The following is a 57,671-nucleotide window of genomic DNA, read 5'->3' on the forward strand; positions in this document are numbered from 1 at the left end:
AAAGGATGGCTGGGAGGGATCGCCTCCCATGAAGCTGAACCTCTACACCATCGACCATGCACCCCGGGCACTCCCAATTTGGGAAACGATCCTCGAGGATCTTGGCCGGCCTCCGCCGCACCGTGTCGCACGGGTCCTGGGGGTCGGCTTGAGCACGGTCTACCGATGGAACAAGGCGCGGTCGGCGCCGCGCTCCGCCTGCTTGGCGCTGTACTGGCTGACCCGCTGGGGTCGCTCCGCGGTCCATTGCGCGGCCGTCAACGATGCCACGGCGGCTGTGGGCTACGTCAACGCGCTCCGGCGGGAAAACGGCGAGCTTCGCGCCCAGCTCGCCCACGTCCTGGCGCTCTCCGATTCTGGCGCTGCCAATGCGCCCCTCCTGGGAGACGGCCGTGGCTGACCTCCTTCATCGGATGCCGTGTTCGAAGGGGGGCCCCGCAGGGGGGAGCGCGAAAGCTCCCGGGGGCGGGCAAAGCCCGGTGTGGGGGTGCAACCCGCGTGCTGACGTGCTCTCGGCTAGTGACTGGTGTTGCAGCGCTGTGGAGGGTGACCCTGGTAAGCAATCCGAAGGCAGGCCGGGTAGCAGCTGGACGGACGGACGGGGGCGGGAGACGAGGTACGAGGCGACCGCCCCGGGACGGACGGACGGCGGCGCCCCGGCGACCGCAGGGAGGCGGGGCGGCCGAAGGCCGACCGGCCTAAATTTATTCCTAGGACACTTTAGAACAATGAGTAAACAAAGCCGGCGATCGGCACCCCCCTTCTTCATAGACAGAACGGTGGTGCTAAAGTGATACCACATCAAACGAAAGGGGGCCCTCGTGGCGTTCACTGCTCGTCTGCCCGAATCGGTCGAGGCCGATGCCAAAGCCTATGCGGAGTTCGTCGGGGTCAGCATGAATGCGCTCCTGGCGATCGCGCTGCGGGACTACCTCGATGCCCGTATGCCGGATGGCCCGGGTGTGCGCAGGGCGCCCAGGCCCCCTGCCTCGGTCGAAGCGCCCTCACCGGCCCAGAAACCGGCCTTCAAGGCCCCGGCGAGCCGTTCGGACCCCTGCCCCTGCGGTGCGGTCGATCTGAACGGCCACGCGCTGAAGTGGAAGCACTGCCACGGCAAACCCTGAGGGGGCGTCATGGCTGAGCCCGCGTTCCAAGTTCGGGACGCCTGGGAGCGGATGGCCGATGGCCCGTTCACGCCCTACGACCCCTGGGACCGGCTGGCCATGGAGGCGGTCAAAGGCCGCTGGCACCGGGTTCGCTGCTGGCTCTTTGGGTCCGTCGAGGGCGACATATGGCGTCTTCTCAACGGTGATCCGCTCTACACGGCTGCGCACATCGGCGTCGGCTGGGCCTGGGGCCTCGATATCTGGCGCGCAAAGTGGGATATGCGGCTCAGCTACACGCTGAGTATGTGGATAAGTGGTATCACGAAACCCTGGCGGGGTTATACATTGGCGCGGTTATTCAGGTCATCCCAAGGGTTGATCCAGCCCCTCTCTGGGCCCCCTCGACACCGCTGATGCGGCGTTCGAGAGCGCTCGCGAACGCTCAGATCAACCCGGCAGCGCGCGAGGATGTGGCGATGAACGGCTCAGGGTCTGCCTCGGGCTCGGCCTCGACGGCGCGATCGAAGGATGCTGCGTCGGCCTCGCCAGGCGTCAGCGTCTGCTTGTCCAGTGGGCGGCAGATGCGACGCTGCAGGCGGTTCAGGCGATCGGAGTGCTCCATCGCCTGGACCACCGCTTCCGGCTCCATCAACAAAGCGAACGGGTTCGACGTGATCTGGATCGGAAGCATGCTGTCCCTTTCGAAGGTGGCGTGGCGATGATCCCAATGTAGGCAGGCCGAGTGGCCTGCCGTAGTCGTCCCGGCGCCAAATGGCGTGTCGGAATTTGGATGACACGCTGTCGGGTCGAGACCTCGCCGTGGTCCTCAGCGCGCCGGCAAGGCCGCGAGCCGCAACGCGAGCCGTTCGCGTCCGGCCCTCTGCGCCAGGTCGGCCGCCGTGAGTTCGTTGCGTTCGCGCGCCTGAGGATTCGCGCCGGCAGCCAGCAAGGCGTCGATCAGGTCCTCACTGGCGTGCAACACGGCCATCATCAAGGGTGTGCGTCCGTTCGGCGCCCGGGCATCGACGACGGCACCCTGCTTCAGCAGCAGTTCCAGCACGGGCTGCGAGTTGCCTGCCGCGGCGTAGTGCAGCGGCGTCCAGCCCGGCGGGTCGACGACCGCGCCGCGCTCGATGAGCGCCGATGCGACCTCGGGTTGCCCCTTGAGAGCGGCCACCATCAGCGGCGTCTCGCCCGCGGTGTTGCGGGCGTTGGGGTCGGTGCCGGGCAGGCGCGCGAGTGTCAGCGCGGCACCGGCGGATTCGGCGAACAGTGCGCGGGAGATGGCGGGTTGGCCCTTGGGATCGGGCGAATTGGGGTCGAAGCCGAGCGCGACGAGCTTGCGGATCGCCGCACTGTCGTCGCTGACGACGGCCCGGAAAAAGTCGTCGTAAGAGCCGGCGTTGGCCGAAGAAAATGACAGAGCGACAAGCAGATACAGAAGCTTTTTCATGTCGTTTATCAGAAATTTTCAGGCTCCCGCAACTGCACGGCCGGGCCGAACAGGCGCTCGAAGTTGCGGCTCGTCGCCTCGGCTACGGCCTCGATGGAACAGCCCTTGATCTGCGCCAGTTGTGCGGCGACCAGCGGTACGTAGGAGGGGTTGTTGGTCTTGCCGCGGTGGGGTGCGGGTGCGAGGTAGGGGCTGTCGGTCTCGATCAGGCAGCGGTCAAGCGGCACTTCGCTCGCCACTTGGCGCAGTTCGGCGGCGTTCTTGAAGGTCAGGATGCCGGAGAACGAGATCATGAACCCGAGTTCCAGCGCCTGGCGCGCGACCGCGCGGGTCTCGGTGAAGCAGTGGAAGACACCGGTCACGCCTCCCTCAGGGCCGGCGCCCTCCTCGCGCAGGATCGCCAGCGTGTCGTCGCTGGCGCTGCGGGTGTGGATGATCAGCGGCAGGCGGCTCTCTCGCGCGGCCCGGATGTGGACGCGAAAGCGCTCGCGCTGCCAGGCCATGTCGGCCACGCTGCGCTCACCGAGGCGGTAGTAGTCGAGCCCGGTCTCGCCGATCGCGACGACGCGCGGCCGTGCCGCCAGCGCCAGCAGATCCGCGACGCTGGGCTCCCGCACGCCCTCGGTGTCGGGGTGCACGCCGGCGCTGCACCAGAAGTTGTCGTGCCCCATGGCAAGCGCATGGACGGTGTCGAACTCTTCGAGCGTGGTGCAGATGCACAGGGCGCGATCGACCCGCTCACGCGCCATCGCAGCGCGGATGGACGGCAAATCGGCCTGCAGTTCGGGGAAGCTCAGGTGGCAATGGGAGTCGACGAACATCGCGGGCAGATTCGTCAGAAGGAATTCAGCGGAATGATCGGCGTGGCGCGGGCGGGCCGCCCTCTTCGACTCGGCCGATCCGGCCGCCGGCTAGATGGTCTGCGTCGGCTTGGCCGAGGAGATCGAGGTGCCGAGGATTTCCTCGATCTTGACCTTCAGCAGGCGGGTCTTCTCGTCGGTCGGAAAGCGGACACCGACGCCTTGCGTGCGGCCCCCCGATGCGTTGGCCGGCGTGACCCAGCCGATCTTTCCGGCCACCGGATAGCGCTGCGGGTCGTCGGGCAGCGAGAGCAGCAGGTAGATGTCCTCGCCGAGCCGGTATTCGCGCGTGGTGGGCACGAACAGGCCGCCTTCGGCGAACAGCGGGATGTAGGCGGCGTACAGCGCGCCCTTCTCGCGGAACACGAGCTGGATCACGCTCGGGCGTGCGCTGTTGGCAGCAGCGCTGGCGGGGCCCCGGGCGTTCGGTTCGTTCATCACTTCAGTGTAGCCAATGACGGGCCGCGCGAGTGTTGCGCATCGCCTTCTTTGCCGGGCCGCAACGCCGCGCGCACCCGCAAGACCAGGGCTTCCACGCCGAGGCCTGCGTTCCATGGATGCTCGGCGTGTCGAGCCGCACGGCGCAGGTCTGCGGAGCAATCGGTCAGTCGCGCCACGTCGCCGCCGGCCGGCAGGCCGTCGGCCGGGAAGTAGCGGGGCAATGCCCCGACCGCGATCGCCAGTGCATCGTGGCAGAGCTTCTGCAAGGCATCGATCGCAATCGGCAGCGGCCAGGTCGCCAAGGTGGCGGCCTGGCCTGCCAGCACCTCGCGCGGCAAGCGCAGCCAGGCCGGTGCATCCACCCCCAACGCGAGCCGCTCGTGCGCTTCCAGCGGCTGGCCGCCAGCCGCCGCCAGCAACACCTCGGGTTGCGCGACCTGCCGTGCGGCCAGCCAGCCGGCCGCGACATCGGGCGCTGGCAACGGCACGCGCAGGGATTGGCAGCGGCTGCGCACCGTCGGCAGCAGACGCTGCGGCGCGGCGCTGGCCAGCACGAAATGCGCCCTTCCCGGCGGCTCTTCCAGCGTCTTCAGCAAGGTGTTGGCGCTCGCGGGATTCATGCGTTCGGCCGGGTAGATCACCGTCACCTTGGCGCCGCCACGCGACGAGGTCTGCTGGGCAAAGGCCACGGCCGCGCGGACCGCCTCGACCTTGATCTCGCGGCTGGGCTTGGCCTTGCTCTTGCCGCCCTCGCCGTCGGCGGCCTCGTCGCTCCCCGACCATCCCAGCGCCTCCTGGAGTGCCTCGGGGACCAGGACCATCAGGTCGGGATGGGTGCGAGCCGCGATCAGCCGGCAGGCCGCACACCCCCGACAGGCGCGGCCACCGGGGCGCGCCGCCGGGTCATCGCCTTCGCACAGCCAGGCCGCCGCCACCGTGAGTGCCAGCTCGAACTGCCCTACCCCTTGCATGCCGTGCAGCAGCAAGGCATGACCGCGCGTGCCGTGCAGCGCCTGCGCGAGCGGGGCCTCGAGCCAGGGCAGCAGCCCGTCGTCGGAACTGGCGCTCACCAGCCCCGCTCCGCCAGCATGGCTGCGATCTGCACCGCCACCTGGTCGCGCGATTGCGAGGCGTCGATGCGCACGAAGCGCTCCGGCTGGGCCTCGAAACGTGCCCGATAGCCGTCGCGTACGCGATGGAAGAAGGCCTCGTCCTGCCGCTCGAAGCGGTCCGGCGTGCGAGCCGCCACCAAGCGCTGCGCCGCGACAGCCGGATCCAGGTCGAACCACAGCGTCAGGTCGGGTTGGCGCAGCCCGCCAGGGCCGCGCTGTACCCAGCTCTCCAGCGTGGTCAGCACCGCAAGGTCGAAGCCGCGGCCAGCCCCCTGGTAGGCGAAGGTCGCATCGGTGAAGCGGTCGCACAGCACCACGGCGCCGCGCTCGAGTGCAGGCGCGATGCACTGCTGCAGATGGTTGCGCCGCGCCGCGAAGATCAGCAGCGCCTCGGTCAGCGCATCCATGCCCTGGTGCAGCACCAGATCCCTCAGGGTCTCGGCGAGGGGTGTGCCGCCCGGCTCGCGGGTGCGCACGACCTCCAGGCCGCGGCGCTGCCAGCGCTCGGCCACGGCATCGAGGTGGCTCGACTTGCCAGCGCCGTCGATGCCCTCGAAGCTGATGAAGCGCCCGGACGGCGGCGCGAGGGGAGCGGCGCTCATGGCGCAGCGCCGCGGCCGCCGCCGCGCTGGTATCGGTTCACGGCCCGATTATGGTCGGCGAGGTTTTCGCTGAACTGGCTGCTGCCGTCGCCCCGGGCGACGAAGTACAGCGCCCGGCTCGTCTCCGGCCGCACCGCCGCGATCAACGAGGCCTTGCCCGGCATCGAGATCGGTGTTGGGGTCAGGCCCGTGCGCAGGTAGGTGTTGTAGGGCGTGTCGGCCTGCAGGTCGCGCCGCCGCAGGTTGCCGTCGAAGGCCTCGCCGAGCCCGTAGATCACCGTGGGGTCGGTCTGCAGCGGCATGCCGATGCGCAGCCGGTTCACGAACACGCTGGCGACCTTGCCGCGATCTGCCGTCTGGCCCGTCTCCTTCTCGATGATCGACGCCAGCGTCAGGGCCTCTTCGGGGCTCTTCAGCGGCGTGTCGGGCATCCGCTCGAGCCAGGCCGCCTCGAGGCGGCGCTGCATCGCGCGGTGGGCACGCTGCAGCACGGCGAGGTCGCTCGCCCCCTTGCTGTAGGCGTAGGTGTCGGGGAAGAACCAGCCTCCGGCGATCGGCCCGGTGAGCCCAGCGCTGCCATCACTTCGGCATCGTTCATCGAGGCGGTGTCCGGCTTCAGCGCCTCGGCCTTCGCGAGCTCCGCGCGGAACTGCCGGAAGGTCCAGCCTTCGATCAGCCGCACGGTGGCCTGGGCCTCGTCGCCGCGCACCATCTTGTTCAGCAGCGCGAGCGGCGTGGTGCCCGGGCCGATCTCGTAGCTGCCCGCGCGGATCTTGCGCGCTTGGCCGGACCAGCGGAACCACTCGTAGAGCAGCAGCGGCGGCGCGCGGACCCCTGCGTCGACCCACCCCTGGGCGATCTCGCGTGGCGACGTGCCCGGCTCCACCGACAGCTCGACGCTGGGCGAGGCCAGCGCCAGGGGCTGCGTCAGCCACCAGGCCGCCAGACCGCCGCCAGCGAACGCCAGCACCAACAGCAGGAACAGCCCTCGCTTCAGTGCGCGCTTCATCGTCGGGAGAGAACTTTCATGTCGACGCTGATGATAATCAGGCCATGTCGACCCCTCTCCCCTCCAGCACCTCCGTGGCCGACGGCGCCGTGCGCCTGCTGCACAGCGGAGTGATCCGCGCAGCCGGTGCCGACGCCGCGAGCTTCCTGCACGGCCAGCTCACCAACGACATGACTGGACTGGGCCTGGGCGAGGCCCGGCTCGCCGCCTACTGCTCGCCGAAGGGCCGCATGCTTGCGAGCTTCGTGGCCTTCAAGCGCAGCCACGACGAGATCTGGCTGGCCTGCCGCAGCGATGTGCTGCCCGCGACCCTCAAGCGCCTGCGCATGTTCGTGCTGCGTGCCAAGGCGCAACTGAGCGAAGGGGGCGACGACGCCGTGCTGGTGGGGTTGGCCGGCCGCAGCGCCGCGGCCTGGCTGGCGCAGGTGCTGCCAGCGGCGGTGAACGGCGCGGTCTGGTCGCGGCATGCGCTGGACGACGCGCTGCTGGTCCGGCTGCCCGACGGCGCTGGCCAGGCGCGCTGGCTGTGGGCCGGCCCCGCGGCGCAAACCGACGCGATGCTGAATGCCCTGCCGGCCCTCGCACTGGAGCGCTGGGACTGGCTCGAGGTGCACAGCGGTGTCGCGCCCATCGTGGCGAACACCGTCGAGGCCTTCGTGCCGCAGATGCTGAACTACGAGCTGGTGGGTGGCGTGAACTTCCAGAAGGGCTGCTACCCCGGGCAGGAGATCGTCGCGCGCAGCCAGTACCGCGGCACGATCAAGCGCCGCGCCGCGCTCGTGCACGGCGACGCCGCCGCCCTGCCCGGCCAGGAAGTGTTCTGGAGCGGTGATGACGCCCAACCCAGTGGACTGATCGCGCTGGCGGCGCCGGCACCCGGCGGCGGGTGGGATGCGCTGGTCGAGCTGAAGCTCTCGGCGCTCGACGACGGCAGCCTGCACCTCGGCAGCAGCGGCGGCGCCAGGTTGCAGCCGCTGGCGCTGCCCTACGCGGTGCCGCGCGAGAACGCGGCCTGAAGCAGCGATGCAGCTGTCTCACCGATGGGGCGGCACGCGCTGTTCATTTATTACCGCGTTCGCGACGTGCACGCCGACGAGTTGATGGCGGCTGCGACGGCAATGCAGATCACCCTTCAGGCGGCCCATCCGGCGCTCGATGTGCGTCTGCTGCGCCGGCCTGAAGCGCAGGAGGGTCTGCACACCTGGATGGAGACCTACGGCCTGCCGCCCGACGCTGATCCGGCCGCGCTGGCGGCCGATGTCGAGCGGGCCGCTCGGGGGCTTGCGCCCTGGCTGGTCGGCGCTCGCCACGTCGAGCATTTCGTCGCATGTGCCTCGTAGCACTGGCGCTCGACCAGGACCGGCGTTTCCCGCTGGTGCTGGCGTCCAACCGCGACGAGTTCTTCGATCGTCCGACCGCGCGATTGGCCTGGTGGACGCCCCAGGGTGGCGGTCCCGACATCCTGGGCGGTCGTGATCTGCAGGCCGGCGGCACGTGGCTGGGCCTGACCGCTGCCGGTCGCCTGGCGCTGGTCACGAACGTCCGGGCGCCGGGCAGGCAGGATGCCCAGGCGCCCTCGCGCGGCGGCCTGGTGCCGCACTGGTTGCATGGCGAGCAGCCGCTCGACCGCTTCTGGACCAGGTGGCCGTGTCGGGCTACAACGGCTTCAACCTCGTCGCGGCCGATTTCGCGCGCGGCGAATGCTTCTGGGCCAGCAGTGCGACGGCGCTGCCGCGCCGCATCGAGCGTGGCCTCTACGGGCTGTCGAACGCGGCGCTCGACACACCGTGGCCCAAGGTCGAACACCTGAAGGCACGCGTGAAGGGCGCCCTCGCCGAAACGGCTGCGGAAGAGCCGGTCGATGCGCTCGCCAGTCGATTGTTCGAAGCGCTGGTCGACCGCAGCGTGGCCGCCGATGCCGAGCTGCCTTCGACCGGCATTCCGCGTGAGCTGGAGGTGCAACTCTCCGCCGCCTTCATCCGCACGGTGGATGGGCGCTACGGCACGCGCTGCTCCACGCTGGTGATCACCGAGCGAGTGAAGCGCCAGCTCGTCACGCACGTGTTCGAGCGCAGCTATGCCGTCGGCGCGGGCGTCGCCCTGTTGCGGCGCTCGCGTTTGCTGGACTGGCCGCCGCGCTACAGCGGGGTGGGACAGGTGCCGCACGCCGCGGCCGAATCGGTGTCGGAAAGCACCGTGGAGGAGCCCAGCGCGCTGCCGGCAAAGGACAGCACGCCGCCGCGGCGCATCCGTGCGCGCGGGGTCCTCAAGCCGGCTCGCTGAGCCGCAGCGGCATCAGGCGCTGCGCGCCATCAGCGCAAGCATCAGTTCGATGCGGGCCTGGGCTGGTGTCCGGGCTTCGCTGATCGGCAAGGCGTCGTGGCCGGTCGGCAGCACGGCGCCGTCGGCGACGCGCGTGCAGCGCTGCACCACGATCCCCGCCGCCTGGGCGCTCCGCAACGCCGCTTCCAACGCGTGGTGCAGGCTGCCGTTGCCGGTGCCGGCCACGACGACACCATCGACTCCGTGCGCCCGCAAGGCGTCGACCACCGCGCCCGATGCACCGGCGTGGCTGACGACGATCTCGACCCGCGGCTCGGGCCGCTCGAGGACCTCGACGCCGAGCGGCAGGCCCGTCGGCCAGTCGCGCAGGCGACGCACGCCGCCTCCTTCGATCAGGGCGATGGCCCCGTCATCGCCAGCGCCGAATGCGTCGAGCCGATGCGTATGGCGCTTGCGCACATCGAAGGCACCGAACACCGAGCCGGCGAACACCGCGCAGACGCCTGCCGCGCCCGGCTCACGCGCCAACGCAACCGCATCGAGCAGGTTCTGCGGGCCGTCGGCCTGCACGGCGGTGGCGGGCCGCATGGCACCGGTCAGGACCACCGGCTTGCACGGCGCCAGCACGCGCTGCAGCAGGTAGGCGGTTTCCTCCAGCGTGTCGGTGCCGTGGGTGACCACCAGACCACTCACCTCCGGGCGGGCGAGATGGTGCGCGACGCGGCGGGCCAGCGCGCGCCACACCTCCATGCCTATGTCCTTGCTGTCGATCTGGGCCACCTGCTCCGCTTCGATCGGCTGGCCGGTCAAGGCCGGCACCGCTGCCAGCAACTGCGCGATGCCCAGTTTCGCTGCGGTGTAGCCGAGGCTGTCGGTGGCCGTGGCCGCGGTACCCGCGATGGTGCCGCCGGTGGCCAGAATCACGACGCGCGCCACGGGCTGGGGTTCAGGGCTTTGCATTTTCTGGGAAGCTGGATAAAAATACAGTCACTGGATAAAAATTCAGTGCGCCGGTCTGGTGACAGCCCGGCTCCCGACACCGCAGGAGCACCCGCATGGACGACGCCCCCAAGCTCACCGCCAGGCAGCAGCAGATCCTTGATCTGGTGCAGACCTCGATCGAGCGCACCGGATCACCGCCCACGCGCGCCGAAATCGCCGCCGAACTCGGCTTCCGTTCTGCCAACGCGGCGGAGGAGCACCTGCAGGCCCTGGCACGCAAGGGCGTGATCGAACTGGTGGGCGGCACCTCGCGGGGCATCCGTCTGAAGTCTGACACATTGCGTTCGCTGAACCAGTTGCGCAACAAGCAGTTCTCGCTGCCGCTGCCCAGCCTGTCGCAGCTGATGCTGCCGCTGGTCGGGCGTGTGGCTGCGGGCAGCCCCATCCTGGCGCAGGAACACATCGACCAGAGCTATGCGATCGAGGCCAGCATGTTCCCTCGACGGCCCGACTACCTGCTCAAGGTGCGGGGCATGAGCATGCGCGACGCCGGCATCCTCGATGGCGACCTGCTCGCAGTGCAGAAGGCCCGGGAAGCCAAGAACGGGCAGATCGTCGTCGCCCGCCTGGGCGACGAGGTCACGGTCAAGCGCTTCCGGCGCGTGCGCGGCACGATCGAACTGCTGCCCGAGAACCCGGATTTCGAGCCCATTGTCGTCACGCCGGAGAGCGGTGAGTTCGAGATCGAGGGCTTGGCCGTCGGGCTCATCCGCAACACCCTGCTCATGTGAGATCGGCTGGCGCCTGAATTCATGGCCCCCGCGGGTGGTGGGCATGCGCGCCAAACGGCGTGTTATCCCGCGGACCAGGCCCATCGACATCAATCCTGCTGAACTTCCGATTGGAGATTCACCATGGTCACGGTCTTTTGGAACCCCTTGCGGCGCTGGTGGCAGACCGCCTTCCAGGCCTCCGCGCCTGCTACGGTACCGGCGCTCGTGTTCAGGTCACCGGCATTCCGCACCCGCCCCCGTCTCAGCCGCCACACCGCGACCCCGGCCGGTCACGCCCTTCAGGGCCGCGCTGCCCCGCGTCGCCGGCATCGAGAACGCGCGGCGCGCCGCGAGGCGCTTCTGGATGACCATGGACCCCGAGGACCAGCGGCGTGCCGCGATCGGCGGGTCGTTCGCGGAGGTGTGTGCAGCGCTCGAGAGCCTGGCAGCGATCGAAGACCGGCGGGCCTGAGTTTCCAGGCGCCGCCGGACACGAGCCGGGCCTTGCGCCCGGCTCTTTACCGTCAGCCCATGTGCAGGCCGCCGTTCACCGAGAAGTCGGCACCGGTGGCGAAGCCGGACTCCTCGGAGGCCACCCACGACACCATCGAGGCGATGTCCTCGGGCGTGCCGAGCCGCTTGACGGGGATGGTCGCCACGATCTTGTCGAGCACGTCCTGGCGGATCGCACGGACCATCTCGGTACCGATGTAACCCGGGCTCACGGTATTGACCGTCACGCCCTTGCTGGCCACTTCCTGGGCCAGCGCCATCGTGAAGCCGTGCATGCCGGCCTTGGCCGCCGAGTAGTTCGTCTGGCCGAACTGGCCCTTCTCGCCGTTGACCGAGCTGATGTTGATGATGCGACCCCAGCCGGCGTCGGTCATTTCGTCGATCACCTGCTTGGTCACGTTGAACAGGCTGTCGAGGTTGGTGCTGATCACCGCGCTCCAGTCGTCACGGGTCATCTTGCGGAACATGCCGTCACGCGTGATGCCGGCGTTGTTCACCAGCACACTGACCGGGCCGTGCTGTGCCTTGACCTCCTTGAAGGCCTCGACGGTCGACTCCCATTCGGCCACGTTGCCCACCGAAGCGTGGAAGCTGTAGCCGAGTGCGGCCTGCTCGTCGAGCCACTTCTTGAAGTTGCGGCTCGGGCCGCAACCGGCCACGACGGTGAAGCCGTCCTTGTGCAGACGCTGGCAGATCGCGGTACCGATGCCGCCCATGCCCCCCGTGACGTATGCGACCTTCTTGCTCATTGTTCTGCTCCTCTGTGGTTTGTCATGGCCGCTCTAGCGTCGCGTGCCGATATGCGTGGGTCAAGGGTATTCGCCCGATCCGGGCTCACCCTTAATGAATGCGCGGTTGCTCCTCAGCGCTCCACGGTCAATGCAACACCCATGCCGCCGCCGATGCACAGCGACGCAATGCCGCGCTTGCTGCCGCGGCGCTGCATCTCGTGCAGCAGCGTCACCAGCACGCGGCAACCCGACGCACCGATCGGGTGGCCGATGGCGATCGCCCCTCCGTTGACGTTGACCTTGCTGGTGTCCCAGCCCATCTCGTTGTTGACCGCGCAGGCCTGGGCAGCGAAGGCCTCGTTGATCTCCAGCAGATCCAGGTCGGCCGGCTTCCAGCCCGCCCGCTCCAAGGCACGCTTGCTGGCAGGCACCGGGCCCATGCCCATCAGCGACGGGTCGAGGCCGGCGCTCGCGTAGGAGGCGATGCGTGCAAGCGGCTTCAGGCCGAGCTGGTCGGCCTTCTTCGCGCTCATGACCAGCACCGCGGCCGCGCCGTCGTTCAGGCCCGAGGCGTTGCCGGCGGTCACGCCGCCCGCCTTGTCGAAGGCCGGGCGCAGGCCGGCCAGCACGTCGGCGTTGGTCTTGCGGTTGATGAACTCGTCGGCCGCGAACACGATCGGGTCGCCCTTCTTCTGGGCGATGCTGAACGGCACGATCTCGTCCTTGAACTTGCCGGCATCCTGGGCTGCGGCCGCCTTCTGTTGCGAACCCAACGCCAATGCGTCCTGCTGTTCGCGCGTGATGCCGTATTTCTTCGCCACGTTTTCGGCGGTGATGCCCATGTGGTACTGGTTGTACACATCCCACAGGCCGTCGACGATCATCGTGTCGATCAGCTTCCAGTCCCCCATGCGCTGGCCGTCGCGTGAACCCGGCAGCACGTGCGGCGCCAGGCTCATGTTCTCCTGGCCGCCGGCGATCACGATCTCGGCATCGCCGTCGCGGATGGCCTGGGCTGCCAGCATCACGGCCTTCAGACCGGAGCCGCAGACCTTGTTGATGGTCATGGCCGGCACGCCCTGCGGCAGGCCGGCCTTGATGACCGATTGGCGCGCCGGGTTCTGGCCACTGCCTGCAGTGAGCACCTGACCGAGGATCACCTCGCTGATCTGCTCGCCGGACAGGCCGCTGCGCGCCAGCAGGGCCTGGATCACTGCGGCGCCGAGTTCCGGCGCCGGGGTCTTGGCGAGCGTGCCGCCGAACTTGCCCACGGCGGTGCGGGCGGCGCTGACGATCACGATGTCGGTGGTCATGGCAATTCTCCTTGCTGAAGTGACCGGGATGGGCGATTCCGCGGTGGAATGAAAAGGGACAGTGTGGAAGGGGTCAGGCCTTGGCCTTGACGTAACGGCCGGGTGCCGGCTCGATGATCTTGTGGTTGCGGTCACCGGGCGCCTTCGGCGCCGGCACCAGCTTGCCGCCCAGCGGCTTGAGCCAGTCGGCCCAGGCGGGCCACCAGCTGCCGGGATGCTCGGTGGCGCCTTCGAACCAGGCATCCGCAGTCTTGGGCAGGCGGCTGTTGATCCAGTGGCTGCGCTTGTTCTTCGTCGGGGGGTTGATGACGCCGGCGATATGGCCGGAGGCGCCCAGCACGAACTGCTTCTTGCCCGGCAGCACCTCGACGGTCGCGTAGGCGCTCTGCCACGGCACGATGTGGTCCTCGCGCGAGGCGTAGATGAAGGTCGCAGGTTGACCTTGCGCAGGTCGAGCGGCTCGCCGCACACCGTCACCTTGCCGGGCTTGATGAGGTTGTTCTCGAGGTAGGTGTGGCGGAGGTACCAGCAGTACATCGGCCCCGGCAGGTTGGTGCTGTCGGAGTTCCAGTACAGCAGGTCGAAAGGCGGCGGCGTCTCGCCCTTCAGGTAGTTGCCGACCACGTAATTCCACACCAGGTCGTTGGGGCGGAGGAAGCTGAAGGTTGCCGCCAGTTCCTTGCCCTTGAGCAGACCGCCCTGGCCGAGCGCCATCTCGCGCATCGACACCATCTGCTCGTCAACGAACAGGTCGAGCACGCCGGTGTCGGAGAAATCGAGGAAGCTCGTCAGCATCGTGAGGCTCGCCGACGGGTGCTCCCCGCGGGCGGCCAGCACGGCCAGTGCAGTCGCCAACAGCGTGCCGCCGATGCAGAAGCCCAGCGTGTTGATCTGTTCCTGCTTCGAGATCGCCTGCACCTCGCGGATCGCGCGGATCACCGCGTGCTCGATGTAGTCGTCCCAGGTCTTGTCGCCGAGGCTCTCGTCGGCGTTCACCCAGCTCAGCATGAACACGCGATGCCCCTGGCTCACGGCATAGCGCACCAGCGAGTTCTCGGGCTGCAAGTCCATGATGTAGAACTTGTTGATGCACGGCGGCACGATCAGCAGCGGCCGCTCGTGCACCTTGGCCGTCAGCGGCTTGTACTCGATCAGCTGGAACAGCGCGTTCTCGAACACCACCGAACCTTCGGTTGTCGCCACGTTGCGGCCGACCTCGAACAGGCTCTCGTCGGTTTGCGACAGATGGCCCTGGCGCACGTCGTGCCACAGATGCTGCAGTCCCTGGGTGATGCTTTCGCCCTGGGTCTCGATCGCCTTGCGCTGCGCCTCGGGGTTGAGTGCCAGGTAATTGGCCGGCGACGAGGCGTCGATCCACTGCTGGACCGCGAAGCGGATGCGCTGCCGGGTCTTTTCGTCGGCCTGCACCTGGTCGGCGAGCTGCAGCAAGGTGCGGGCGTTGAGCATGTACATGCCCGCCGTGAAGGCCGCCGCCGGGTTGGACATCCAGTCCTTGGCCGCAAATCGCCGGTCGGCGGGCGGTGGAGCCCCATCGGCACCCTGCGTCGCCTGGTTCCAGAGTGCGGCCGCTTCGCTCAGGTAGGTCGATTGCAGCGCGGGCAATGCGTCGGCCGGAAGCTGCACGCCCGTCATGCCCTTGAGGGCCTCGGTCCAGCCCTGGGCCAGCTGCTGCGCGGATTGGGCGAAGTCCATCCCCGGGGCAACGCCACCCCAACCGGTTGCGCCTGTGTTCATGTGTCTCCTCGCCTGTCGGCCACTCGCCTACGATGGTCGGCTGCACACGAAGTTTCGCTGAACCCCTTGCCGTTGCTTGCAGCCCTGATTCATTATGCGACTCACCCTTGCGCAGAACTGAATCCAATGTACTTGGTTGCAATCGCCTGGCTGTACGTGGCACTGCTGATGGCGGCCGCCGAAGCCACCCACAGCCAGGGCAGCGTGCTCGGCGCGTTCTTCACCTTCTTGCTGTACGGCTTGGGCCCGGTGGCGCTGATGATCTACCTGCTTGGAACGCCGGCGCGTCGTGCCGCGCGGCGTCGCGCCGAGGCGTCGCAGGCCTCAACGCCGCTCGATCCAGATGGCAGCGGCCATGCGCCCGCTGTTGCCATGGCGCGGACGGTCGCGACGGAACGAAAAGAAACGTGAGGCTTCCTCGACAGTGCACCAGGTTCCGCCCTCGATGCGCTGGAGGCCAAGCGCCGCCAGTCGGTCGCGTGCCAGGCCTGCCAGATCGGCTAGCCACTTCCCCGCCGTGTGGGACTTGAAACGCCCGTGGGGCGTTGCCTGCGACACGCCGAAGCCGGCCAGCACGTCAGCCCCCACCTCGAACTGACGTGGCCCGATGCAGGGGCCGAGCCAGGCCTCCAGCTCGGCCGCGGGGCAGCCGGCCGCCTGGCACAGAGCGGACACGGTCGTCTCCAGCACCCCGGCCGACAGACCTCGCCAGCCGGCGTGAGCGGCAGCGACGCCGAGGCCTCCCGGCGCAGCGAACAGCACTGGCAGGCAGTCGGCGACCTGGATCACGCAGGCCACGCCAGGGTCGGTGGTCCAGCAGGCGTCGGCTTCGGGCACGGAGTCCGAGGGTTCGGTCAGCGGCAGACGCAGCGCACGCACGCCGTGAACCTGGCGCAGGAAGACCGGCGTGCCGCCCAGTGCGGCCGCGTAGCGACGCCGGTTCTCCGCCACGGCGAGCGGATCGTCGCCGACCGCACTGCGAGATTGAGCGACTCGAACACGCCCCTGCTCACGCCGCCGGCGCGCGTGCTCATCAGCGCACCGACCCTGGCCGTCGCAAAGCGAGGCCGGAGCGCCTCGGAGAGAGGGTTGGTCACGGCTCGAAATCCGGGCAGGCCGAAGGCTGCGCGCGCTGGAAGGCCGGCTCGGCCATGCAGGCCTCGAACACCCGCATCACCGTGGGTACGTGGTCCAACCGGCAATCGAAGCGCTGCGCATTGAAGATCTGCGGCACCAGCACGCAGTCCGCCAGCGTCGGTGACTCCCCGTGGCAGTAGCGTCCGGCGCCCGGCTCCTGCGCGAGTCGCTGCTCGACCACACCCAGGCCCTGCTCGACCCAGTGCCGATACCAGGTGTTCTTGGCCACCTCACCCACCTGCAGCTCCCGCACCAGGTAGCGCAGCACCCGGAGGTTGTTCAGCGGGTGGATCTCGCAGGCGATGTCGAGCGCCAGCGAGCGGATGCGCGCGCGATCGAGTGCCGTGCCCGGCAGCAGCGGCGGCTGCGGGTGCACTTCGTCGAGGTATTCGATGATCGCCAGCGACTGGCTGATCGACGCCTCACCGTCGATCAGCTGCGGGACGAGCCGGGCGCTCGACACCGCGCCATAGGCCGCGGCGAGGTGCTCGTTGCGCGCCAGGTGCACCGCGCGGTAATCGTGGGCCAGTCCCTTGAGCGCCAGCGCGATCCGCACACGGAACGCGGCCGAGGAGCGGAAGTAGCTGTACAGCTCCACGGCGCGTCCGCTCAGCCGGTGATGTGCACGCGCAGCGGCTCCAGGCCCTCGACGCGTGCCTCGAGCAGGTCACCGGGCACGACCGCTGCCACACCCTCCGGCGTCCCGGTGTAGATCAGGTCGCCCGGCGCTAGCTCCATGCGGCCGACAGGTGCTCGATGATCTCAGCCACGCTCCAGATCATGCGGTTGATGTGGCTGACCTGGCGTACCGTGCCGTTGACGTCGAGCACGATCGGCGCCGTGTGGATGCCGGGCACCTGCGCGGCGGGCGTCAGCGGCCCGATCGGCGCCGACGCCTCGAAACTCTTGCCGATCTCCCAGGGCCGGCCGGCCTTCTTCATGTCGTTCTGCAGGTCGCGCCGCGTCATGTCCAGCCCGACCGCGTAGCCCCACACATGGTCGAGGGCGGCTGCGGCCGGGATGTCACGCCCGCCCTTGCCAAGAGCCACCACGAGCTCGACTTCATGGTGCAGGTTCTTCGTCAGGCCCGGATAGGGCATCTCGCCGGTCGTGCCGGCGTCCACCGCCAGCACCGCGTCGGCCGGCTTCATGAAGAAGAACGGCGCCTCGCGGCCGGTGTGGCCCATCTCGATGGCGTGCTCGGCGTAGTTGCGGCCGACGCAGTAGATGCGGCGCACCGGGAAGCGCTCGCTGCGGCCTTGCACCGGAACGCTGGGCGTGGAAGGAAGTTCGATCACATGGTGAAGGATGGGCATGGTCGTTGGGCGAACTTCATCAAGGCGCCGAAGATGATGCCACGCGGACCCGGGCACAGGTCCGCCATGGGTTCGTCGCGAGGGCCCCGGTACACTCGCTCGCCATGTTCTCCGCACGCAGTTTCCGGCATTGCAAGACCTGCGGAGGTCCCGTCGGTTACCGCATTCCGGCCGACGACAGCCGTGAACGCGCGGTCTGCACGGTCTGCGAGGCGATCCACTACGAGAACCCGCTGAACGTGGTCGGCACGCTGCCGACCTGGGACGACCAGGTGCTGCTGTGCCGGCGGGCCATCGAACCGCGCCACGGCCTTTGGACGCTGCCGGCCGGCTTCATGGAACTCGGCGAGACGCTGGAGCAAGGCGCGCTGCGCGAGACCGACGAGGAGGCCGGCGCGCGCGTGCAGTTGCAGGGGCTGTTCTCGGTCCTGAACGTGGTGCGGGTCGGCCAGGTCCATTTCTTCTACCGCGCCGCGCTGCAGGATCTCGATTTCGCGCCCGGCGTCGAGTCGCTGGAGGTGGCGCTGTTCCGCGAAGCCGAGGTGCCGTGGGAGCACCTGGCCTTCCGCACGACGGCCGAGACGTTGCGCCGTTACTTCGCCGACCGGGCCGGGGGTCAATTCGGGCTGCACTGTGCCGATATCGCATGAGCACACGCCTGTCCCGATGACGCTACCGCCCTCTTCCACCGCCACGACCCGCCTGCGCGAAGACCTGATCCACCCCGACCCGCTGCTGGACTGTCTGCTGGAAGTCTGCCGCGTGCACGGCGTGGCCGCATCGCGCGCATCGCTGTCGGCGGGCCTGCCGCTGGTCGACGGCCGCCTGACGCTGGCCTTGGCCGAACGTGCTGCCGACCGGGCGGCGATGACCGCGCGTCTGCAGCGCATGGCGCTCGATGCGGTCGATACGGCCACGCTCCCCGCCATCGCCGTGCTGCACGACGAGCGCGCCTGCGTGCTCCTTGGCCGCGATGCCTCCGGCGCCTGGCAGGTGCTGATGCCGGAGACCGGCGCCGGTGCCGTGACGCTGGACGCCGACCAGCTGGCCGAGCGCTACAGCGGCGTGATGCTGTTCGTGCGGCCGCAGTTCCGCTTCGACGAACGTGCGCCCGAGGTGCGCGCCACCCGCGCCGGCCACTGGTTCTGGGGCGCCGTGCTGGCGCAGCGGAACGTGTACCGCGACGTGCTGTGGGCGGCACTGCTGATCAACCTGTTCGCGATCGCCTTCCCGCTGTTCTCGATGAACGTCTACGACCGCGTGGTGCCCAACCATGCGGAGGAGACGCTGTGGGCGCTGGCGATCGGGGTGCTGATCGTCATCAGCGCCGATCTGTTCATGCGCACGCTGCGCAGCCATTTCGTCGACGAGGCCAGCGCCCGCATCGACGTGCAGATCTCGGCCACGCTGATGGAGCGCGTGCTGGGGATGCAGCTCTCTCACAGGCCGGCGGCAGTCGGCTCGTTCGCGTCCAATCTGCGCGGCTTCGAGCAGGTGCGCGACTTCATCGCCTCGAGCACCGTCACGGCGCTGATCGACCTGCCGTTCGCCCTGCTGTTCATCGGCGTGATGTTCTGGCTGTCGCCCTGGCTCGCTGCGCCCGTGGTAGTCGCCTTCGTGCTGGTCGTGGTGGTCGGCTACATCCTGCAGCACCGGCTGCACGAGCTGTCGCAGGCCACCTGGCAGGCCGGCGCCCAGCGCAACGCGACGCTGATCGAGAGCCTGACCGCGATCGAGACCGTCAAGACCCAGGGTGCCGAAAGCGCTATCCAGGCCCGCTGGGAGCAGACCAATGCCTACCTGGCCGGCATCAACATGCGCATGCGCGGCCTGTCGTCCACCGCGCTGTCGGCCACGGCCTGGCTGACGCAGTTGGTGAGCGTGTCGCTGATCGTCATCGGCGTCTACCTGATCGGCGACCGCCAGCTGACGATGGGTGCGCTGATCGCCGCCACGATGCTCAGCGGCCGTGCGCTGGCGCCGGCCGGGCAGATCGTCGGCCTGCTGCTGCAGTACCAGGGGGCGGTGACGGCGCTCGAATCGCTGGAGAAGATCATGGCCCAGCCCGTCGAGCGGCCGGCCGGCAATGCCTTCATCCACCGGCGCGAACTGCGCGGCGAGATCGAGTTCCGGGACGTCCATTTCGCCTACCCGGGACGTTCCGACAGTGCGCTCGACGGCGTGAGTTTCAAGATCGCCGCCGGCGAACGGGTGGCGCTGATCGGCAAGGTCGGCTCCGGCAAGAGCACGATCGAGAAGCTGATGCTGGGCCTGTACGCCCCCACCGCGGGCGCCGTGCTGCTCGACGGCATCGACCTGCGCCAGCTCGACCCGGCCGACGTGCGACGCAACCTCGGCTACGTGTCGCAGGACGTGACGCTGTTCTTCGGCAACCTGCGCGAGAACATCGCCTTCGGTCTGCCCTACGCCGATGACGAGGCCATCGTCGCGGCGGCCGAGGTGGCCGGACTCAGCGAGTTCGTCAACCGCCATCCCCGCGGCTTCGACATGCCGGTGGGCGAACGCGGCGAATCGCTGTCGGGCGGCGAGCGCCAGAGCGTCGGACTGGCCCGCGCAGTGCTGCACAACGCGCCGATCCTGCTGCTCGACGAGCCGACCAGCGCCATGGATTTCGCCACCGAAGCTCACGTCACGTCGCGCCTCGCTTCGATCGCCAGCAACAAGACGGTGGTGCTGGTCACGCACCGCACCTCGCTGCTGCCGATGGCCACGCGGCTGATCGTCGTCGACCAGGGACGTGTTGTCGCCGACGGGCCGCGTGAGCAGATCATGCAGGCGCTTGCCGCCGGTCGCATCACGAGGGCGGCCTAGCATGGGCAGTCCCGCCCCCCGCCTGATGGGCTTCGGCCGCGCGCTGCTGGCCGGGCTGGAGCGCACCCGCCTCTGGCTCGAACCGCTGACGAAGCGGGTGTTCGGCCCGGTGGCGCCGTCCGCCGCGGTGGGCAGCACCGGCTACGAGGCAGAGCCCGAGGCCTTGCTGGCCCGCGCCCGCACTCAGCGGGCACAGGTGATCGTGCGGGCCGCGGTCTGCGTGGTCGCGGTGCTGCTGGTCTGGGCTGCGCTCGCCCGGATCGACGAGGTGACACGCGGTGACGGCAAGGTGATCCCGTCGCGGCAGTTGCAGGTGATCCAGTCGCTCGATGGCGGGGTGGTGTCTGAGATCCTGGTCAAGGAGGGCCAGGTGGTCGAGGCTGGCCAGCTGCTGTTGCGCATCGACGAGACGCGCGCCACGTCGGGGGTGCGCGAGAACGCCGCGCAGAGCTTCGCGCTGCTGGCCCGGCAGGCCCGGCTGCGCGCGCTGGCCGAGGGCAACCCGTTTCAGCCGCCCCCGCCGAGCAAGGACCCGGAAGAGCGCCGCATCATCGAGGAGGAACGCCGACTCTACGAGTCGCGCCAGTCCGAGCTCTCGACCATCGTGTCGATCAGCCGTCAGCAGCTGATGCAGCGCGAGCAGGAGCTCAACGAGGCCCGCTCGCGCCGCGCCTCGGCCGAACGGGGTCTGGACCTGTCGCAGCAGGAGCTGGCGAAGACGCGGCCGCTGCTGGCCTCCGGCGCAGTGTCGGAGGTCGACATCCTGCGGCTCGAGCGCGACCTGAGCAAGTACCGCGGCGATGTCGAGCAGGCCGGCGCGCAGATCGCCCGGGTGTCGGCGGCCGTCGGCGAGGCGCAGCGCAAGATCCAGGAGACCGAGATCGCCTTTCGCAACGAGGCCCGCAAGGAACTGGCCGATGTGCTGGGCCGCATGAACGCGCTGACAGAGGGGCGCGTCGCGCTGAGCGACAAGGTCGACAAGGCCCAGGTCAAGTCGCCGGTGCGCGGCCGTGTGCAGCGTCTGCTGGCCAACACCGTCGGCGGCGTGGTGCAACCTGGCCGCGACATCGTCGAGGTCGTCCCGCTCGACGACGCGCTGGTGCTCGAAGCCCGGGTGTTCCCGCGCGACATCGGCTTCATCCACCCAGGCCAGCAGGCGACGGTGAAGTTCACGGCCTACGACTTCTCGATCTACGGCGGCCTCGATGCGACCGTCGAGAACATCAGCCCCGACACCGTGATCGACGAGAAGGGCAATGCCTTCTACGTCGTGCGCGTGCGCACGCGCCTGGCTCAGCTGGGCGACAAGCTGCCGATCATTCCCGGCATGACGGCCGAGGTCGACATCCTGACCGGCAAGAAGACGGTGATGTCCTACCTGCTCAAGCCGGTGCTGCGGGGCAAGGCCTACGCGCTGTCGGAGCGCTGATCGGCCGGTCGCGGGCCCGAACATCTCGACTCGGCGGGTTCCGCGGACGCGGGCTCCGAGACGACGACCCCTTAAGCACTAAGTCTCGTAACAATGATGATTCCGTGCGCCGGATCACATTCCAGCGTCAGAAGCGCCACTTAAGGCGTCGCGTTGCCCGATATGCTCTACGTCACGATTCGCGGCCTCGCCGCTCGCCCCTGAAGGATTGCCGTGCCCATCGTCGCCACCGTTCAACTTGGAAAAGTCACCGCCGTCTGGGGCAACGCCCGCATCCGTCTGGCCGACGGCAGCACCCGTGAACTCAAGATCGGCGACCTGGTGAACAAGGGCGATCTGATCCTGACGGCGCAGGACAGCATCGTGGAGATCCGCAACGATCGGGGCCAGACCTGGAGCACCGCGGCCGATGGGCAGTTGCCGACCGACCTGCCGGCCGGCACCGCGGCGGCGGTACCCGAGGACATCGATCGCGTGATCCAGGCCCTCGAAGAGGGTGACCCGATGCGGCCACGGCGGCTGGTGGCCCCGCCAGCGGCGGTGAAGCCTCGCCCGCGCTGCGGGTCGGCCGCATCGTCGAGGGCGTGGGGAGCGGCTCCCTGACGGTGGAGTCCCCCGCGGCCGCCCGTGAACAGCCGCCGTTCTTCGACGCCCAGATCCAGGACGCCGGCCAACGCGGTGCCGCGGCACCGGCGCCAGCGCCCAACCAGGCGCCGGTGCCGGTGATCACCCCGGCCGGCGGCGCCGAAGACGCAGGGCCGATCCCGCTCAACCTCTCCGGCACCGACGCCGAGGACGGCACGGCGCCGATCGTCACCGTGACCAACTTGCCGCCGGCGTCCCAGGGTCAGTTGTTCCTCGCCGATGGCACGACCCCGGTCGTCGCCGGCAGCCCGCTGACCGCCGCGCAGGCCGGCGCGCTGGTGTTCGTTCCCGCGCCGGACTTCAACGGCACCGTCAACGTCGGTTTCACGGTCACCGATTCGGTGGGCGTGACCACCGGCCCGGTGATCGCCAGCATCGTCGTCACGCCCGTCAACGATGCACCGATCGCCCGTGACGACGCGGCCTCGACGCCGATCAACACCGCTGTTGACGTGGCGGTGCTGGGCAACGATAGCGACCCCGACGGCGACATGCTCACGGTGTCGAACGCCAGCCTGGCGGACCCGACGCAGGGCGTCGTGACCCTCAACCCGGACGGCAGCCTGCGCTTCACGCCGGCAACCAACTTCACCGGCACGGCCACGATCAGCTACACCGTCACCGATCCCAGCGGATCCACCGCGATCGCGACCGTGTCGGTGGCCGTCGGCGGCAACACGCCGCCCGACAGCACCGATCACCGCATTGCCGGCACCGAGGACCAGCCAGTGGTGCTGGCGCCGGGGGACTTCGCCTTCATCGATGCCGACGCCGGCCAGAGCCTTGTCGCCGTGCGTATCGACAGCTTGCCGCAGGCCGGCCAACTGCTGCTGAACGGACAGCCGCTCGCCAGCGGCAGCGTGGTCGCCATCGCCGACATCGCCGCCGGCCGCCTGGTCTTCGTGCCCGGCGCCAACGGCAACGGCATCGGCTACGCCGGGTTCGACTTCAGCGTCCAGGACAGTGCCGGCAGTTTCGACACAGCGCCCAACCGGATCAGCTTCGACCTCGCGCCGGTCAACGACGCGCCGGTGGCCGCCCCCGCGGCAGTCAGCGGCACGGAAGACACGCCGATCCCACTGAGCCTCGTCGGCACCGACGCGGAGGACGGTGCCGCCCCGATCGTCACCGTCACGGCATTGCCGCCGGTCTCGCAGGGCGTGCTGTATCTGGCCGACGGCGCGACGCCGGTCGTCGCCGGCACGCCGCTGACCGCGGCCCAGGCGGCCTCGCTGGTCTTCGTGCCGGCGGCCGACTTCAACGGCACGGTGGACTTCCCGTTCACGGTCACCGATTCCGAAGGTCTCGTCTCGGCACCCGCGACCGCGGTCATCACCGTGGGTGCCGTCAACGACGCGCCCGTCGCGCTGCCCGCAACGAGCAGCGGGCTCGAGGATGCCGCGGCCATCCCGGTCGCGCTCGGCGGCACCGACACCGAGGACGGCGTGGCGCCGATCGTCACCGTCACGGCATTGCCGCCGGTCTCGCAGGGCGTGCTGTATCTGGCCGACGGCACGACGCCCGTCGTCGCCGGCACGCCGCTGACCACGGCCCAGGCCGCCTCGCTGGTCTTCGTGCCTGCAGCGAACTTCAACGGCACGGTGAACGTGCCTTTCACGGTCACTGATTCCGAGGGGCTCACCTCGACGACCGCGTCCGCGGTCATCACCGTAACCGCCATCAACGATGTGCCGATCGCCACTCCCGCTGCGGTGAACGGCACGGAAGACACGCCGATCGCGTTGAGCCTCGTCGGTACCGACACCGAGGACGGCACCGCGCCGATCGTGACCGTCACGGAGCTTCCGCCGGTCTCACAGGGCGTGCTCTACCTGGCCGACGGCACGACCCCGGTCGTCGCCGGCTCGCCGCTGACCGCGGCCCAGGCGGCCGCGCTGGTCTTCGTGCCGGCGGCTGACTTCAACGGCACGGTGAACCTGCCGTTCACCGTCACCGATTCCGAGGGAGCCGTGTCGGCGCCGGCGGCGGCGGTGATCACCATCGCACCGGTCAACGATGCGCCGACGCAGGTGCTGCCCGCCGCACAGTCCACGCCCGAGGACACCGCCCATCTGTTCTCCGGTGCGACCGGCAACGCCATCAGCGTGGCCGATGTCGATGGCGGACTGCTCACGACCATGATTGCGGTCGATCATGGCAGCTTGACCGTCTCGCTCGCCGGTGGCGCGATCGTCACCGGCAACGGCAGTGGCGTGCTGACGCTGTCGGGCACGGCCGCCGAGATCAATGCGGCGCTCGATGGGCTGAGCTACCAGCCCGCTGCGAACTACAGCGGTCAGGACAGCTTGACGGTCAGCACCAGCGACGGCGAAGCCGCTCCGACCGTCTCGTCCATCGGCATCGCCGTGGTACCGGTGGCCGATGCCCCGTTGATCGAAGTGGGCGCCGCTGGCGGCCCGTTGTTCGACCAGATTCCGGGCGCCGTCGAAGGGGCGACGTTCCGGCGCTATGACAACGTGGCGACCATCGATCCCGACTCCGCGCGGGATCCCGCCTCGCTCGCGGCCTCGCTGGCCGGTGTGACCCCCACGGCCACGACGGTGGAGTCCAGCTACACCGCAGCGACCATCGTCCAGGACCAGGCCTACCGCATGACCGGGCTGGTGTTCCTGGAGGCCGGCCACGTCTACACCTTCACCGGCGAACGCGACGACACCGCCTCCATGGTGCTCGGCGGCCAGACCGTCTTCCAGCAGGGTTTCAACGCCTGGGGCGCCTACCAGGCTGCGCCCTTCGCGCCCACGACGTCCGGCTACTACACCGTCGACTTCATCTTCTACAACGGCGATGGCCCCGGCAACGCCCTGCTGTCCGTCAGTACCGATGGCGCGGCACCGGTCAGCTTCGACGCCAGCAACTTCACGCTGGTGCCCAGCATCGAAGCCCTCGACGCCGTGAATGCGCCGCACGGCGCCCTCGTCGGCAGCAACGGCGCGGGCTACTACCCGCTGGCCGGTACCGGCCCGGAAGACGGCCCGATCGGTCTACCGCCGGTCGGCGTGGCGCTGACCGACACCGATGGCTCGGAACTCATCTCCGTCATCACCATCGGGCAGATCCCGGCCGGCGCCACGCTGTCGGACGGCACGCACAGCTTCACCGCGTCGGCTGGCAGCACGGTTGCGATCGTCACTGATTGGGCGCTCGATCGACTGGTTCTCACGCCGCCGCCCCAGTTCAGCGGCCAGATCGACCTCAGCGTGACCGCGACCAGCCGCGAGACCGCCAACGGCGACACCGCGTCCAGCAGCGCGACGATTCCGGTCACCGTGCTGCCCGTGAACGATGCCCCGGTGAACACAGTCCCGGCGACGGCGCAATCGGGCAGCGAGGACACCGCGCTGGTGTTCTCGGTGGCCAACGGCAACGTCCTGAGCGTCGCCGATGTCGACAGCGCCTCGCTCACCACGACCATCAGCGTCACCCAAGGCAGCTTTTTGCTGGGATCGACGGCAGGGCTCACGGTGATCGGGAACGGCAGTGGCACGGTCAGTCTCACGGGCTCGCCGGCGGCCATCAACGCCGCGCTCGAGGGTTCCACCTACACCGGCACGGCCGATTACAACGGGCCCGCCACGCTGACGCTCAGCAGCAGCGATGGGCAGGCGCCGGCGACCGTGTCGACGGTGTCACTCACGCTGGCACCGGTCGCCGACATCGCCAATGACACGGCGACTACCAACGAAGACACGCCGGTCACGATCACGGTGCTGGGCAACGACAGCTTCGAGAACCCTGCTCGCACCATCACCGCGGTCGACGGCATCGGCCTCGTCAGCGGGGGACCGGCCGTGGCGGTCACCCATGGCACCGTGGCGCTCAACGCCGCGGGCCAGTTGGTCTACACACCGCCCCCCCAGTACAGCGGATCGACGTCGTTCAGTTACACGGTCTCGGTCAATGGCATCACCGAGACGGCAACGGTCAATGTCACGGTCGCTGCGGTGAATGACGCTCCGGCCGGCGCCGACAAGACCATCGCCACCAGCGAGGACACGGCCTACGCGCTCACCGTTGCCGATTTCGGCTACAACGACCCGAACGACAGCCCGGCGAACGCCTTCGCGCAGGTGACGGTCTCGGCTCCGAACACGGGCAGCCTCGCGTTGAACGGCGTTGCCGTCACCACCTCGACAGTGGTTACCGTGGCCCAGTTGTCGGCCGGCCAACTCGTCTACACGCCGCCGGCCAACGCCAGCGGCAACGGCCTCGCGAGCTTCACCTTCCAGGTGCGGGATAACGGCGGCACCGCCAACGGCGGTGCCAACACAGACCCGACGGCCAACCGCATCACCTTCAACGTGTCCGCGGTCAACGACGCACCGGTCGCCGCGAACGATGCGCCGCTGAAAGCCGTGGTTGCCGGTTCGGCAACTGCCAACACCGTGAGCGGCAATGCCGTAACGGGCGACGCCGGGCCCACCGGCAATCAGGCCGACAGCGACATCGAGAACGACACGCTGCGCGTGACCGGCCTCGTGGCCGGCACCGGCACGCCGTCGGGCAGCACGCCGGGCTCGTTTGCCGCCACCGGTCGCTATGGCAGCCTGTCGATCGCCGCGGATGGCAGCTACACCTACACGCTGAACAACGCGGATCCCGACACGCTCGCGCTGCGCCAGGGCGATGCCGTCAGCGACGTCTTCACTTACCGCATCACCGACGGCAACGGCGGCTTCAGCACGGCGACGATCACGCTGCAGGTCGGTGGCCCCGGGCAGTTGACCGCGACGACCAGCGCCGTCGCGCCCGCTGGCATGGGCCTCAACGGCGAGTATTACGGCTACAACGACGACCGCACCGGATCGAACGGCGGTCCGGCCTTTGCCGGCTCGACGCGGCTGCACGCCGACGACGGCCGTGCCACTTCGGCCAACGGCGGGAGCGGCGGCGCGAACATCGAATCGATCGCCGACGCGACGATGGTCATCAACGGCCGCAATATCGCCGCGGGCGGCGCTGCGGTGGTCGGTACCGGCACGTCGGCACGCACGGCCGCGATCGATGCCCGCTGGATCGCCACCGATCTGGACTATGGTTTCGCACCCGCGGTCGACGGCAGCCTCGGCAGCAACCCGGCAGTCACGGCCGGCAACACGCCGACCAGCGGCGCACTGCGCGACTTCGTCGGCAACGACGCTGCGACGCTGCGTGCCGCCAGCGGCCTGGGCCGCACGACGGACGCCATTGTTCGCAATGTCGGCCATGTCTATCTGCAGGGCGGCAGCTACGATCTGCGCGTGACCGGCGATGACGGCTTCGTCGTCAACATCAACGGCCAGGCGGTGGCGCAGTACGACGGCATCCAGTCGCCCACGACGCGCGAGTTCATCGGTGTCAGCTTCGCAGAAGGCATGAACCAGATCGAACTCCTGTACTGGGAACAAGGGGGGAATGCGCGACTGCGCTTCGAGGTCAAGCCCTCGGGCAGCAGCGCCTCGGAGTACGCCAACCTGTTCTCGCTCGACAACTACGCCCTCTTCCAGGCCGGCTTGCAGCCGACGCTGACCGCATCGCAGGACATCGTCGAGAGCTCGACCAATCGCGAATACCTGGTGCGGACGGGCGGCAGCTTCAACGGCAATGGCAGCGATGAAACGGTGCGTGGCAGCGAGGCGCGTGACGTCATCAACGGCGGCGGTGGCGACGACACGCTCTACGGTGGCGGCGGCGCCGACACGATGGCCGGTGGCGCCGGCAACGACCAGCTGCTCGGCGAGGCCGGTGCCGATGTGCTGAACGGCAATGCCGGAAATGATCGACTCGACGGGGGTCTCGGTGCCGACCGGCTCGACGGTGGAGCCGGCAACGACGTGCTGATCGGCGGCAAGGGCTGGGATGTGCTGACCGGCGGCGCCGGATCCGATGTCTTCAAGTGGAACTTCGGTGACGGCGGTGTGGCCGCGGGTCGGGCCGAGAACCCCAATGCGGGCACCACGGCCCAGTTCAACGGTACGGCGTCGAACGGCTCGCGCGCCCAGGACGTCATCACGGACTTCAACACCGCGCCTGTCGCCTCGGGGGGCGACGTGCTCGACCTGCGCGAGCTGCTGGTCGGTGACCTGCATGGTGCGGGCAATGCGCCGGGCAACCTTCAGAACTACCTGGACTTCAACGTCAGCGGCGGCAACACCGAGATCCGCATCAGCACCTCCGGCCAATTCGCCAGCGGCACCTACAACAGCGCCGTCGAGGACCAGCGCATCGTGCTGCAGGGGGTCGACATCCGGAGCTCGCTCGGCCTGGCCGGGACCGCCACCGACAACCAGATCATCCAGGAGCTTCTGACGCGCGGAAAGCTGATCACCGACGGGCCCTGATCAGGGCCAAGCAGCCCGACGTGCTGCTCCCGCGGCATGTTGTGTGCCGCAGGTCGGCCCTCAGCGCAGTGGCTGCGCGCTCGCCCAGGGACCGGTGATGCCGTCCAGCCCGCAAGCCCACAGCGAACGCGCGTCGGCCGCGTCAACCACGCCCTCGGCCAGCACCCGAATCTCCAGGCCGTGCAACGTCCAGACCAGGCCCCGTACGAAGTCCGCACGCGCACCATCCAAGGCAACGCCGCTCACCAGGGCGCCATCGAGCTTCACGTAGTCGAGTCCGGCTTCGTACAGCCGCTCGATGCGTGCAAGGCGTTCGCCCGCGTGTTCCAGCCCGAGCTGCACGCCGAGCGGGCGCAGTTGCTGTCCCAGATCGCGCAGTACCGGTAGCTGCTCGATGGCCGCACGTTCGCCCACCTCCAGCCACAGCGCCCGAGCCGCTTGGCCGTGGGCGGCGATCAGGCTGCGTAAGCCCACCAGAAAGCCACTGTCCCCGAGGGAATCGGTGGCGAGGTTCACCCCTCGAGGCTGCTCGTCGAGCGCGATCTGCTCCAGCGCCAGACGCACTGCCAAGAGGTCGGTTCGGGCACTGAACTGGCTGCGCAGCGCCCAGGGCAGCCAACGCGCGGCAGGCTCGAAGGTTCCGCCTCGTGCAGCCGCAGCCGCAGGGGCTCTCCAGATGCAGCAGTCGACCATCGCGCCCGATGACCGGGTAGCTGCCGAGTCGGGCATCGCCGCGCTCGAGCGCGTGCCAGAGCAACTGGCGCCAACCGCTTTCGCCGATGGCCGACTCGGGGCTCGCGGCAGGCGCATCGTCGACCGCCAGGCCATAACCATCCTGTGTCTCGGCCCGCACCAGAGCTGCGTCGGCGGCCAGCATCAGCGCGGCGACGCTCGCCCCGGAACGCCACGGCACGGCGCCGATGGCCACACGAACATCGGCCCAAGGTTTCAAGGCCGTTCTGAGGGTCGTCTGCAGCGCCTCAGCGACGCGGGCGGCATCGGCATCGGCTGCCTGCACCGCGAAGTCCGCGCCATTGAGGCGCCCCGCCATCAGGGGAACGCCCCCTGCAGCAGCGGTGCGCAGGCTCAGGGCGAGCGTCTGCAGCAGGGCATCAGTGGCGGCATGGCCGGCATCGCGGTTGCGGCCGGCAAGATCGTGCACTCGCAACAGCAGCAAGGCTCCCGCGCGGGGCGTGTCCTCGCGGGCCAGCATCGAACCCAGCTGTGCCAGAAAGTGGCCGCGGTTGGACAGGCCGGTGAGCGGATCGGTCTGCGCCTGCTGGCGCAATGCTTCCAGCTGAGCGCCCTGCTCGCACAGCATGGCCTGCAGCCGCTGCACCATGGCATTCATCGCACGGCTGAGCTGGCTCAGCTCGGGAACGCGCGGCTCGGGCACGGTCACGAAGCGCCGTTCGACGATGGCGCGCGCCTGGTCGACCGTTGCCTGCAGCGGCGCGCGGATCCGCCGGAGCACCAGCGAACCGAGCGCACCTGCCAGCAGCCCGATCAGGACCAGCCAGCCGGCCGACCGCAGGCTGCTCTGCCAAAGATCGTCGAGCGCAAAACTCGACGCGCTCACCACCTCGAGGGTGCCCAGCGACCGCCAGCCGTCGGAGACCTGCGCGACACCGGGAAGCGACTCGATCGGCACCAGCCCCCTGAACCAGGTCGGCACCTCTGTCGGCTCGGCTGCGCCAAGGCGTTCAACGAGCATCTGCCCTTCCGGTCCCCTCAGGCTGATGCGCTCATAGAAGCCGGTGTCGAATTGTGCGCTGATGGCGAGTTCGGCCAGCGCGAGATCGCCGTTCTGCTGCGACAGCGTGAGTGCCAGCGCCTGGGCGTTGTCGCTGTTCTTCAGGCGCAGCTGCGTTTCTAGGTAACCGCGTGCCGAACCCACGGTGACCAGCGCGCTGCCCAGCACGCCGACCATGACGGTCGCAAGCAGCAGCAACCAGAGTTGTCGGATCAGCGACATTGCCCGCCCCTCGATGTGCACAGTGCCATGTTCATACGAAACCTTCCGCTCGGGCCTTGCCGAGCACCTCTCGCCAGCGCGACAGCCTCGCCGTCGGATCGCCGGCCTTCTGCGCACCGGTGCCCTGCCACAGTCCCTCGGCGTTGAAGCTGAACACCGGACTCAGGTCGCGCCGCAACGAGGCGGGCCGGATCTCTGCGATCAGGTTGTCGAGGATCAGGGGTTCGGCAGCGGGCTGGGCGTAGTAGGCCAACACCATGTGGGCCCGCACATGGCCGCCCAGATCGGCACGCACATAAACCATTCTCAGCTTGGCAGGCGGCAACCCCGCGGCGATCAGCGAAAAGTACTTGGCGATCGCGAAATCCTCGCAGTCGCCGGCCCCGCGCGCCAGCAGCTCCAGCGGACTGGCCCACTGGTCCACCTGACCCACGGTGTCGATGTCCTCGGCGAACACGATGTGCTCGTTGAACAGCCGGTTGAATGCCTGGAGACGAGCCTCCTCCGACATCGACTGCGAAGCCACGATCGTCGATTGCAACAGGCGGACGCCCCGCTCCGCCTCAGGCCCCTGACGCTGTGCAGCGGCGAGCATCCGGTCGCGATCCCAGGCCCGCGGCAGCACCCCAGGCACGAGCAGCGCCAGCACCAGCAGCCACAGCGTCAGCGCCCACGACCGTGAACAGACGACGCGGGGAAGCGCGGGGATTCGTGGAGCAGGAAGGGACGCGATCGCGCTCGGAGCCATCGGGGTGTCTTCGGCCTTTTGCCGATGGACTTGAACCGCCTGTATCCGATCGTGCGCCCACGTCCCTGTCCACGAGGCCATGCGAGGCGCGGTGTTGCGAAATTCACGACGTTCGCCAGCATCTTGCGTCATCCGGTCGGCGGCCCCGTGGATCAGGGAACGAGGGCTCCGGGGGTGCATGAGAAACTCGGGATCCACTCAATACTGCTTCATGAAGCGCGAGTGCTCGCCTCGTTTCCAAACACTGGATCTTCTGCAATGACTGTTTCGCGCGCCCTGACTTTCTCCTTGCTGATCGCCACCTCGACCGCAGCTCTCTCCCAGACCGACGACCCGCTCAAGGCCGCTGCACAGAAAGCCATCCAGACCAATCCAGAAGTCACGGCCCGTTTCAACGCCTTTCGCGCCGCCAGCAACGAGGTCGATGTCGCACGCGGCGCCTACTATCCCCGGGTGGACCTGAACGCCGACGTCGGTCGCTCGCGCGACAGCATCGATACGCGGAGCCCGAAAGACCAGAGCCTGTCGCGCACCGGCGTCGGAGTCAGCCTGACGCAGCTGCTGTGGGACGGCCAGTTGACCCAGTCTGAAGTCAGCCGCTTCGGCCACGCCCGCAGCAGCCGCTATTTCGAGTTCATCGAGGCCACCGAGCAGACTGCCCTGGAAGCCAGCCGTGCCTACTACGACGTGCTGCGTTTCCGCAGGCTCGTGCTGCTGGCAGAAGACAACTACGTGCAGCACAAGGTCTCGCACGACCAGATCCAGAACCGCTTCAAGGCCGGGGTCGGGCGCGGCGTCGATGTCGAGCAAGCGGCAGCGCGGCTGGCCCTGGCCGAAACGAACCTGTCCACCGAGACCGCCAACCTCCACGACGTGGTGGCGCGCTACCAGCGCGTGGTCGGTGAAGCGCCGCCTGCGCAGCTGACACTGGGCGCCGGACTGACCCAGGGCATGCCGGCCAGCGCCAGCGAGGTGCAGACCCAGGCCACGCTGCGCAACGCGGGCATCTCGGCGGCCGTGGAAAACCTGCGGGCCCTGCGATCGCAATCCGAGGGGCAGCGCAGCGCCTTCCAGCCGCGCGTCGAGGCACGCGCCCGCGGCAGCGAGGGACACAATCTCAATGGCTTGCAGGACCAGCGACGCGAGGCTGCTGCGGAGGTGGTGCTGAGCTGGAATCTCTTCAATGGCGGCTCCGATCAGGCGCGCGTGCGCCAGTTCGCCGATCTCGTCACCCAGGCGGCCGACCTGCGCGACCGTACCTGCCGCGACGCTCGCCAGACCGCCTCGATCGCGTTCAACGACACGCTCAAGCTCGTCGAGCAGCTGCGTTATCTCGAGCGCAACGTCGTCGCGATCGAGCGGGCGCGCGATGCTTACCGCCAGCAGTTCGAGATCGGCCAGCGCAGCCTGCTCGACCTGCTGAATGCGGAGAACGAGGTCTACACCGCGCGGCGCGCCTATGCCAACGCGGAGCACGAACTGCGCATTGCCTACGTGCGCACGCACGCGGCGACCAACACCCTGACCGCCGCGCTCGGCCTGTCGCGGATCGACACCGGCGCCCTGCCGGACGACAACTGGAACGCCGGCGACGATGCCGCGGCACGCTGCCCGATCACGGCCGCTCCGCTGGCGACCACGTCCCGCGAGGAGCTCGACGCGCGCGCGAAGGCGCTGTCCGAGGCACGCCCCGGCGTCACGCCGACCCCGGCCACCAAGGCCCAGGTGGCACGCTGAGCGCAGCCCTCCCGACATGGTGAGGGATCGAAGCCAGCGCCGCCGGTCGCGCGGCGCGCTTCATGGCCTGGAGAGCACAGTCTCTGGGCTATACTGCGCGGCTTGTCGGGGCGTAGCGCAGCCTGGTAGCGCACTTGCATGGGGTGCAAGGGGTCGCGAGTTCGAATCCCGCCGTCCCGACCAAAGAAAAGACGAGGCCTAGCCGGTGATCACCACGGGCTAGGCCTTTTGTCTTTGCCCATGTGTCGCGGGTTCGAACCCGGGTGTCGCGTCGCGCACATCGAGCGATGGCGCTAGGGCAGCAGCAGTTGCCGGATCGACACGAGTTCGTCGCGCATCGTCGCCAGCGTCGGTGGAACGGCGTTGACTCGAACGCGCGCCACGGCGGCGGTCGGAGCAACTGCCGCTGCCTCCATGGCCTCAGCCTCCGGCAGTATTTCGTCGGCCGACGGCAGGCCTCCATCGTCCTGCGTCGGCACCTGGGCCGCCTCGGCCGCGAGGGCGGCACGCACACCCGCCTCAGAAAGACGGTTGCGCGCACCGCTGATGGTGAAACCCTGCTCGTACAGCAGTTCCCGGATCCGCCGGATCAGCAGGACCTCGTGGTGCTGGTAATAACGACGGTTGCCACGCCGCTTCATGGGCTTGAGTTGCGAGAACTCCTGCTCCCAATACCGCAGCACATAGGGCTTGACGCCGCACAGCTCGCTGACTTCACCGATCGTGAAATACCGCTTGGCGGGGATCGGCGGCAGCGATTTTCCATTGGAAATCAAAGGCCTGTGGCGTATGACCTCAGACTTTACTCGAACTCCTCCGCGCTCGGTATGTCACCTTGCACGACGCCCTTGAGTTTGTGGCTTGCGTGGAACGTCACCACATTGCGCGCCTTGATCGGGATCGCCTCCCCGGTGCGCGGGTTGCGCCCGGGCCGGGGGGCCTTGCGCCGGATCTGGAAGTTGCCGAAGCCGGAAAGCTTGACGTCCTGCCCCTCGACCAGTTGGCCGTGGATCAATTCGAAGAAGGCCTCGACCATGTCCTTGGATTCACGCTTGTTCAGGCCCAGGCGCTCGAACAGCAGTTCGGCGAGTTCGGCCTTAGTCAGCGTCGGTGTCTCGAGGGTCGGGAGCAGCACTCGGTCCATGGTCGGATTCTTCCGTATCGGCGCCGGTCAGGCCCGCAGGCGGGCGCCCAGTTGCGCAGAAAGTGTGTCCAGCACGGAGCGGACTGCGGCGTCGATGCGCTCGTCGGTCAGCGTGCCATGCTCGTCCAACAGTTCAAGCCGTATGGCCAGGCTGCGCTCACCGGCAGCCACCTCGGCACTAGGGTTCTTGGGGCGGTAGACATCGAACAGGCGTGCGCTGCGCACGACGCCGCTGCTGGGTGCTACGGAGATCGATTGCATCAGTGCATCGTGAGCTACGTGATCGCCGACGATCAGGGCGATGTCCCGAACCGCCGCCTGCTGCTTCGGGATGGCTGTATAGATGGGCACACCGCCCTCCGACAGCGCCTGCGCATCGAGTTCGAACACGACCGGCGCTTGCGGCAACTCGTAGGCCTGGCGCCAGCGCGGGTGCAACTCGCCGATCCAGCCGACGGTCCGGCCGTCGCACTCGATGCGGGCGCTGCGCCCCGGATGCAGGGCCGGGTGCTCCGCCGCGACGAAGCGCGGTCGGCGTGGCACCAGCAGCGCTTCCACATCGCCCTTCACGTCGAAGAAGTCGACGCCACGTTCGGTGGTGCCCCATTGCGGTTCATCGCAGCCCCCATAGGCCAGGCCTCCCAGTCTCAGCGGCTGGTCGACGCCGGCGACACCCGAATCGCTGTCGATGGCGGCGGGATCGCGCAGGAATACGCGGCCGATCTCGAACACGCGCACCCGCGCCGCCTTGCGCGCGAGGTTGAAACGCAACACGTTGATCAGGCTGCCGATCAAGCTGGATCGCATCACGGCCAGCGGCGCAGCGATCGGATTGAGCAGCCGGATCGGGGCCTCGTTGCCGGCGAAGTCGCGCTCCCAGCGTGCCTCGACGAAGCTGAAATTCACGGTTTCCTGGTAATCCAGGCCGGCCATCGCGTGCCGTAGCGTGTGCAACCCGCGGCGCGATTCCGACATCACGCGGGGCGTCACGGGGGCCAGCGGCGGTGTGTCGGGCAGCATCGAGTAGCCGAGGACACGGATGACCTCCTCGATCAGGTCTTCCTCGATCTGCAGATCGAAACGCCAGCTCGGCGGCGTGACGATGATGCGTCCATCCTCCTCGCGACACGCCAGACCCAGCCGCTGGAAGACGCCGACGCACTGGGACTGCGAGACCGGCATGCCGATCACGCGGCAGGCACGATCGACGCGCATCGCGACCGGCGTGCGCTCGGGCAGCGCGAGGATCTGGTCGTCCATCGGACCGGCTTCGCCACCGCAGACGTCGAGGATCAGCTGCGTGATGCGCTCGATGTGCTCGACCGTCTGCCCCGGATCGACGCCGCGCTCGAAGCGGTGCCCGGCGTCGGTGCTGAAGTTGTAGCGGCGCGAGCGTCCTGCGATCGACTGCGGCCACCAGAATGCGGCCTCGACGTACACGTTGCGGGTGTCGTCGGTCACCGCGGTGGCCTGGCCGCCCATGATCCCGGCCAGCGATTCGACTTGCCGATCGTCGGCGATCACCCCCACCGCTGCGTCGACCTCGATGGTGCTGCCGTTCAGCAGTTCCAAGGACTCACCGGACCGACCCCAGCGCACTTCGAGCCCCCCATGGATCTTGTCGAGATCGAAGATGTGCGAAGGACGGCCGAACTCGAACATCACGTAGTTCGAGATATCGACCAGTGCACTCACAGAGCGCTGGCCGCAGCGTGCGAGGCGCTCCACCATCCAGGGCGGTGTCGCCGCCCGCGGGTTCACGCCGTGGACGATGCGCCCCGAGAAGCGGCCGCACAATTCGGGCGCTGCGACGCGAACCGGCAGCTTTGCGCCGTGCGTCGGCAGCACCGGCGCAAAGGCCGGTTGCTTGAGCGGCACGCCCGTCAGCGCCGACACCTCGCGTGCGATGCCGTAGACGCTCAGGCAATGGGCCAGGTTGGGCGTGAGCTTCAACGTGAATAGCGTGTCGTCGAGCTGGAGGTGGCTGCGGATGCTCGTACCGACCGGGGCATCGTCGGCCAGGATCAACAGGCCGCCATGGTCTTCCGACAGCTTGAGCTCGCGCGCCGAGCACAGCATGCCCTGGCTCTCTACGCCGCGAAGCTTGCCGAGCTTGATCTGGAACGGAGCACCGCCCGCCTCAGCCGGAGGCAGTTCCGCGCCCACCAGCGCGCAGGGAACCTTGATCCCGGCTCGCACGTTCGGCGCACCGCAGACGATCGACAGTGGCGTACCGGCGCCCACATCGACCCGGCAGATATGAAGCCGGTCGGCGTTGGGGTGCTTCTCGATAGCGAGCACCTCAGCCACCACCACCTTGTCAAACGGCGGCGCCACAGGGCGCAGTTCCTCGACCTCGAGGCCGGCCATGGTCAACGTCTCGGCCAGCGCGGGGGTCGACAGCGGCGGATTGCAGAACTCGCGCAACCAGGATTCAGGAAATTGCATGACGCCTGTGTCGTTGGGGAAGTCGGATCACTTGAACTGCGACAGGAAGCGCAGGTCACCGTCGAAGAACAGCCGCAGGTCGCTGACGCCATAGCGCAGCATCGCCAGCCGGTCGATGCCCGAGCCGAAGGCGAAGCCGATGTAGCGTTCTGGGTCCAGGCCCATGTTGCGGATCACCTGCGGGTGCACCTGTCCGGACCCCGACACCTCGAGCCAGCGGCCCTTCAGCGGACCGCTGCCGAACATCATGTCGATCTCGGCGCTCGGTTCGGTGAACGGAAAGTAACTGGGCCGGAAGCGGATCTGCAGGTCGCTGGTCTCGAAGAAGGCCCGGATGAAGCTCACGTAGACCGACTTCAGGTCCTTGAAGCTGATGTTCTGCCCCACCCACAGCCCCTCGACCTGGTGGAACATCGGCGAGTGCGTCGCATCGCTGTCGACGCGGTAGGTGCGCCCCGGAGCGATGACGCGGATCTCCGGCATCGGCAGCCCGGCATCGAGCGCGGCGCGGTGCGCTTTCACGTGCCGTACCGCGTGGCGGATCTGCATCGGGCTGGTGTGGGTGCGGAGCACCTGGCCGCCCTCGACATAGAAGGTGTCGTGCATCGAGCGCGCCGGATGGTCGGCTGGCGTGTTCAGTGCAGTGAAATTGAACCAGTCGGTTTCGATCTCCGGGCCGTCGGCCACCTCGAAGCCCATCGAGCCGAAGATCGCCTCGATGCGCTCCATCGCGCGAGTGATCGGATGCAGGCCGCCGCTGCCGCGGCGCCGGCCCGGCAGAGTCACATCGAGCGACTCGGCGCGCAGCTGCTGCGCCAGTTCGGCATCGGCCATGGCCTGGCGGCGCGCCGTCAACGCCGCTTCGACCTGCTGCTTGGCCGCGTTGATCTCGGCGCCGCGCGCCTTCTTCTCGTCGACCGGCAGGCTCGCCAGCTGCTTCATTCGCGCCGTGAGTTCACCGCTCTTGCCGAGGAACGCAGCCTTCGCATCCTCGAGCTCGGCCGGGGTACGGGCCTTCTCGAAGGCCTGAGCCGCCTGTTGCACCAGTTGACTGAAGGCTTCCATCAGATCTCTGTCTTGCGGATGAAGAGGTGACGCTGAAAAAGCGAGGGGCCGACGCTTGCGCCTCGGCCCCTGCAGTGCACATCGGGCCTGCAAGGCCCGACGTCGATCAGGCGAGCTGGGCCTTCACCTTCTCGACGATGCTGCCGAAAGCGGCCGGATCGTTGACGGCCAGTTCCGCGAGCATCTTGCGATCGATGTCGATCGCGGCCTTCTTGATGCCGGCGATGAAGCGGCTGTAGGTGATGCCGTGGCTGCGCGAAGCCGCGTTGATGCGGGCGATCCATAGGCGACGGAAGACGCGCTTGCGGTTGCGGCGGTCACGATAGGCGTATTGGCCCGCCTTCATCACCGCCTGTTTGGCGATGCGATAGACGTTCTTGCGACGGCCGCGGAAGCCCTTGGCGAGCTCCAGGACCTTCTTGTGACGAGCGCGTGCGGTGACACCACGTTTGACGCGAGGCATGTTTCTACTCCTTCAAGAATTGATCTGAGACCTGGACGTCGCGACTCAAAGGCCTGCGAACGGCAGCATCTGGGCCATATGGCCCATGTTGGTCTCGTGCACCGTCGCCGTACCCCGCAGGTGGCGCTTGTTCTTGGTGCTCTTCTTGGTGAGGATGTGGCGCTTGAACGCCTGACCTCGCTTGACGGTGCCGCCCGGGCGGACACGGAAACGCTTGGCAGCGCTCTTCTTAGTCTTCATCTTGGGCATGACTGCTCCTTCTAGTTTGTTCCCGCAGGCGCCGCGAACCACTCGCGGACTTGGGGCCTGTCGGTCACTTGTGCCTTCGTTGCGGCGACCAGACCGCAACGACGGTGAACTCACTTCTTTCGCTTCGGCCCGAGCACCATGATCATCTGGCGCCCTTCGAGCTTGGGCATGTTCTCCACCACCGAGACATCGGCGAGTTCGTCGCGGATGCGCTCGAGCAGCCGCATGCCGATGTCCTGGTGCGTGATCTCGCGGCCGCGGTACCGCAGGGTCACCTTTCCCTTGTCGCCTTCTTCGAGGAAGCGACGCAGGTTGCGCATCTTGATCGCGTAATCGCCTTCGTCGGTACCGGGCCGGAACTTCACTTCCTTGATGTCGATGACGTGCTGCTTGGCCTTGGCTTCCGCGGCCTTCTTCTGCTCCGCGTACTTGAACTTGCCGTAGTCCATCAGCCGGCAGACCGGAGGGTCTGCCGTGGCTGAGATCTCCACCAGATCGACGTCCGCCTCACCCGCCAGGCGCAAGGCCTCCTGGATGCTGACGATGCCAAGCGGCTCGTTCTCGGGCCCGTTCAGGCGCACTTCCGGCGCCATGATTTCCCGGTTCAGCCGGTGCTTGCGTTCGTCGTTACGGGTGCGACGGTCAAAGAAATTAGCGATGGTCAGAATCCTTTCGAGCCCTTTGCGTTCCTGCGCTCAGGCTCCACATCGAACACACACGCGCCTGGACAACCAAGGCGTGGGGCGGGAAACGAACTCCTCCCGCATCACACCTTGTGGGCGATGTCGCTAGCCATCCTCTGGGAAAAGGCATCTAGAGGCATCACGCCGAGGTCCTGGTTACCCCGGGCGCGCACCGCAACGGCCCCCGCAGCCTTTTCCTTGTCGCCAACGACAAGGATGTACGGAAGCTTTTGCATGGAATGCTCTCGGATTTTATACGTGATTTTCTCGTTGCGCAAATCGACGCCGGCTCTAACTCCTTGTTTTTGCAGCGTTTTCGCAATCTCTGCGGCGTAGTCGGCCTGCCCGTCGGTGATGTTGAGCACCATCACCTGCACCGGGGCGAGCCACGCCGGTAGCGCGCCGGCATGCTGTTCGATGAGGATGCCGATGAAGCGCTCGAGGCTGCCGACGATCGCCCGGTGCAGCATCACCGGGAACAAGCGCTCTCCGCTTTCGGCCACGTAGACCGCATCCAGGCGCTCCGGCAGCGAGAAGTCGACCTGCATCGTGCCGCACTGCCACTGGCGACCCAGGGCGTCCTTCAGCGTGTACTCGATCTTCGGGCCGTAGAACGCGCCATCACCCGGCGACACGACGAATTCGCAGCCCGACGCCCGCAGGCTCTCCATCAGCGCGTGCTCGGCCTTGTCCCAGACCGCATCGGAGCCGATCCGCTTCTCGGGCCGGGTGGCGACCTTGTAGATGATGTCGTTGAAGCCGAAGTCCTTGTAGACCTTCTGCAGCAAGGCTGTGTAGGCCACGCACTCCGGCAGGATGTGCTCCTCGGTGCAGAAGATGTGCCCGTCGTCCTGCGTGAAGCCGCGCACCCGCATGATGCCGTGCAGGCCGCCGGTGGGTTCGTTGCGGTGGCACTGCCCGAACTCGCCATAACGCAGCGGCAGGTCGCGATAGCTCTTGATGCCCTGCTTGTAGATGAGGATGTGGCCCGGGCAGTTCATCGGCTTGAGCGCGTAATCACGCTTCTCCGACTCCGTGACGAACATGTTCTCCCTGTACTTGTCCCAGTGTCCGGTCTTCTCCCACAGACCCTGGTCGAGGATCTGCGGCCCCTTGACCTCGAGGTAGCCGTTGTCGCGGTAGACCGCGCGCATGTACTGCTCGACCTGCTGCCAAACCGTCCAGCCCTTCGGGTGCCAGAACACGAGGCCCGGCGCGTGCTCGTCGAGGTGGAACAGGTCGAGTTCGCGGCCGAGCTTGCGGTGATCGCGCTTCTCGGCCTCCTCCAGCATGTGCAGATACTGCTGCAGTTCGTCCTTGCTGGCCCAGGCCGTGCCGTAGATGCGCTGCAGCATCTCGTTGCGGTGGTCGCCGCGCCAGTAGGCGCCGGCCACCTTCATCAGCTTGAAGTGCCTGAGCTTGCCCGTGCTCGGCACGTGCGGGCCGCGGCACAGGTCCTCGAACCGCCCTTCACGGTACAGCGACACATCCTGGCCGGCCGGAATGCCGGCGATGATCTCGGCCTTGTAGTCCTCGCCGATCGACTTGAAGTACGCCACGGCCTCGTCGCGCGGCAGCACGCGGCGCTCGACCTTCTCGTCCTTCTTCGCCAGTTCCGTCATCTTGGCCTCGATGGCCGCCAGATCCTCCGGCGTGAACGGGCGCTTGTACGAGAAGTCGTAGTAGAAGCCGTTCTCGATGACCGGTCCGATCGTCACCTGCGCTTCGGGGAACAGTTCCTTCACTGCGTACGCCAGCAGGTGGGCCGTCGAGTGGCGGATCAGGTCGAGGCCGTCGGCATCCTTGTCGGTGACGATGGCGAGCCGTGCATCGCCCTCGATGCGATGGCCCGTGTCGACCAGCTTGCCGTCGACACGGCCGCCCAGGGCCGCCTTCGCGAGCCCGGTGCCGATCGATGCCGCGACCTCGGCCACAGTGACCGGGCCGGGGAACTCGCGTTGCGAGCCGTCGGGAAGCGTGATCACGATCATGAAAGAGCCTCTGAAATGAAAAAAGCGCGGTGGAGACCGCGCTTCGAGACGAAAAGAACAGACGTGCTCAGACTGCGGTCGGACAACCCTGGTGCATGGTGGTCGACGTTCGCGGTGTCATAACCCGGCGTGCCTTTCTCGTCCTTGTTCGTGGATGCGAGCGCGCATTGTAGGCGCCGCCCGCTGGTCCCCGATCAGTGGAACTGCTCTTCCTCGGTCGAGCCGGTCAGCGCCTTGACGCTGGACGAGCCGCCCTGGATCACCGTGGTGACGTCGTCGAAGTAGCCGGCGCCGACTTCCTGCTGGTGCGACACGAAGGTGTAGCCCTGCTCGCGCGCCTTGAACTCGGGCTCCTGCACCATCTCGACGTAGTGCTTCATGCCCTCGCCCTTCGCATAGGCCTGGGCGAACTGGAAGGTGTTGTACCAGTTGATGTGGATGCCCGCGAGGGTGATGAACTGGTACTTGTAGCCCAGCTCCGAGAGCTTCTCCTGGAACACGGCGATCGTCTTGTCGTCCAGGTTCTTCTTCCAGTTGAACGACGGCGAGCAGTTGTAGCTCAGCAGCTTGCCCGGGTGCTTGGCATGCACGGCCTGCGCGAACTCACGGGCGAATCCCAGGTCCGGCGTGCCGGTCTCGCACCACACGAGGTCAGCGTAGGCGGCGTAGGCAACACCGCGGCTGATGGCCTGCTCCAGGCCGTTCTTCACGCGGTAGAAGCCTTCCTGGGTGCGTTCGCCGGTCAGGAATGGCTTGTCGTTGGCGTCGTGGTCGCTGGTGATCAGGTTGGCGGCCTCGGCATCGGTCCGGGCCAGCACGATGGTCGACACGCCCATCACGTCGGCGGCGAAGCGCGCGGCGATCAGCTTCTCGCAGGCTTCCTGGGTCGGCACCAGCACCTTGCCACCCATGTGGCCGCACTTCTTCACTGCGGCGAGCTGGTCCTCGAAGTGCACGCCGGCGGCGCCCGCGGCGATCATGTTCTTCATCAATTCGAAGGCGTTCAGCACGCCGCCGAAGCCGGCTTCCGCATCGGCCACGATCGGCAGGAAGTAATCGATGAAGTCCTTGTCGCCGGGGCCCGTGCCGCGCGACCACTGGATCTCGTCGGCGCGCTTGAAGGTATTGTTGATGCGGCGGACCATGGTCGGCACTGAGTCGTAGGCGTACAGCGACTGGTCGGGATACATGGTCTCGGAGGTGTTGCCGTCGGCGGCAACCTGCCAGCCTGACAGATACACGGCCTCGACGCCGGCCTTGGCCTGCTGCATCGCCTGACCGGCGGTGATCGCGCCGAAGGCATTGACGTAGCCCTTCTTCGACGCGCCGTTGCACTGTGCCCACAGCTTTTCGGCGCCGCGCTTGGCGATCGTGTACTCGGGCTGCAGGCTGCCGCGCAGGCGAACCACGTCGGCAGCGCTGTAGCCGCGCTTCAGGCCTTTCCAGCGCGGGTTCTCCGCCCAATCTTTCTCGAGGGCGGCGATCTGTTGTTCACGGGTCGGTTGGCTCATGTCGGGCTCCGGAAGTGGTGAATGAAGTGGTGGGGAAACGCTACCTCAGCGTAAGGCCAAACGCCGCGCCGAAGAAGACTTATATCTTATATAAGACTTCTATGTAAATCCAATAAAAACAATGACTTGAGAACAATATTTCCGCATGTGAAATCAGTTCTTTCGCCATGAAAAAATCTGCGGCACTGCAGCATCGTAGCTTTTTGCATTGCAGCACAACCATTTCTCATCGTGGAAATTCGAGGCGGGGGCGCGCTTCGCTCGCCGCGCCGGGCCGCGAGCGACGATGATGGCGGCCATGACTTCCTTCGCCTTCCTCTCCGGCAGCAGCTTCCTGAAGCTTCCATCACAAGCCGATCGGCCCTATGCCATCGCCGGCCTCGCGTGGGATGGCGCGGTCACCAACCGACCGGGCGCTCGCTTCGGTCCGCGCGCCATCCGCGAAGCAAGCCACATGCTGTGCGACGGCATCCATCCGCACTTCAACATCGACCCCGCGCCCTACCTGACCGACCTCGGTGACCTGCCGCTGCCCAACACCAGCCTCGAAGCCATGCGCGTGGCCATGGCGCCGAGCGTGAACGCGATGATCCGCGCCCACCACATGGCCTGGATCGGCGGCGATCACTCGGTCACACTGCCACTTCTGCGGGCCTACAAGTCCTGGCTCGGCCGACCGCTGGCGGTGATCCATTTCGATGCCCACTGCGACACCTGGGAAGACCACTTCGGCGAGCCCAGCGGCCATGGAACGTGGGTCTACGAGGCCCTCCAGGAGGGCCTGGTGCTGCCCGAATGCTTCACCCAGATCGGCATCCGCTCGGCGGGCGCACGCGAGGCACGCGACTATGTGCGGACCCGGGGCGGACAGATCTTCGACGCGCGGCAACTGCGTGGCCTCGAGAGCCCGGCGCAGCTGGCGCCCGTGACCACCGCGATTCGGAAGCGGCTCGCCGGCCACGGCAACCCGCCGCTCTACCTCAGCCTCGACATCGATTGCCTCGACCCGGCGTTCGCACCAGGCACCGGCACACCCGAACCCGGCGGCATGACGACGAACCAGGTGCTGTCGCTGCTGGAGGAACTGGCTGATCTCGATTTCGTCGGCATGGATTGCGTGGAGGTCGCTCCACCCTACGACCACGCCGAACTCACGAGCTACGCTGCGGCAAGTTTCGTGTGGACCTACCTGTGCGGTCAGCTGGCGCGCCGCGGCGCCACACGGCCGGCCTGAGTCCGTCGGGGCGCCGCCTCGGCAGGTAGACCGCCAGCAGCGCCAGCAGGCCGAGCACACCGAACGGCCAGCGCAGATCCACGCGCGACGCGACCGGATGCGCCAGTTGCTCGCTGGTCAGCGCCGCATACAGCGCCTGGGGCGTGGTGAGTCGCTGGTAGGCCAGGCCCGTTTCGCTGGCCAGCAGTTGCAGATAGGGCTCGCGCAGCGACGACAAGTGCTCGCTGCCGGGCGTGGAACCGAGCATCACGCCCGTGCGTTCGCTGCCGTCCTCGACCATCTGTTCGCCCGCCACGCTGCCGCCCCGCCCGTAGCTGCGCGGGTCGAGCTGCATGACTTCGTCGGCCTCCCAGTAGCCGTAGGCGCGGCCCTCGAGGTCGTGCTTCGGGATGCGTGCCGGCAACAGGCCGCCCACGCCCACCACCAAGCCCGGCGCGACGCGCACCGCGCCGTCGTCGCTGGGCCGGTACTGCGGGTTGACCGGCGGGGCCTCCTGCCCGTCAGTCACGAACACCAGGGCCGGTCTCGACGGCAACGCCTTGGCGATCTTCAGCCCGCTGTACAGGCCCTTGGCCACCTCGCTGTTGCCGGTCCAGGCCATGCGGCCGTCGATGTTCGACAGCACGGCCAGCAACTCCCGCTGGTTCTCGCACACCTCCACCGGATCCATCAGAAGGAAGGAGCGGTATTCGGTGAACAGGCCCCAGCCGACGCGGCTTCCGCACGGCAGCTTGCGCAGCGCTTCGCCGATCACGCGCTTGGCCTGCGCCAGACGCGTGACCGAACGGCCTTCGTGCTGTTGGTCGGCGACCTCCATGCTCTGGGTCACGTCGAGCACGATCACCATGTCGCTCTGGGGCCGTGCCCAGGTGAGGTACGGCGACGCGAAGGTGATGGTCAGCGCCAGCGCGGCGAGCGCCAGGCAGGCGCGCGCGGTCCCCGCGCGCAGCGCTGCCCTACCCTGCAGCAGCAGCGCCCGCAGGCCGGGGCCCTTCACGGGAGCCCCCGCGACACGCCACGCATCGTCGTGGCGGCGCGCTCGGCGTTCTCCGGCGGCCCGCCGGCATCCGGGTCCGCGTCGTCGGGGTCGGGTTGCAGCCGCTGGGCGCGCTCGAGGTTGTATCGGGCCTCCCAGTGCTCCGGGTCCTGCCGCAGCACCTCGCGGTAGCTCGCCTTCGCAAGCTCGATCAACGGCAGCGCCTGGCCCGGCAGGGCCGAGCCACGCAACACCAGCGCCTGCAGCAGCAGCTGGTTCGCGGCGTTGTAACGGGCGGCACGCCCGAGCGCGCTGTCGTCCTGCAGCACGCGGTAGGCATCGATCGCCGCCTCGTGCTCGCCACGTCGGGCCAGCTCGGTGGCATGCGCGAAGCGCAGCTCGGCGCGCGCCGTCGGGTCGGGCCGCTCGGCGATGCCGGCACGGATCATCGCGTTGTCGCGCTGCTTGTCCTGCCAGCGCCAGCCGTCGATGACGGCAGCCAACGCGAGGAGCGCCAGGGCCCCCCAGGCCAGCCTCAACCGGGTCCGCGGCGTCATCAGCGCCATGATCGCCCCTCGGCCCAGCGGCTGGCGAACAGCAGCAGCACCGCCGCCAGCGCCAGCGCGTAGGCATGCGCCGACAGGTCGCGGCGCGGCACCAGATCCTGGTAGGTGATGGGCAGATTCTCCAGCCGGCCCACGTCTGCGATCGCGCGCTTCAGCGCCTCGGGGTTCTCGGCCTCGTAGGCGCGGTAGGGCACGCCGGCCGACTGGAAGAAGCGATCGAGGAAGATCTCCGGTACGGTGTCCGCGGCGCCGGGCGCATCGCCCGCGTTCGCGTGCAGCCCCGGACTGCGCGCCGAGCGGATGTAGATCCAGTACAGCGACACGCGTTGCGCCTGCAACCGGTCGACGATGAGCTGACGCACACCCGGTTCGATGTGGTCGCCGCCGTCCGAGACCAGCAGCACGATGCGCGAGCCGGTGTAGGGCCGGTCATCGAAGAAGCGCAGGCCCTCGAGCAGGGCCGCGGCGATGTCGGTCTCGCCCAGGCCGCGCCCGATCTCGCCGGCGGCGATGGCCGCCTGCACAACATCGGTCTTCTGGGTGAAGTCGAGTACCCGGATCGGCAAGGTGCTGAACACCGCCATCGCGAAGCGGTCCTGCTGCCGGCTGGCTGCGAACTCGCCCAGCAACTGGCGCGCCGCCTGCCCCTTGCTGACGCGCACGCTCTGGTCCTGCTGGTTGTAGGCATACCAGGCGGCCGAGCCCGGGGTCGGGCCATTGACCGACGCCGAGCTGCTGACGAAGCGCTCGTCCATGCTGCGGCTGCGATCGAGCAGCAACGCGATCTCGGCGCCCTGCCCCACCCGCTCGACCGCGTACTCGGCGCGGTACATCCCGGCCAGCGCCACCACGATGCTCGCAATGGCGAAGGCTCCCAGCACGCGCAGCAGCCACTTGAGCAGCACCGAAGGGCGGTCCGCCGGCAGCAGCGCGAGCCATGAATGGCGCTGGGTCGCGCGGCCGTCGCGCCACAGCGGCAGCAGTGCCAGCGGCAGCAGGCAGAGCCAGGCCGGGTGCGCCCAGCCGATCGAGTCGAGCGGGTTCATCGCCATCTCACGCCCGTCCCCGCTCGATGTCGAAGCAGCGCCGGCAGAAGTCACGCAACCACAGGCGATCGGCCTCGAGCGGCGCCTGCCCGCCGAAGAAGAAGCGCTCCGAGCGCTCGAAGAACTGCAGCATCTCGCCACGCACCGCCGCGTAGGCCGGCTGCTCGGCCACGAAGCGATCGACCGCGCCGGCATGGAGCACGCGGCGGGCCGTGGCATCGAGCGCCGCATGCAGGGTGCGCCACGCGTCCAGCCATTCATCGGTCGGTGCGGTCACCAGCACGCCCTGGAGCTGTCGGCGCGCCCGCGCGAACGGCCGCTGCCGACGTCGCCACCACGGCCAGCCCAGATAGACCATCGCCAGATGGGCCAGCGGCAGCAGCGCCAACGCGGCATACAGGCCCAGGCGTCGCCGCTCCGGCAGGGTGTCGACCCGCAGCGCCGGCGTATCGGGGCGCAGGGTGCCCAGGCCGGCCCGCAACGGCGCCTCGACCGGGGCCAGCGGTGCGAGGCCGACCGGCGCGAAATCGATGCGCAGCTCTTCGCCACGCGGCTGGCCGTCGAAGCGCAGCGTGAACGACGGCAGGTCCAGCACCACCGGTTCGCTGGGCGCGCGGAACACCTGGTAATCGAACCCCAGGGTGTAGCGCCGGCCCCGCAGCGTGGGCCGCCAATCCTGCGTGACCCGCCGCAGCTCGAAGGAGTGCCCGATCCGCCCAGGCGTCGGGATCGACGCCTCGTCCAGCGTCAGGCGGCCCGGCACGTCGAGCACGATGGTTCGCGTGAGCACGTCGCCCACCCGATGACCGTAGGCCCGTGGATCGTTGACCTGCGCGACGATCGGCTCGGTGTCCTCGGCATCGGCCGCAGCGAGGCCGCTCGCCGACAGCAGGCCGCAGGCGACGGCGAGCATGGCCGCCCGTGCAGCGTCACCGGGCCGGGACGTGCCGCGCGGAAGGCGCCGGATTGCCACGCTCAGCCCTGCACGAAATGGGCGCTCACCGCATCGGCCCGGTAGCCGTCGTCGAGGACGAGCGGATCGAGCGATGCCGGTGGAACAGCGCCTGCAACGCGGCGCGCCGCCCGGCCTGGACGGCGCGCCAGCGCTCGCGCAGCGCCGGCCGCACCCAGACCAGCGTCTGCTCGCCGCTTTCGGGGTCGGCCAGCTGGATCAGGCCGTTGCGGGGGCGGGTCGAACTCCTGCCGATCCCACACCATCACCGGCACCACCTCGTGATGGGCCAGCCCCCCCAGCACGGTCTCGAGATCGGCGATCGGCAGGTGGAAATCGGACACCAGGAAGACCAGCGCGCGCCGGTGCGGCAGCGCACGCGCCGCCTCAGCCAGACCGATCGCCGAGCCCTGCGGATCGAGCCGGCGCAGGCGTTGCGCCAGCAGGCCGCCGAGGCCGCGCCGGCGCGTCGGCGGCAGCAGCCAGTCGCGCCGCAACCGCTCGTCGCAACCGATGAAGCCGAAGGAGTCGCCGGCGCGCCACGCCGACTCGGCCGCTGCCTGCGTGAAGTCGGCCAGCACGTCGAGCTTGCGGCGCACGCCGCGGTAGCCCATCGAGGCAGACAGGTCCGCGATCACGACGACCGCCACCGCCTTGCGTTCGCTGAACACGCGCACCTGCCATTGACCGAAGGCGTCGCGCAGGCTGGCGTGCACGTCGATGCGCCGCGTGTCGGGCGCTTGCGTGAGCGGCACGTGGCCGCGGAACTCGAGGCCGGCCTCGCCGCGCCGGCTGCGGTGCGCACCCGGCACGTGGCCGGCGGCGCCGTGCCGCACACGGTAGTGGAACTCGCGCACTGCAGGGGCCGCCGGCTTCACGGCGCGGCCACCTTCGAGACGATGCCCTCCATGAGGGCCGCAATGATCTCGGTGCGCCGCAATTCGTAGACCGGCTGCAGGCAAAGGCGGTGGGCGATGGTCTCGTAGAACACCGAGCGCAGGTCCTCCGGCGTGGCGTAGCTGCGGCCGTCCAGCCAGGCTGCAGTACGCGCGGCCCGCAGCATCAGACTCATGCCGCGCGGGCTGGCGCCCGCGAGCATCAGGTCGGCGGTGTCGGCCTCATCCAGTGCCACGCCGTAGTCGGCCGGCGCGGCGGTGGCGCGCCACAGGTGCAGCGCATAGTCGCGCAGCGCCTCGGACGCCTGCACGCCGCGCTGCACCGCCGCCGCCACGGCCGGCAACTCGCGGTAGGGCAGCATGCCGGCCGGCAACTCGTCGATCAGCGCATCGGTGTCGTGGAAGCGCGGGTCGAACATCAGCGCGCGGCGATCCTCGTCGCTGGCCGGCGCGTCGATGGTGATCTCCATCATGAAGCGGTCGCGCGCCGCGGAGGAGATCTCGAAGGTCTCCTCGCGTTCGACACGGTTGCGGTCGGCGAACACCAGCAGGTGCGGGAACCGGAACTCGCGGTTGAACGCCGTCAGGCTGCGTTCGGCCATCACGCGCAGCAGCAGCGCATGCACCTGGGGGCGTGCACGGTTGATCTCGTTGAAGAAGAAGATGGCCAGCTCGTCGCCGTGCTGCGTCAACGGTCCCGGGTCGACCTGCGGTCGCCCCTCGCTGCTGATGTGTGTGTGGTAGACGAGGTCGTTGGGCATCAGGTCGATCGTGCCCTCGGTGCGCCCGAAAGCGCCACCGATCAGGTGCGCCACGCTGCGCAGCAGCGTCGTCTTGCCGACTCCCACGTCGCCCTGCAACAGCACGTGTCCGCGGGCGAACACCGCCATCGTGATCAACCGCAGGGCGCGCTGCTGCCCGATCACTGCGCGCGCCGCCAGCGACTCCAGCTGCAGCGCCCGCTCGCGCCAGTCGCTCAGCTGCGCGTCATTCAACTCCATGGGGCTCCTTCGCGGGTCTGGACGGACCCGATGAAAACGAGCATGTCAAAGCCATGAGACGAACACAAGCTGCGGGCTTCCCCGTGGTGCTCCGCAAAGGAGCAAATCAGACCTGCAGAGCTGTCGTCTTCTTGACCGTGCGCAGCACGAGCATCGAATTCGACCGCAGCACGCCCGGCAGGCGCATCAGCACCTGGGTGTGGAAGCGCTCCAGGTCGTCCGCATCCTTGTAGGTGAAGCGGATCAGGTAGTCGTTGGTGCCGGCGACGTAGAAGCAGTCGAGGATGCTCGGCACGTCGAGCACGGCCCGCTCGAAGGCCTCGATCGCCACCGTGGTCAGCCGCTCCAGGTTGACGATCGTGTAGCTGGTGCCCGGCTGGCCGACGGCGCGCGGGTTGATCAGTGCCACGTAGCCGGCGATCACCCCGCCGTCCTCGAGCTGCTTGACCCGTCGCAGGCAGGCTGAGGGCGACAGATGGACGCGCTGCGCGAGGTCCTGGTTCGAGACCCGGCCGTCGGTCTGGAGCTCGCGCAGGATGCTCCGGTCGACGGCATCGAGCTGCGCATCCGATTGCTTGCGATCCTGCTTGTTTGCCATCGTATTTCAGTATTTATTGATTTATTCGAATTTTATGCGAATCACGCGGGTTCATCCCGGCCGTTTGCGCAAGCACATTGCGTCACGCGACGACTAGACTGAAGTCCAGTGACACACCGCCGCGGCAGCATGCGTCGCGCGCTTGCAAGGACCGGTTCCATGACCACAGACCTCGACGCCTACTGGATGCCCTTCACCGCCAACCGGCAGTTCAAGAAGGCGCCGCGGCTGTTGTCCAAGGCCTCGGGCATGCATTTCTGGACGCCCGAGGGCCGCGAGGTGCTGGACGGCATCGCCGGGCTGTGGTGCGTCAACGCGGGCCACGCCCGCCCGAAGATCGTCGAGGCCATCCGTGCCCAGGCGCTGGAGCTCGACTTCGCTCCGCCCTTCAACATGGCTCACCCCAAGGCCTTCGAGCTGGCGGAGCGTCTGGTCCAGCTGACGCCGGCCGGGCTGAACAAGGTCTTCTACACGAACTCGGGCTCGGAGTCGGTCGAGACCGCGCTGAAGATGGCGATCGCCTACCACCGCGCCCGCGGGGAAGGCTCGCGCACCCGGCTGATCGGTCGCGAGCGCGGCTACCACGGCGTCAACTTCGGCGGCATTTCGGTAGGCGGCATGGTCGCCAATCGCAAGATGTTCGGATCGATGCTGACCGGCGTCGATCACATCCGCCACACACACGATCCGGCGCGCAACGCCTTCTCGATCGGCCAGCCGCAGCACGGCGCCGAACTGGCCGACGACCTGGAGCGTCTGGTGGCGCTGCACGACGCCAGCACGATCGCCGCAGTGATCGTCGAGCCGGTCGCCGGTTCCACCGGCGTGCTGCTGCCGCCGCAGGGCTACCTGGAGCGCTTGCGCGCGATCTGCGACAAGCACGGCATCCTGCTGATCTTCGACGAGGTGATCACCGGGTTCGGTCGCACCGGCGCGCCGTTCGCGGCACAGCGTTTCGGCGTTACGCCCGATCTGATGACGGTCGCCAAGGGTCTGACCAACGGCTGCGTGCCGATGGGTGCGGTGTTCGCGAAGCAGCACATCCACGATGTGTTCATGAACGGCCCGGAGCACCTGATCGAGTTCTTCCACGGCTACACCTACTCCGGCCACCCACTGGCCTGCGCCGCGGCGCTCGGCACGCTCGACACCTATGCCGAGGAAGGCCTGCTGACGCGCGCGTCGGAAATGGAGGCTTATTTCGCCGACGCGCTGCACAGCCTGAAGGGCCTGCCGCACGTGATCGACATCCGCAACATCGGGCTGGTCGGCGGCATTGAGCTGGCACCGATCGACGGCTCACCGGGCAAGCGCGCGTTCGACATCTTCCTCGAGTGCTGGGAACGCGGCGTGCTGATCCGCACCACCGGCGACACCGTGGCGCTGTCGCCGCCGCTGATCATCTCGAAGACGCACGTCGACCAGATCGTCGGCACGCTGGCCGACGCGCTGAAACGTGCGGGCTGAGCCCGCCCCGGCAGCCCCTTCTTCCCCTCGCGCAACCCCTTTCTCCGAGAGCACTGCCTAGCGCCTACCGTATGAGCCTCCTTCGCGCCGATCAGGACCTCACGCGAGACTCGTATTACGCCGCCACCGCGCCGCGTGAGGCGGATCTGCCGCCGTTGCAGGAGGACCTGACAGCCGATGTCGCGGTGGTCGGCGGTGGCCTGGCCGGCCTGTCGGCCGCCATCGAACTGGCCGATCGCGGCTTCAACGTGGTGCTGCTCGAGGCGCGGCAGATCGGCTGGGGGGCTTCCGGCCGCAACGGCGGCCAGGCGATCCATGGGCTGGCCTGCGACCAGTCGGAGATCGAGGCGCAACTCGGGCTCGCCGAGGCGCAGCGCATCTGGAACATGTCGATCGAGGCGCTCGACCTGATCCGCGCGCGCTGCCGCCGCTTTGCCATCGACTGCGACTGGCAGGACGGCTACCTGGGCCTGGCCGTCAATGCTCGCAAGGCGCGCGAACTGCAGACCTGGCACGAGCGCATGGCCAGCGTCTACGGCTACCCAATGCAGTGGATCGCTCCCGACGAACTGCCCCGCTGGATCGCCAGCCCGCGTTTCCACAGCGGCCTGCACGATGCGCGCTCCGGTCACCTGCACCCATTGAAGTACAGCCTGGGGTTGGCCCGCGCGGCGCGTTCACTCGGGGTGCGCCTGTTCGAGCACTCCGCGGTCACCGCGCTCGAACAGGCCGCGGCCCCCGGCACCTCCAGCACCGTGCGCACCGCGTACGGCAGCGTGCGGGCACGGCAGGTGCTGCTGGCTGGCAATGTCTACCTGCAGGAGCTCGCGCCGCAGATCGCACCGTCGCTCAACGCCCGCATCATGCCGGTCGGCACCTACATCGTGTGTTCCGAGCCGCTCGATCAGGCTCGCTGCGACGCCCTGATCCCGTCGCGCTCGGCGGTGTGCGACACCAACTTCGTGCTTGACTACTTCCGGCCGACCGCCGACGCCCGCCTGCTGTACGGCGGCCGCGTGAGCTACAGCACGGTGACTCCGGCGAACCTCGCGGCAGGCATGCAGCAGCGCATGGTCGCCACCTTCCCCCAACTCGCCGGCACGCGCATCGACCACGCCTGGGGCGGCTTCGTCGACATCTCGATGAATCGAGCACCCGATTTCGGGCGCCTGCCCGCACGCGGTGCGGGCGGCGGCGCGGCCACCGCGTCGAACATCTATTACCTGCAAGGCTTCTCCGGTCACGGGCTGGCGCTCACCGGGCTGGCCGGCCAACTGGTGGCCGAGGCGATGGCCGGCGACGCCTCGCGCTTCGACACCTTCGCACGCCTGAAACACCACGCCTTTCCCGGCGGCCGTCTGCTGCGCACGCCCGCGCTGGTGCTCGGCATGGCGTACTACCGACTGAAGGACGCCCTGTGATGCCCTTCCGCCCCCTCCTCCGTCCTGGCGAGACAGTCTGCTGCAGCGTGGCATGCTGCTTGCACACCATGGCTGCATCCGGCATGCCTCGCACCCCGACTGTGCTCCTGTGCGACTCGCCTCATGAACCGCCCTGACCTCCCTCGCGCTCCGGCCCGCGCTGTCGTGCTGGTGCCGGCCTGCAACCGCATCATCGGCCTGCACCCCTTCCACGTGGCCGGGCAGAAGTACATCGACGCGGTTCGCCTGGCCGGCTGCCTGCCGCTGGTGGTGCCATCGGCCCAGGCGCACGAGATCGATGAGTTGCTCGACCTCGCCGACGGCGTGTTCCTGACCGGCTCGCCAAGCAACGTGCACCCGCGCCACTTCGACGAGGTGGTGCACGACCCCAGCCTGCCGCTCGACCCGGTGCGCGACGACTGGACGCTGCCGCTGATCCCGCGTGCGCTCGAGCGCGGCATCCCGCTGTTCGCCATCTGCCGCGGCTTCCAGGAAACCAACGTGGCCCTGGGTGGCACGCTGCACCAGGCGGTGCAGGAGCGGCCGGGACTGATGGACCATCGCTCTGACGACGCCCAGGCGGTGGACGTGCAGTACGGCCCGGCTCACGCCGTGAGCGTGGTCCCCGGCGGCCTGCTCGACACCCTGCTCGGCGGCGCCGACTTCAAGGTCAACAGCCTGCACGGCCAGGGCGTGAACCGCCTGGCCCCGGGGCTGCGCGCAGAGGCTACAGCCCCGGACGGCATCATCGAGGCTTTCAGCCTGCCTTCGGCGCCGGCCTTCAACCTCGGGGTGCAGTGGCACCCCGAATGGCAGGCGCGCGACAACCCGGTGTCGATGAAGCTGCTGCGCGCCTTCGGTGACGCCTGCCGCAGCTTCCGTGAACTCAACCGTGAATCCGTCCGCGAGCGTCCTCGCGTGCCCTAGATCCCTGCCAGGCTCCGCAACGACCGCGGAGCTCGATGCGACGGCGCGCCGCTCCCCTCCCAAAGCGCGCAGCGAATGAAACAGGTGACTTATGGTGGTCCGCGACAACTTCACATTCAGCGAACTCGAACAGTGGCTCAACGAACGCCGCGTGACGGAGATCGAGTGCCTCGTGCCCGATCTCACCGGCGTGGCACGCGGCAAGATCCTGCCGCGCGAGAAGTTCACCGAAGACCGCGGCATGCGGCTGCCCGAGGCGGTGGTCGCGATGGGCGTGACCGGCGAATTCCCGGAGGAAGGGCCGTACTACGACGTCATCAGCCCGACCGACCAGGACATGCACCTGCGTCCCGACCCGACCACGGTGCGTATCGTGCCCTGGGCGACCGACCCCACCGCGCAGGTGATCCACGACTGCTTCGACCGCAACGGCAAGCTGGTGCCGTTCGCGCCGCGTTCGGTGCTGCGCCGGGTCTGCGAGCTGTTCGAGTCCGAGGGCTGGAATCCGGTGGTCGCGCCCGAACTGGAGTTCTACCTGGTGGCGCGCAACACCGATCCCGACGTGCCGCTGAAGGCCCCGGTCGGCCGCAGCGGCCGCTCCGAGACCTCGCGCCAGGCCTACTCGATCGATGCGGTCAACGAGTTCGATCCGCTGTTCGAGGACGTGTACGACTACTGCGAGAAGATGGAGCTCAACGTCGACACGCTGATCCACGAAGTGGGTGCCGGCCAGATGGAGATCAACTTCTTCCACGCCCACCCGCTGGGTCTGGCCGACGAGGTGTTCTTCTTCAAGCGTACGGTGCGCGAGGCGGCGATGCGCCACAACATGTTCGCCACCTTCATGGCCAAGCCGATCGCCGGCGAGCCGGGCAGCGCGATGCACATCCACCAGAGCATCGTCAGCAAGGCCACCGGCCGCAACATCTTCAGCAATGCCGACGGCACGCCGAGCCAGGAGTTCTACTGGTACATCGGCGGCCTGCAGAAGTACGTGCCGGCGGCGATGGCGCTGTTCGCCCCCTACGTGAACAGCTACCGCCGCCTGGTGCGCTCGAACGCCGCACCGATCAACATCCAGTGGGGCACCGACAACCGCACCGTCGGCATCCGCTCGCCGGTCGCCACCGCGGCCGCCCGACGCATCGAGAACCGCGTCATCGGCGCCGACGCCAACCCCTACGCTGCGCTGGCCGCCACGCTGGCCTGCGGTTACCTGGGCATCAAGAACCGCATCGAGCCCACGCCGGAATGCAAGGGCGACGCCTACCTGGGCGACTTCCAGCTGCCGCGCAGCCTGGGCGAGGCGCTCGAGCTGCTGCGTGCCGAGAAGGATCTGGCCGAGGTGCTGGGCGAGTCCTTCGTCACCGTCTACACCGAGGTCAAGGAGATCGAGTACGCCGAGTTCATGAAGGTGATCTCACCGTGGGAGCGTGAACACCTCCTCCTGCACGTCTGACCGAGCGGAGCGAACGAAATGAGCCGAACCACGCAAGACTGGCAGGCCGCCGACGCGGCGCACTTCCTGCACCCCTTCACCGACTTCGACGCCCTGGCGAAGAAGGGCTCGCGCATCATCGAGCGAGCCGAGAACATCTACCTCTGGGACAGCGAGGGCCACAAGATCCTCGACGCGATGAGCGGGCTGTGGTGCGTCAACGTCGGCTACGGCCGGCAGGAACTGATCGACGCCGCGACCGCCCAGCTCAAGCAGTTGCCCTTCTACAACGCCTTCTTCCAGACCGCCACCCCGCCGGCGATCGAGCTGGCGGAGCTGCTGAGCGAGGTGACGCCGCCGCAGTTCAGGCACGTGTTCTTCTCGGGCTCCGGCTCCGAGGGGAACGACACCGTGGTGCGCATGGTGCGTCGCTACTGGGACGTGCTCGGGCAGCCCAAGCGCAAGGTGATCATCAGCCGAAACAATGCCTACCATGGCTCGACGATGGCCGGCGCCTCGCTCGGCGGCATGAGCGGCATGCACGCCCAGGGCGGCCTGCCGATCCCCGACATCACCCACATCGAGCAGCCCTACTGGTACGAGCTGGGCCGCCCGCAGGGTCTGAGCCGCGACGACTTCGGACGCCTTGCTGCAAGCTGGCTGGAGAAGAAGATCCTCGAGGTCGGGCCCGAGCGCGTGGCCGCCTTCATCGGCGAGCCGGTCCAGGGCGCCGGCGGCGTGATCATCCCGCCGGCCACCTACTGGCCCGCCATCCAGGCGATCTGCGACAAGTACGGCATCCTGCTGGTGTCCGACGAGGTGATCTGCGGCTTCGGCCGCACCGGCCGCTGGTGGGGCTGCGAGACCATGGGCACCCGCCCCGACCTGATGACCTTCGCCAAGGGCGTGACCTCCGGCTACATCCCGCTGGGCGGCGTGATGGTCGGCGAGCGTGTCGCCCGGGTGCTGATCGAACAGGGCGGCGAGTTCAACCACGGCTATACCTACAGCGGCCATCCGGTGGCCTGCGCCGTGGCCCTGGCGAACATCCGCCTGATCCAGCGCGAGCGGCTGGTGGACCGGGTGCGCGACGACCTCGGCCCCTACCTGGCCCAGCACTTCGAGGCGCTGAAGGCCCATCCGCTGGTCGGCGACGCCGAGACCTGCGGCCTGATGGGGGCGGTGATGCTGGCCAGGGACAAGGCCAGCGGCACGCCATTTGCATCCGATCTGGAGGTCGGCATGGTCTGCCGTGGGCACTGCTTCGGCAACGGGCTGATCATGCGCGCGGTTGGCGACAGAATGATCATCGCGCCACCGCTGGTGATGACCCGCGACCAGATCGACGAGATGATGGTGCTGATCAAGCGTTGCCTGGATCTGACATGGGCGGACGTCAAGGCCCGGGGCTGGGTCTGACCGAATTGCCTGGGGGTCATCGTCTCGGGGAAGCTGTGCGTTAGCGCGTTGCGTTCTTACTTTGTCTTTGTCTCAACCCGGAGGATTCCATATGAAGCTGTTGTCGTCGCGCCGTGCGGTCGGTGCCCTGGGCCTGGTCGCCAGCGTCGCTGCCGCGTGCGGCCTGCTGAGCAGCCCGGTGCATGCTCAGGAGGAGAAGGTCCTCAATGTCTACAACTGGTCCGACTACATTGCCGAGGACACGCTGGCCAACTTCGAGAAGGAAACCGGCATCAAGGTTCGCTACGACAACTTCGACAACAACGAGATCGTCCATGCCAAGCTGGTGGCCGGCAAGACCGGCTACGACGTGGTGGTGCCCTCCTCCTACTGGGCCAAGCTGCAGGCCGACGGCGGCCTCCTGCAGAAGCTGGACAAGGCGCAGCTGCCGAATCTGAAGCACCTCGACCCGGCGCTGCAGGAGCAGCTCGCCAAGCTCGACCCGGGCAACCAGTACCAGGTCAACTGGCTGTGGGGCTACACCACCGTCGGCATCAACGTCGACAAGGTCAAGGCCGCCCTGGGCAACCTGCCGATGCCCGACAACGCCTGGGACCTGGTCTTCAAGCCGGAGTACATCTCCAAGCTCAAGAGCTGCGGCGTGAGCATGCTGGACTCCGCCACCGAGGTGGTCCCGGCGGCCCTGCACTACCTGGGCAAGCCCGCGTACAGCAAGAACCAGGCTGACTACGCCGGCGTCGCACCGCTGCTCAAGAGCGTGCGGCCCTACGTGACGCTGTTCAGCTCGTCCGGCTACATCAACGACATGGCCAACGGCTCGATCTGTCTTGCACTGGGTTGGTCGGGCGACATCAACATCGCGAGGCAGCGCGCCATCGACGGCAAGACCGGCCAGAAGATCGAGGCCCTGATCCCGAAGACCGGCGGCGTGCTGTTCTTCGATGTGATGGTGATCCCGGCCGATGCCCCGCACCCCGGCAATGCCCACAAGTTCATCAACTACATCCTGCGGCCCGAGGTGGCGGCCAGCCTGACCAACAAGGTGTTCTACGCCAACCCGAACAAGGAATCGAAGAAGTTCGTCAAGCCCGAGATCGCCGGCAATGCCACCGTGTTCCTGAAC

The 57,671-nt window shown here is 68.2% G+C and carries 50 protein-coding genes, 1 tRNA gene and 5 pseudogenes (1 of these 56 running past the window's edge); 22 read left to right on the top strand and 34 right to left on the bottom strand.

The window, feature by feature from the left end; genetic code table 11:
- Positions 1–400 (top strand): hypothetical protein (locus tag Y694_RS01605; RefSeq protein ID WP_036229296.1); only part of this gene is annotated, 400 nt, incomplete at its 5' end.
- Between the two features lie 421 nt (positions 401–821).
- Positions 822–1,124, top strand: coding sequence for an SEC-C domain-containing protein (locus tag Y694_RS01610; RefSeq protein ID WP_011829449.1), 303 nt, complete (start codon positions 822–824; stop codon positions 1,122–1,124).
- A 424-nt stretch (positions 1,125–1,548) separates the two neighbouring features.
- Here the strand turns inward: Y694_RS01610 and Y694_RS01620 are convergent, their stop codons facing one another.
- The 7 genes and pseudogenes from Y694_RS01620 to mltG form a co-directional block, all read right to left on the bottom strand.
- The gene (locus Y694_RS01620) at positions 1,549–1,797 is read right to left on the bottom strand and encodes a hypothetical protein (protein ID WP_011829450.1); all 249 of its coding nucleotides are present in this window, start codon (positions 1,795–1,797) and stop codon (positions 1,549–1,551) included.
- A 135-nt stretch (positions 1,798–1,932) separates the two neighbouring features.
- Positions 1,933–2,559 carry an ankyrin repeat domain-containing protein gene (locus tag Y694_RS01625; RefSeq protein WP_011829451.1) on the bottom strand — a complete coding sequence of 209 codons (627 nt, stop codon included), beginning with the start codon at positions 2,557–2,559 and terminating at the stop codon, positions 1,933–1,935.
- Positions 2,560–2,567: 8 nt separating this feature from the next.
- Positions 2,568–3,380: a TatD family hydrolase gene (locus tag Y694_RS01630; protein WP_036229305.1), complete on the bottom strand. Its 813-nt coding sequence runs from the start codon at positions 3,378–3,380 to the stop codon at positions 2,568–2,570.
- 90 nt (positions 3,381–3,470) lie between these two features.
- Entirely contained in the window at positions 3,471–3,857 is a 387-nt protein-coding gene (locus tag Y694_RS01635) for a PilZ domain-containing protein (RefSeq protein WP_036229307.1), read from the bottom strand.
- On the bottom strand, positions 3,857–4,930 hold the full coding sequence (gene holB, locus Y694_RS01640; RefSeq protein ID WP_036229310.1) for a DNA polymerase III subunit delta': 1,074 nt from the start codon (positions 4,928–4,930) through the stop codon (positions 3,857–3,859). The genes Y694_RS01635 and holB overlap by 1 nt, the downstream gene beginning before the upstream one ends.
- On the bottom strand, positions 4,927–5,574 hold the full coding sequence (gene tmk / locus Y694_RS01645) for a dTMP kinase (RefSeq protein ID WP_011829455.1): 648 nt from the start codon (positions 5,572–5,574) through the stop codon (positions 4,927–4,929). The genes holB and tmk overlap by 4 nt, the downstream gene beginning before the upstream one ends.
- Positions 5,571–6,583 (bottom strand): annotated as a pseudogene (gene mltG, locus Y694_RS01650) (endolytic transglycosylase MltG). The gene tmk and the pseudogene mltG overlap by 4 nt, the downstream one beginning before the upstream one ends.
- A 44-nt stretch (positions 6,584–6,627) precedes the next feature.
- On the opposite strand from mltG, the gene Y694_RS01655 reads away from it, so the two are divergent.
- The 4 genes and pseudogenes from Y694_RS01655 to Y694_RS22300 all read left to right on the top strand — a co-directional run bounded on the left by Y694_RS01655 (position 6,628) and on the right by Y694_RS22300 (position 8,866).
- Complete coding sequence (locus Y694_RS01655; protein WP_036229312.1) at positions 6,628–7,599, top strand: folate-binding protein YgfZ; 972 nt, start codon at positions 6,628–6,630, stop codon at positions 7,597–7,599.
- 24 nt (positions 7,600–7,623) lie between these two features.
- Positions 7,624–7,923: a DUF4936 family protein gene (locus tag Y694_RS01660; RefSeq protein ID WP_036229315.1), complete on the top strand. Its 300-nt coding sequence runs from the start codon at positions 7,624–7,626 to the stop codon at positions 7,921–7,923.
- A pseudogene (locus Y694_RS26410) lies at positions 7,911–8,141 on the top strand (NRDE family protein); the annotation flags it as partial. The gene Y694_RS01660 and the pseudogene Y694_RS26410, both read left to right, overlap by 13 nt.
- 83 nt (positions 8,142–8,224) lie before the next feature.
- Positions 8,225–8,866, top strand: a complete 642-nt coding sequence (locus Y694_RS22300) for an NRDE family protein (protein ID WP_051495501.1) — start codon at positions 8,225–8,227, stop codon at positions 8,864–8,866.
- A gap of 12 nt (positions 8,867–8,878) precedes the next feature.
- Here the strand turns inward: Y694_RS22300 and Y694_RS01670 are convergent, their stop codons facing one another.
- Positions 8,879–9,826, bottom strand: coding sequence for an asparaginase (locus tag Y694_RS01670; protein WP_036229318.1), 948 nt, complete (start codon positions 9,824–9,826; stop codon positions 8,879–8,881).
- Between the two features lie 95 nt (positions 9,827–9,921).
- On the opposite strand from Y694_RS01670, the gene lexA reads away from it, so the two are divergent.
- Positions 9,922–10,599 carry a transcriptional repressor LexA gene (gene lexA / locus Y694_RS01675; RefSeq protein WP_011829461.1) on the top strand — a complete coding sequence of 226 codons (678 nt, stop codon included), beginning with the start codon at positions 9,922–9,924 and terminating at the stop codon, positions 10,597–10,599.
- Between the two features lie 506 nt (positions 10,600–11,105).
- Here the strand turns inward: lexA and phbB are convergent.
- From phbB to Y694_RS23050, 3 genes and pseudogenes are all read right to left on the bottom strand, one after another.
- Positions 11,106–11,843 (bottom strand): acetoacetyl-CoA reductase, encoded by a 738-nt coding sequence (gene phbB, locus Y694_RS01680; RefSeq protein WP_011829463.1) that lies wholly within the window; start codon positions 11,841–11,843, stop codon positions 11,106–11,108.
- Between the two features lie 113 nt (positions 11,844–11,956).
- Positions 11,957–13,138: an acetyl-CoA C-acetyltransferase gene (locus tag Y694_RS01685; RefSeq protein ID WP_011829464.1), complete on the bottom strand. Its 1,182-nt coding sequence runs from the start codon at positions 13,136–13,138 to the stop codon at positions 11,957–11,959.
- A gap of 73 nt (positions 13,139–13,211) precedes the next feature.
- A pseudogene (locus tag Y694_RS23050) lies at positions 13,212–14,791 on the bottom strand (PHA/PHB synthase family protein).
- 168 nt (positions 14,792–14,959) lie between these two features.
- On the opposite strand from Y694_RS23050, the gene Y694_RS23055 reads away from it, so the two are divergent.
- Positions 14,960–15,304 (top strand): hypothetical protein, encoded by a 345-nt coding sequence (locus tag Y694_RS23055; RefSeq protein ID WP_409072458.1) that lies wholly within the window; start codon positions 14,960–14,962, stop codon positions 15,302–15,304.
- On the opposite strand, the gene pgeF is transcribed toward Y694_RS23055, so the two are convergent.
- The 3 genes and pseudogenes from pgeF to Y694_RS01705 form a co-directional block, all read right to left on the bottom strand.
- Positions 15,218–15,844, bottom strand: coding sequence for a peptidoglycan editing factor PgeF (gene pgeF, locus Y694_RS01695; protein WP_310732186.1), 627 nt, complete (start codon positions 15,842–15,844; stop codon positions 15,218–15,220). The genes Y694_RS23055 and pgeF overlap by 87 nt on opposite strands.
- 142 nt (positions 15,845–15,986) lie before the next feature.
- Positions 15,987–16,628, bottom strand: coding sequence for a maleylacetoacetate isomerase (gene maiA / locus Y694_RS01700; protein WP_036229325.1), 642 nt, complete (start codon positions 16,626–16,628; stop codon positions 15,987–15,989).
- An 11-nt stretch (positions 16,629–16,639) separates the two neighbouring features.
- Positions 16,640–17,346: pseudogene (locus tag Y694_RS01705) on the bottom strand (fumarylacetoacetate hydrolase family protein).
- A gap of 104 nt (positions 17,347–17,450) precedes the next feature.
- Here Y694_RS01705 and Y694_RS01710 point away from each other — a divergent pair.
- The 5 genes from Y694_RS01710 to Y694_RS01730 all read left to right on the top strand — a co-directional run bounded on the left by Y694_RS01710 (position 17,451) and on the right by Y694_RS01730 (position 28,593).
- Positions 17,451–17,996 carry an NUDIX hydrolase gene (locus tag Y694_RS01710; RefSeq protein ID WP_011829469.1) on the top strand — a complete coding sequence of 182 codons (546 nt, stop codon included), beginning with the start codon at positions 17,451–17,453 and terminating at the stop codon, positions 17,994–17,996.
- A gap of 16 nt (positions 17,997–18,012) precedes the next feature.
- The gene (locus Y694_RS01715; RefSeq protein ID WP_036229327.1) at positions 18,013–20,178 is read left to right on the top strand and encodes a type I secretion system permease/ATPase; all 2,166 of its coding nucleotides are present in this window, start codon (positions 18,013–18,015) and stop codon (positions 20,176–20,178) included.
- A gap of 1 nt (position 20,179) precedes the next feature.
- Positions 20,180–21,607, top strand: coding sequence for an HlyD family type I secretion periplasmic adaptor subunit (locus tag Y694_RS01720; protein ID WP_011829471.1), 1,428 nt, complete (start codon positions 20,180–20,182; stop codon positions 21,605–21,607).
- Positions 21,608–21,820: 213 nt separating this feature from the next.
- Complete coding sequence (locus Y694_RS01725) at positions 21,821–22,210, top strand: hypothetical protein (protein WP_036229330.1); 390 nt, start codon at positions 21,821–21,823, stop codon at positions 22,208–22,210.
- A 2-nt stretch (positions 22,211–22,212) separates the two neighbouring features.
- Positions 22,213–28,593 carry a tandem-95 repeat protein gene (locus Y694_RS01730; protein ID WP_036229333.1) on the top strand — a complete coding sequence of 2,127 codons (6,381 nt, stop codon included), beginning with the start codon at positions 22,213–22,215 and terminating at the stop codon, positions 28,591–28,593.
- A gap of 60 nt (positions 28,594–28,653) precedes the next feature.
- On the opposite strand, the gene Y694_RS22305 is transcribed toward Y694_RS01730, so the two are convergent.
- From Y694_RS22305 to Y694_RS01740, 3 genes and pseudogenes are all read right to left on the bottom strand, one after another.
- The gene (locus tag Y694_RS22305) at positions 28,654–29,427 is read right to left on the bottom strand and encodes an EAL domain-containing protein (protein ID WP_081771179.1); all 774 of its coding nucleotides are present in this window, start codon (positions 29,425–29,427) and stop codon (positions 28,654–28,656) included.
- 61 nt (positions 29,428–29,488) lie between these two features.
- A pseudogene (locus Y694_RS27000) lies at positions 29,489–30,568 on the bottom strand (LapD/MoxY N-terminal periplasmic domain-containing protein); the annotation flags it as partial.
- A gap of 31 nt (positions 30,569–30,599) precedes the next feature.
- Positions 30,600–31,217, bottom strand: coding sequence for a transglutaminase-like cysteine peptidase (locus Y694_RS01740; protein ID WP_231497477.1), 618 nt, complete (start codon positions 31,215–31,217; stop codon positions 30,600–30,602).
- A 123-nt stretch (positions 31,218–31,340) separates the two neighbouring features.
- Here Y694_RS01740 and Y694_RS01745 point away from each other — a divergent pair, with 123 nt between their 5' ends.
- Positions 31,341–33,053 (top strand): TolC family outer membrane protein, encoded by a 1,713-nt coding sequence (locus Y694_RS01745; protein ID WP_231497478.1) that lies wholly within the window; start codon positions 31,341–31,343, stop codon positions 33,051–33,053.
- A gap of 106 nt (positions 33,054–33,159) precedes the next feature.
- A tRNA-Pro gene (locus Y694_RS01750) sits at positions 33,160–33,236 on the top strand.
- 110 nt (positions 33,237–33,346) lie between these two features.
- Here the strand turns inward: Y694_RS01750 and Y694_RS01755 are convergent.
- From Y694_RS01755 to Y694_RS24005, 10 genes are all read right to left on the bottom strand, one after another.
- Positions 33,347–33,829: a MerR family transcriptional regulator gene (locus Y694_RS01755; RefSeq protein ID WP_231497479.1), complete on the bottom strand. Its 483-nt coding sequence runs from the start codon at positions 33,827–33,829 to the stop codon at positions 33,347–33,349.
- Between the two features lie 26 nt (positions 33,830–33,855).
- Positions 33,856–34,197 (bottom strand): integration host factor subunit alpha, encoded by a 342-nt coding sequence (locus Y694_RS01760; RefSeq protein WP_011829477.1) that lies wholly within the window; start codon positions 34,195–34,197, stop codon positions 33,856–33,858.
- Positions 34,198–34,224: 27 nt separating this feature from the next.
- Positions 34,225–36,645 carry a phenylalanine--tRNA ligase subunit beta gene (pheT, locus tag Y694_RS01765; protein WP_036229340.1) on the bottom strand — a complete coding sequence of 807 codons (2,421 nt, stop codon included), beginning with the start codon at positions 36,643–36,645 and terminating at the stop codon, positions 34,225–34,227.
- A 27-nt stretch (positions 36,646–36,672) separates the two neighbouring features.
- Positions 36,673–37,710, bottom strand: a complete 1,038-nt coding sequence (gene pheS, locus Y694_RS01770) for a phenylalanine--tRNA ligase subunit alpha (protein ID WP_011829479.1) — start codon at positions 37,708–37,710, stop codon at positions 36,673–36,675.
- Positions 37,711–37,816: 106 nt separating this feature from the next.
- A complete protein-coding gene (rplT, locus tag Y694_RS01775) occupies positions 37,817–38,173 on the bottom strand; it encodes a 50S ribosomal protein L20 (protein WP_011829480.1) in 357 nt (118 codons plus the stop codon).
- Between the two features lie 45 nt (positions 38,174–38,218).
- Complete coding sequence (gene rpmI, locus Y694_RS01780; protein WP_011829481.1) at positions 38,219–38,422, bottom strand: 50S ribosomal protein L35; 204 nt, start codon at positions 38,420–38,422, stop codon at positions 38,219–38,221.
- Positions 38,423–38,532: 110 nt separating this feature from the next.
- A complete protein-coding gene (infC, locus tag Y694_RS01785; protein WP_081771180.1) occupies positions 38,533–39,090 on the bottom strand; it encodes a translation initiation factor IF-3 in 558 nt (185 codons plus the stop codon).
- A gap of 98 nt (positions 39,091–39,188) precedes the next feature.
- Positions 39,189–41,096, bottom strand: coding sequence for a threonine--tRNA ligase (gene thrS, locus Y694_RS01790; protein WP_011829483.1), 1,908 nt, complete (start codon positions 41,094–41,096; stop codon positions 39,189–39,191).
- Positions 41,097–41,290: 194 nt separating this feature from the next.
- Positions 41,291–42,607: an isocitrate lyase gene (gene aceA, locus Y694_RS01795; protein ID WP_011829484.1), complete on the bottom strand. Its 1,317-nt coding sequence runs from the start codon at positions 42,605–42,607 to the stop codon at positions 41,291–41,293.
- A 153-nt stretch (positions 42,608–42,760) separates the two neighbouring features.
- The gene (locus Y694_RS24005; RefSeq protein WP_155935775.1) at positions 42,761–42,907 is read right to left on the bottom strand and encodes a hypothetical protein; all 147 of its coding nucleotides are present in this window, start codon (positions 42,905–42,907) and stop codon (positions 42,761–42,763) included.
- Between Y694_RS24005 and speB the strand changes: the two genes are divergently transcribed.
- Positions 42,906–43,841: an agmatinase gene (gene speB / locus Y694_RS01800; protein ID WP_231497480.1), complete on the top strand. Its 936-nt coding sequence runs from the start codon at positions 42,906–42,908 to the stop codon at positions 43,839–43,841. The two genes, Y694_RS24005 and speB, sit on opposite strands and share 2 nt — an antisense overlap.
- Here the strand turns inward: speB and Y694_RS24010 are convergent.
- From Y694_RS24010 to Y694_RS01835, 7 genes are all read right to left on the bottom strand, one after another.
- Entirely contained in the window at positions 43,759–44,838 is a 1,080-nt protein-coding gene (locus Y694_RS24010; protein WP_051495504.1) for a vWA domain-containing protein, read from the bottom strand. The genes speB and Y694_RS24010 overlap by 83 nt on opposite strands.
- Positions 44,835–45,383 (bottom strand): hypothetical protein, encoded by a 549-nt coding sequence (locus tag Y694_RS24015; RefSeq protein WP_049820792.1) that lies wholly within the window; start codon positions 45,381–45,383, stop codon positions 44,835–44,837. Before Y694_RS24015 ends, Y694_RS24010 begins: the two co-directional genes overlap by 4 nt.
- On the bottom strand, positions 45,374–46,429 hold the full coding sequence (locus Y694_RS01815) for a vWA domain-containing protein (RefSeq protein WP_036229385.1): 1,056 nt from the start codon (positions 46,427–46,429) through the stop codon (positions 45,374–45,376). The genes Y694_RS24015 and Y694_RS01815 overlap by 10 nt, the downstream gene beginning before the upstream one ends.
- A 7-nt stretch (positions 46,430–46,436) precedes the next feature.
- Positions 46,437–47,342, bottom strand: coding sequence for a hypothetical protein (locus Y694_RS01820; RefSeq protein WP_011829489.1), 906 nt, complete (start codon positions 47,340–47,342; stop codon positions 46,437–46,439).
- A 62-nt stretch (positions 47,343–47,404) separates the two neighbouring features.
- Positions 47,405–48,259 carry a DUF58 domain-containing protein gene (locus Y694_RS01825; RefSeq protein ID WP_051495505.1) on the bottom strand — a complete coding sequence of 285 codons (855 nt, stop codon included), beginning with the start codon at positions 48,257–48,259 and terminating at the stop codon, positions 47,405–47,407.
- Positions 48,256–49,278, bottom strand: coding sequence for a MoxR family ATPase (locus Y694_RS01830; protein ID WP_011829491.1), 1,023 nt, complete (start codon positions 49,276–49,278; stop codon positions 48,256–48,258). Before Y694_RS01830 ends, Y694_RS01825 begins: the two co-directional genes overlap by 4 nt.
- 106 nt (positions 49,279–49,384) lie before the next feature.
- Entirely contained in the window at positions 49,385–49,876 is a 492-nt protein-coding gene (locus Y694_RS01835) for an Lrp/AsnC family transcriptional regulator (RefSeq protein WP_011829492.1), read from the bottom strand.
- Between the two features lie 159 nt (positions 49,877–50,035).
- On the opposite strand from Y694_RS01835, the gene Y694_RS01840 reads away from it, so the two are divergent.
- The 6 genes from Y694_RS01840 to Y694_RS01865 all read left to right on the top strand — a co-directional run.
- Complete coding sequence (locus tag Y694_RS01840) at positions 50,036–51,343, top strand: aspartate aminotransferase family protein (protein ID WP_011829493.1); 1,308 nt, start codon at positions 50,036–50,038, stop codon at positions 51,341–51,343.
- Between the two features lie 71 nt (positions 51,344–51,414).
- Entirely contained in the window at positions 51,415–52,764 is a 1,350-nt protein-coding gene (locus Y694_RS01845) for an FAD-binding oxidoreductase (protein ID WP_011829494.1), read from the top strand.
- Positions 52,765–52,887: 123 nt separating this feature from the next.
- Positions 52,888–53,691 (top strand): gamma-glutamyl-gamma-aminobutyrate hydrolase family protein, encoded by an 804-nt coding sequence (locus tag Y694_RS01850; protein ID WP_011829495.1) that lies wholly within the window; start codon positions 52,888–52,890, stop codon positions 53,689–53,691.
- 91 nt (positions 53,692–53,782) lie between these two features.
- Complete coding sequence (locus Y694_RS01855; protein ID WP_036229350.1) at positions 53,783–55,150, top strand: glutamine synthetase family protein; 1,368 nt, start codon at positions 53,783–53,785, stop codon at positions 55,148–55,150.
- An 18-nt stretch (positions 55,151–55,168) separates the two neighbouring features.
- Positions 55,169–56,548, top strand: coding sequence for an aspartate aminotransferase family protein (locus tag Y694_RS01860; RefSeq protein ID WP_036229353.1), 1,380 nt, complete (start codon positions 55,169–55,171; stop codon positions 56,546–56,548).
- A gap of 91 nt (positions 56,549–56,639) precedes the next feature.
- Positions 56,640–57,671, top strand: the 5' portion of a protein-coding gene (locus Y694_RS01865; RefSeq protein ID WP_011829498.1) for a polyamine ABC transporter substrate-binding protein. Its footprint extends 99 nt past the window's final position; 1,032 of the gene's 1,131 nt are visible here — the first part of the coding sequence; its start codon is at positions 56,640–56,642; the stop codon falls past the right edge of the window.

It is taken from the genome of Methylibium sp. T29-B (assembly GCF_000576225.1).
In the GTDB taxonomy this organism is placed as follows: Bacteria; Pseudomonadota; Gammaproteobacteria; order Burkholderiales; family Burkholderiaceae_C; genus Methylibium; species Methylibium petroleiphilum.

Bases quoted from the DNA above. Each gene is read 5' to 3' on its own strand.
- Y694_RS01620 (WP_011829450.1), bottom strand. From the start codon at position 1,797: ATGCTTCCGATCCAGATCACGTCGAACCCGTTCGCTTTGTTGATGGAG.
- Y694_RS01625 (WP_011829451.1), bottom strand. From the start codon at position 2,559: ATGAAAAAGCTTCTGTATCTGCTTGTCGCTCTGTCATTTTCTTCGGCC.
- Y694_RS01630 (WP_036229305.1), bottom strand. From the start codon at position 3,380: ATGTTCGTCGACTCCCATTGCCACCTGAGCTTCCCCGAACTGCAGGCC.
- Y694_RS01635 (WP_036229307.1), bottom strand. From the start codon at position 3,857: ATGAACGAACCGAACGCCCGGGGCCCCGCCAGCGCTGCTGCCAACAGC.
- tmk (WP_011829455.1), bottom strand. From the start codon at position 5,574: ATGAGCGCCGCTCCCCTCGCGCCGCCGTCCGGGCGCTTCATCAGCTTC.
- Y694_RS01655 (WP_036229312.1), top strand. From the start codon at position 6,628: ATGTCGACCCCTCTCCCCTCCAGCACCTCCGTGGCCGACGGCGCCGTG.
- Y694_RS01660 (WP_036229315.1), top strand. From the start codon at position 7,624: ATGGGGCGGCACGCGCTGTTCATTTATTACCGCGTTCGCGACGTGCAC.
- Y694_RS01670 (WP_036229318.1), bottom strand. From the start codon at position 9,826: ATGCAAAGCCCTGAACCCCAGCCCGTGGCGCGCGTCGTGATTCTGGCC.
- lexA (WP_011829461.1), top strand. From the start codon at position 9,922: ATGGACGACGCCCCCAAGCTCACCGCCAGGCAGCAGCAGATCCTTGAT.
- phbB (WP_011829463.1), bottom strand. From the start codon at position 11,843: ATGAGCAAGAAGGTCGCATACGTCACGGGGGGCATGGGCGGCATCGGT.
- Y694_RS01685 (WP_011829464.1), bottom strand. From the start codon at position 13,138: ATGACCACCGACATCGTGATCGTCAGCGCCGCCCGCACCGCCGTGGGC.
- Y694_RS01710 (WP_011829469.1), top strand. From the start codon at position 17,451: ATGTTCTCCGCACGCAGTTTCCGGCATTGCAAGACCTGCGGAGGTCCC.
- Y694_RS01715 (WP_036229327.1), top strand. From the start codon at position 18,013: ATGACGCTACCGCCCTCTTCCACCGCCACGACCCGCCTGCGCGAAGAC.
- Y694_RS01720 (WP_011829471.1), top strand. From the start codon at position 20,180: ATGGGCAGTCCCGCCCCCCGCCTGATGGGCTTCGGCCGCGCGCTGCTG.
- Y694_RS22305 (WP_081771179.1), bottom strand. From the start codon at position 29,427: ATGGTTATGGCCTGGCGGTCGACGATGCGCCTGCCGCGAGCCCCGAGT.
- Y694_RS01745 (WP_231497478.1), top strand. From the start codon at position 31,341: ATGGACTTGAACCGCCTGTATCCGATCGTGCGCCCACGTCCCTGTCCA.
- Y694_RS01760 (WP_011829477.1), bottom strand. From the start codon at position 34,197: ATGGACCGAGTGCTGCTCCCGACCCTCGAGACACCGACGCTGACTAAG.
- pheT (WP_036229340.1), bottom strand. From the start codon at position 36,645: ATGCAATTTCCTGAATCCTGGTTGCGCGAGTTCTGCAATCCGCCGCTG.
- pheS (WP_011829479.1), bottom strand. From the start codon at position 37,710: ATGGAAGCCTTCAGTCAACTGGTGCAACAGGCGGCTCAGGCCTTCGAG.
- rplT (WP_011829480.1), bottom strand. From the start codon at position 38,173: ATGCCTCGCGTCAAACGTGGTGTCACCGCACGCGCTCGTCACAAGAAG.
- rpmI (WP_011829481.1), bottom strand. From the start codon at position 38,422: ATGCCCAAGATGAAGACTAAGAAGAGCGCTGCCAAGCGTTTCCGTGTC.
- thrS (WP_011829483.1), bottom strand. From the start codon at position 41,096: ATGATCGTGATCACGCTTCCCGACGGCTCGCAACGCGAGTTCCCCGGC.
- aceA (WP_011829484.1), bottom strand. From the start codon at position 42,607: ATGAGCCAACCGACCCGTGAACAACAGATCGCCGCCCTCGAGAAAGAT.
- speB (WP_231497480.1), top strand. From the start codon at position 42,906: ATGACTTCCTTCGCCTTCCTCTCCGGCAGCAGCTTCCTGAAGCTTCCA.
- Y694_RS24005 (WP_155935775.1), bottom strand. From the start codon at position 42,907: ATGGCCGCCATCATCGTCGCTCGCGGCCCGGCGCGGCGAGCGAAGCGC.
- Y694_RS24015 (WP_049820792.1), bottom strand. From the start codon at position 45,383: ATGGCGCTGATGACGCCGCGGACCCGGTTGAGGCTGGCCTGGGGGGCC.
- Y694_RS01815 (WP_036229385.1), bottom strand. From the start codon at position 46,429: ATGAACCCGCTCGACTCGATCGGCTGGGCGCACCCGGCCTGGCTCTGC.
- Y694_RS01820 (WP_011829489.1), bottom strand. From the start codon at position 47,342: ATGCTCGCCGTCGCCTGCGGCCTGCTGTCGGCGAGCGGCCTCGCTGCG.
- Y694_RS01830 (WP_011829491.1), bottom strand. From the start codon at position 49,278: ATGGAGTTGAATGACGCGCAGCTGAGCGACTGGCGCGAGCGGGCGCTG.
- Y694_RS01835 (WP_011829492.1), bottom strand. From the start codon at position 49,876: ATGGCAAACAAGCAGGATCGCAAGCAATCGGATGCGCAGCTCGATGCC.
- Y694_RS01840 (WP_011829493.1), top strand. From the start codon at position 50,036: ATGACCACAGACCTCGACGCCTACTGGATGCCCTTCACCGCCAACCGG.
- Y694_RS01845 (WP_011829494.1), top strand. From the start codon at position 51,415: ATGAGCCTCCTTCGCGCCGATCAGGACCTCACGCGAGACTCGTATTAC.
- Y694_RS01850 (WP_011829495.1), top strand. From the start codon at position 52,888: ATGAACCGCCCTGACCTCCCTCGCGCTCCGGCCCGCGCTGTCGTGCTG.
- Y694_RS01855 (WP_036229350.1), top strand. From the start codon at position 53,783: ATGGTGGTCCGCGACAACTTCACATTCAGCGAACTCGAACAGTGGCTC.
- Y694_RS01860 (WP_036229353.1), top strand. From the start codon at position 55,169: ATGAGCCGAACCACGCAAGACTGGCAGGCCGCCGACGCGGCGCACTTC.